This is a genomic window from Pandoraea terrae, assembly GCF_902459695.1.
In the GTDB taxonomy this organism is placed as follows: domain Bacteria; phylum Pseudomonadota; class Gammaproteobacteria; order Burkholderiales; family Burkholderiaceae; genus Pandoraea; species Pandoraea terrae.
Genome location: NZ_CABPRZ010000009.1, coordinates 114160 through 169791, shown reverse-complemented (window position 1 = coordinate 169791; position 55632 = coordinate 114160). Strand labels below are relative to the sequence as shown.

58 protein-coding genes, 1 tRNA gene and 1 pseudogene (1 of these 60 only partly in view) are annotated in these 55632 nt (G+C 62.1%); 40 read left to right on the top strand and 20 right to left on the bottom strand.

The window, feature by feature from the left end:
- The 20 genes and pseudogenes from PTE30175_RS12955 to PTE30175_RS12860 all read left to right on the top strand — a co-directional run.
- Positions 1-932, top strand: the 3' portion of a protein-coding gene (locus tag PTE30175_RS12955) for a serine hydroxymethyltransferase (protein WP_150697456.1). Its footprint begins 385 nt before the window's first position; 932 of the gene's 1317 nt are visible here — the last part of the coding sequence; its start codon lies beyond the left edge, outside the window; its stop codon occupies positions 930-932.
- A 13-nt stretch (positions 933-945) separates the two neighbouring features.
- On the top strand, positions 946-2331 hold the full coding sequence (locus tag PTE30175_RS12950; protein WP_150697455.1) for an L-serine ammonia-lyase: 1386 nt from the start codon (positions 946-948) through the stop codon (positions 2329-2331).
- Positions 2332-2397: 66 nt separating this feature from the next.
- Complete coding sequence (locus tag PTE30175_RS12945) at positions 2398-3993, top strand: MDR family MFS transporter (protein WP_150697454.1); 1596 nt, start codon at positions 2398-2400, stop codon at positions 3991-3993.
- A 3-nt stretch (positions 3994-3996) separates the two neighbouring features.
- Positions 3997-4464 (top strand): MarR family winged helix-turn-helix transcriptional regulator, encoded by a 468-nt coding sequence (locus tag PTE30175_RS12940; protein ID WP_150697453.1) that lies wholly within the window; start codon positions 3997-3999, stop codon positions 4462-4464.
- Between the two features lie 1025 nt (positions 4465-5489).
- Positions 5490-5678, top strand: coding sequence for a Flp family type IVb pilin (locus PTE30175_RS12935; protein ID WP_150697452.1), 189 nt, complete (start codon positions 5490-5492; stop codon positions 5676-5678).
- Positions 5679-5761: 83 nt separating this feature from the next.
- The gene (locus tag PTE30175_RS12930) at positions 5762-6313 is read left to right on the top strand and encodes an A24 family peptidase (RefSeq protein ID WP_150697451.1); all 552 of its coding nucleotides are present in this window, start codon (positions 5762-5764) and stop codon (positions 6311-6313) included.
- A 47-nt stretch (positions 6314-6360) separates the two neighbouring features.
- Entirely contained in the window at positions 6361-6549 is a 189-nt protein-coding gene (locus PTE30175_RS12925; RefSeq protein ID WP_150697450.1) for a Flp family type IVb pilin, read from the top strand.
- A 283-nt stretch (positions 6550-6832) separates the two neighbouring features.
- Positions 6833-8254: a P-loop NTPase and SpoVK domain-containing protein gene (locus tag PTE30175_RS12920; RefSeq protein WP_150697449.1), complete on the top strand. Its 1422-nt coding sequence runs from the start codon at positions 6833-6835 to the stop codon at positions 8252-8254.
- Positions 8255-8317: 63 nt separating this feature from the next.
- Positions 8318-9175: a Flp pilus assembly protein CpaB gene (gene cpaB / locus PTE30175_RS12915; RefSeq protein WP_150697448.1), complete on the top strand. Its 858-nt coding sequence runs from the start codon at positions 8318-8320 to the stop codon at positions 9173-9175.
- Between the two features lie 53 nt (positions 9176-9228).
- A complete protein-coding gene (locus tag PTE30175_RS12910) occupies positions 9229-11019 on the top strand; it encodes a type II and III secretion system protein family protein (protein WP_150697506.1) in 1791 nt (596 codons plus the stop codon).
- A gap of 72 nt (positions 11020-11091) precedes the next feature.
- Complete coding sequence (locus tag PTE30175_RS12905; protein ID WP_150697447.1) at positions 11092-11397, top strand: hypothetical protein; 306 nt, start codon at positions 11092-11094, stop codon at positions 11395-11397.
- Between the two features lie 28 nt (positions 11398-11425).
- Positions 11426-12730, top strand: a complete 1305-nt coding sequence (locus tag PTE30175_RS12900) for a pilus assembly protein TadG-related protein (protein ID WP_150697446.1) — start codon at positions 11426-11428, stop codon at positions 12728-12730.
- A 10-nt stretch (positions 12731-12740) separates the two neighbouring features.
- Positions 12741-13229, top strand: coding sequence for a TadE/TadG family type IV pilus assembly protein (locus PTE30175_RS12895; RefSeq protein WP_150697445.1), 489 nt, complete (start codon positions 12741-12743; stop codon positions 13227-13229).
- Positions 13226-13669: a TadE/TadG family type IV pilus assembly protein gene (locus PTE30175_RS12890; RefSeq protein WP_150697444.1), complete on the top strand. Its 444-nt coding sequence runs from the start codon at positions 13226-13228 to the stop codon at positions 13667-13669. Before PTE30175_RS12895 ends, PTE30175_RS12890 begins: the two co-directional genes overlap by 4 nt.
- Before the next feature lie 29 nt (positions 13670-13698).
- Complete coding sequence (locus PTE30175_RS12885) at positions 13699-14877, top strand: CpaE/TadZ family protein (RefSeq protein WP_150697443.1); 1179 nt, start codon at positions 13699-13701, stop codon at positions 14875-14877.
- Positions 14878-14906: 29 nt separating this feature from the next.
- The gene (locus PTE30175_RS12880; RefSeq protein WP_191629036.1) at positions 14907-16262 is read left to right on the top strand and encodes a TadA family conjugal transfer-associated ATPase; all 1356 of its coding nucleotides are present in this window, start codon (positions 14907-14909) and stop codon (positions 16260-16262) included.
- 83 nt (positions 16263-16345) lie between these two features.
- Positions 16346-17323 carry a type II secretion system F family protein gene (locus tag PTE30175_RS12875; protein WP_150697505.1) on the top strand — a complete coding sequence of 326 codons (978 nt, stop codon included), beginning with the start codon at positions 16346-16348 and terminating at the stop codon, positions 17321-17323.
- A gap of 42 nt (positions 17324-17365) precedes the next feature.
- Positions 17366-18343, top strand: coding sequence for a type II secretion system F family protein (locus PTE30175_RS12870; protein ID WP_150697441.1), 978 nt, complete (start codon positions 17366-17368; stop codon positions 18341-18343).
- 19 nt (positions 18344-18362) lie between these two features.
- Positions 18363-18866 carry a MarR family winged helix-turn-helix transcriptional regulator gene (locus PTE30175_RS12865; RefSeq protein WP_150697440.1) on the top strand — a complete coding sequence of 168 codons (504 nt, stop codon included), beginning with the start codon at positions 18363-18365 and terminating at the stop codon, positions 18864-18866.
- Positions 18867-19099: 233 nt separating this feature from the next.
- Positions 19100-19271: pseudogene (locus PTE30175_RS12860) on the top strand (DUF1153 domain-containing protein); the annotation flags it as partial.
- A 256-nt stretch (positions 19272-19527) separates the two neighbouring features.
- Here the strand turns inward: PTE30175_RS12860 and PTE30175_RS12855 are convergent.
- The gene (locus PTE30175_RS12855; protein ID WP_338044444.1) at positions 19528-20430 is read right to left on the bottom strand and encodes a methyltransferase family protein; all 903 of its coding nucleotides are present in this window, start codon (positions 20428-20430) and stop codon (positions 19528-19530) included.
- Between the two features lie 541 nt (positions 20431-20971).
- On the opposite strand from PTE30175_RS12855, the gene PTE30175_RS12850 reads away from it, so the two are divergent.
- On the top strand, positions 20972-21865 hold the full coding sequence (locus PTE30175_RS12850; protein WP_150697439.1) for a DMT family transporter: 894 nt from the start codon (positions 20972-20974) through the stop codon (positions 21863-21865).
- Here the strand turns inward: PTE30175_RS12850 and PTE30175_RS12845 are convergent.
- Positions 21855-22664, bottom strand: a complete 810-nt coding sequence (locus PTE30175_RS12845; RefSeq protein WP_150697438.1) for a DUF4088 family protein — start codon at positions 22662-22664, stop codon at positions 21855-21857. The genes PTE30175_RS12850 and PTE30175_RS12845 overlap by 11 nt on opposite strands.
- A 144-nt stretch (positions 22665-22808) precedes the next feature.
- Positions 22809-23480 carry a Crp/Fnr family transcriptional regulator gene (locus tag PTE30175_RS12840; protein WP_150697437.1) on the bottom strand — a complete coding sequence of 224 codons (672 nt, stop codon included), beginning with the start codon at positions 23478-23480 and terminating at the stop codon, positions 22809-22811.
- Positions 23481-23577: 97 nt separating this feature from the next.
- Here PTE30175_RS12840 and PTE30175_RS12835 point away from each other — a divergent pair, with 97 nt between their 5' ends.
- The 7 genes from PTE30175_RS12835 (at position 23578) to PTE30175_RS12805 (ending at position 32191) form a co-directional block, all read left to right on the top strand.
- Complete coding sequence (locus PTE30175_RS12835; protein WP_150697436.1) at positions 23578-25566, top strand: AMP-dependent synthetase/ligase; 1989 nt, start codon at positions 23578-23580, stop codon at positions 25564-25566.
- A 100-nt stretch (positions 25567-25666) separates the two neighbouring features.
- On the top strand, positions 25667-26473 hold the full coding sequence (locus tag PTE30175_RS12830; RefSeq protein WP_150697435.1) for an ABC transporter ATP-binding protein: 807 nt from the start codon (positions 25667-25669) through the stop codon (positions 26471-26473).
- Positions 26474-26524: 51 nt separating this feature from the next.
- Complete coding sequence (locus tag PTE30175_RS12825; RefSeq protein WP_150697434.1) at positions 26525-27439, top strand: branched-chain amino acid ABC transporter permease; 915 nt, start codon at positions 26525-26527, stop codon at positions 27437-27439.
- Positions 27440-27472: 33 nt separating this feature from the next.
- Positions 27473-28549: a branched-chain amino acid ABC transporter permease gene (locus tag PTE30175_RS12820; protein WP_150697433.1), complete on the top strand. Its 1077-nt coding sequence runs from the start codon at positions 27473-27475 to the stop codon at positions 28547-28549.
- A 144-nt stretch (positions 28550-28693) separates the two neighbouring features.
- Positions 28694-29971, top strand: a complete 1278-nt coding sequence (locus PTE30175_RS12815; RefSeq protein ID WP_224788750.1) for an ABC transporter substrate-binding protein — start codon at positions 28694-28696, stop codon at positions 29969-29971.
- A 129-nt stretch (positions 29972-30100) separates the two neighbouring features.
- Positions 30101-30913, top strand: coding sequence for an ABC transporter ATP-binding protein (locus tag PTE30175_RS12810; protein WP_150697431.1), 813 nt, complete (start codon positions 30101-30103; stop codon positions 30911-30913).
- A 36-nt stretch (positions 30914-30949) separates the two neighbouring features.
- Positions 30950-32191, top strand: a complete 1242-nt coding sequence (locus PTE30175_RS12805; RefSeq protein WP_150697430.1) for a phenylacetate--CoA ligase family protein — start codon at positions 30950-30952, stop codon at positions 32189-32191.
- Positions 32192-32224: 33 nt separating this feature from the next.
- Here PTE30175_RS12805 and egtD read toward each other — a convergent pair whose 3' ends face one another.
- The 3 genes from egtD to PTE30175_RS12790 form a co-directional block, all read right to left on the bottom strand.
- Positions 32225-33217 (bottom strand): L-histidine N(alpha)-methyltransferase, encoded by a 993-nt coding sequence (gene egtD / locus PTE30175_RS12800; protein ID WP_150697429.1) that lies wholly within the window; start codon positions 33215-33217, stop codon positions 32225-32227.
- A 17-nt stretch (positions 33218-33234) separates the two neighbouring features.
- Positions 33235-34455: an ergothioneine biosynthesis protein EgtB gene (gene egtB, locus PTE30175_RS12795; protein WP_150697428.1), complete on the bottom strand. Its 1221-nt coding sequence runs from the start codon at positions 34453-34455 to the stop codon at positions 33235-33237.
- 154 nt (positions 34456-34609) lie between these two features.
- Positions 34610-34813: a hypothetical protein gene (locus tag PTE30175_RS12790; RefSeq protein WP_150697427.1), complete on the bottom strand. Its 204-nt coding sequence runs from the start codon at positions 34811-34813 to the stop codon at positions 34610-34612.
- An 87-nt stretch (positions 34814-34900) separates the two neighbouring features.
- On the opposite strand from PTE30175_RS12790, the gene PTE30175_RS12785 reads away from it, so the two are divergent.
- The 4 genes from PTE30175_RS12785 to PTE30175_RS12770 all read left to right on the top strand — a co-directional run bounded on the left by PTE30175_RS12785 (position 34901) and on the right by PTE30175_RS12770 (position 37374).
- A tRNA-Leu gene (locus tag PTE30175_RS12785) sits at positions 34901-34985 on the top strand.
- A gap of 255 nt (positions 34986-35240) precedes the next feature.
- Positions 35241-35603 (top strand): DUF2946 domain-containing protein, encoded by a 363-nt coding sequence (locus tag PTE30175_RS12780; protein WP_150697426.1) that lies wholly within the window; start codon positions 35241-35243, stop codon positions 35601-35603.
- Positions 35604-35747: 144 nt separating this feature from the next.
- Positions 35748-36800 carry a transporter family protein gene (locus PTE30175_RS12775; RefSeq protein WP_420819631.1) on the top strand — a complete coding sequence of 351 codons (1053 nt, stop codon included), beginning with the start codon at positions 35748-35750 and terminating at the stop codon, positions 36798-36800.
- Between the two features lie 118 nt (positions 36801-36918).
- Positions 36919-37374 carry a TlpA disulfide reductase family protein gene (locus PTE30175_RS12770; RefSeq protein ID WP_338044442.1) on the top strand — a complete coding sequence of 152 codons (456 nt, stop codon included), beginning with the start codon at positions 36919-36921 and terminating at the stop codon, positions 37372-37374.
- 11 nt (positions 37375-37385) lie between these two features.
- Here PTE30175_RS12770 and PTE30175_RS12765 read toward each other — a convergent pair whose 3' ends face one another.
- Genes PTE30175_RS12765 through PTE30175_RS12755 form a run of 3 tightly spaced genes read right to left on the bottom strand, consistent with a single transcriptional unit; the run spans position 37386 to position 40095 of the window.
- Positions 37386-38402 (bottom strand): ABC transporter substrate-binding protein, encoded by a 1017-nt coding sequence (locus PTE30175_RS12765; protein WP_150697423.1) that lies wholly within the window; start codon positions 38400-38402, stop codon positions 37386-37388.
- A 52-nt stretch (positions 38403-38454) separates the two neighbouring features.
- On the bottom strand, positions 38455-39324 hold the full coding sequence (locus PTE30175_RS12760; RefSeq protein ID WP_150697422.1) for an ABC transporter permease: 870 nt from the start codon (positions 39322-39324) through the stop codon (positions 38455-38457).
- A gap of 9 nt (positions 39325-39333) precedes the next feature.
- The gene (locus PTE30175_RS12755) at positions 39334-40095 is read right to left on the bottom strand and encodes an ABC transporter ATP-binding protein (protein WP_224788749.1); all 762 of its coding nucleotides are present in this window, start codon (positions 40093-40095) and stop codon (positions 39334-39336) included.
- A 339-nt stretch (positions 40096-40434) separates the two neighbouring features.
- On the opposite strand from PTE30175_RS12755, the gene PTE30175_RS12750 reads away from it, so the two are divergent.
- Complete coding sequence (locus PTE30175_RS12750) at positions 40435-41976, top strand: methyl-accepting chemotaxis protein (protein WP_150697421.1); 1542 nt, start codon at positions 40435-40437, stop codon at positions 41974-41976.
- A gap of 64 nt (positions 41977-42040) precedes the next feature.
- Here the strand turns inward: PTE30175_RS12750 and PTE30175_RS12745 are convergent, their stop codons facing one another.
- Entirely contained in the window at positions 42041-43138 is a 1098-nt protein-coding gene (locus PTE30175_RS12745; RefSeq protein ID WP_150697420.1) for a saccharopine dehydrogenase family protein, read from the bottom strand.
- A gap of 172 nt (positions 43139-43310) precedes the next feature.
- Here PTE30175_RS12745 and PTE30175_RS12740 point away from each other — a divergent pair, with 172 nt between their 5' ends.
- From PTE30175_RS12740 to PTE30175_RS12710, 7 genes are all read left to right on the top strand, one after another.
- Positions 43311-43772: an Lrp/AsnC family transcriptional regulator gene (locus PTE30175_RS12740; protein WP_150697419.1), complete on the top strand. Its 462-nt coding sequence runs from the start codon at positions 43311-43313 to the stop codon at positions 43770-43772.
- Positions 43773-43858: 86 nt separating this feature from the next.
- Positions 43859-44398: an iron transporter gene (locus PTE30175_RS12735; protein WP_150697418.1), complete on the top strand. Its 540-nt coding sequence runs from the start codon at positions 43859-43861 to the stop codon at positions 44396-44398.
- A gap of 62 nt (positions 44399-44460) precedes the next feature.
- Complete coding sequence (locus PTE30175_RS12730) at positions 44461-44808, top strand: cupredoxin domain-containing protein (RefSeq protein ID WP_150697417.1); 348 nt, start codon at positions 44461-44463, stop codon at positions 44806-44808.
- Between the two features lie 76 nt (positions 44809-44884).
- On the top strand, positions 44885-45721 hold the full coding sequence (locus PTE30175_RS12725; RefSeq protein ID WP_150697416.1) for an FTR1 family iron permease: 837 nt from the start codon (positions 44885-44887) through the stop codon (positions 45719-45721).
- Positions 45667-47112 carry a 4Fe-4S binding protein gene (locus PTE30175_RS12720; protein WP_420819630.1) on the top strand — a complete coding sequence of 482 codons (1446 nt, stop codon included), beginning with the start codon at positions 45667-45669 and terminating at the stop codon, positions 47110-47112. The genes PTE30175_RS12725 and PTE30175_RS12720 overlap by 55 nt, the downstream gene beginning before the upstream one ends.
- A 190-nt stretch (positions 47113-47302) precedes the next feature.
- Positions 47303-48076, top strand: a complete 774-nt coding sequence (locus PTE30175_RS12715) for a YdcF family protein (RefSeq protein WP_150697414.1) — start codon at positions 47303-47305, stop codon at positions 48074-48076.
- 46 nt (positions 48077-48122) lie between these two features.
- Positions 48123-48527, top strand: a complete 405-nt coding sequence (locus tag PTE30175_RS12710) for a GlcG/HbpS family heme-binding protein (protein WP_150697413.1) — start codon at positions 48123-48125, stop codon at positions 48525-48527.
- 166 nt (positions 48528-48693) lie between these two features.
- Here the strand turns inward: PTE30175_RS12710 and hemP are convergent, their stop codons facing one another.
- The 10 genes from hemP to bfr form a co-directional block, all read right to left on the bottom strand.
- On the bottom strand, positions 48694-48945 hold the full coding sequence (gene hemP, locus PTE30175_RS12705; protein ID WP_150697412.1) for a hemin uptake protein HemP: 252 nt from the start codon (positions 48943-48945) through the stop codon (positions 48694-48696).
- A gap of 125 nt (positions 48946-49070) precedes the next feature.
- Positions 49071-49541: an SRPBCC family protein gene (locus tag PTE30175_RS12700; protein ID WP_150697411.1), complete on the bottom strand. Its 471-nt coding sequence runs from the start codon at positions 49539-49541 to the stop codon at positions 49071-49073.
- A gap of 54 nt (positions 49542-49595) precedes the next feature.
- On the bottom strand, positions 49596-50003 hold the full coding sequence (locus PTE30175_RS12695; RefSeq protein WP_150697410.1) for an OsmC family protein: 408 nt from the start codon (positions 50001-50003) through the stop codon (positions 49596-49598).
- 136 nt (positions 50004-50139) lie between these two features.
- Positions 50140-51024, bottom strand: coding sequence for a pirin family protein (locus tag PTE30175_RS12690; RefSeq protein ID WP_150697409.1), 885 nt, complete (start codon positions 51022-51024; stop codon positions 50140-50142).
- Positions 51025-51254: 230 nt separating this feature from the next.
- Entirely contained in the window at positions 51255-51677 is a 423-nt protein-coding gene (locus tag PTE30175_RS12685; protein ID WP_150697408.1) for an ExbD/TolR family protein, read from the bottom strand.
- A gap of 24 nt (positions 51678-51701) precedes the next feature.
- On the bottom strand, positions 51702-52445 hold the full coding sequence (locus tag PTE30175_RS12680) for a MotA/TolQ/ExbB proton channel family protein (RefSeq protein ID WP_150697407.1): 744 nt from the start codon (positions 52443-52445) through the stop codon (positions 51702-51704).
- 27 nt (positions 52446-52472) lie between these two features.
- On the bottom strand, positions 52473-53198 hold the full coding sequence (locus PTE30175_RS12675) for an energy transducer TonB (RefSeq protein ID WP_150697406.1): 726 nt from the start codon (positions 53196-53198) through the stop codon (positions 52473-52475).
- A 363-nt stretch (positions 53199-53561) separates the two neighbouring features.
- Positions 53562-53822, bottom strand: a complete 261-nt coding sequence (locus PTE30175_RS12670) for a (2Fe-2S)-binding protein (RefSeq protein WP_150697405.1) — start codon at positions 53820-53822, stop codon at positions 53562-53564.
- Between the two features lie 207 nt (positions 53823-54029).
- Positions 54030-54854: a glutamate racemase gene (gene murI, locus PTE30175_RS12665; RefSeq protein WP_150697404.1), complete on the bottom strand. Its 825-nt coding sequence runs from the start codon at positions 54852-54854 to the stop codon at positions 54030-54032.
- Between the two features lie 124 nt (positions 54855-54978).
- Positions 54979-55458, bottom strand: a complete 480-nt coding sequence (bfr, locus tag PTE30175_RS12660) for a bacterioferritin (protein ID WP_150697403.1) — start codon at positions 55456-55458, stop codon at positions 54979-54981.
- Positions 55459-55632: the final 174 nt, after the last annotated feature.

Sequence of the window (55632 nt, the reverse complement as noted above, 5' to 3'; positions counted from 1 at the left end):
TCGCAGCACGGCCGGGCGATACCGTCTTCGTGCCAAGCGCAACGGTCGGCGGCCATTTCAGCCACCACGCCATTGGCGCAGCCGGCATGTACGGGGTCAAGCCCTATCTGATGGCGTTTGATGCGGACCGCTACACCGTCGACGTCAACAAACTGCGCGAAGACGCCAGGCGGCTGAGGCCAAGGATGATCACGATCGGGAACAGCCTGAACCTGTTCCCGCACCCGATCAAGGAAGTACGGGAGATTGCCGACGAGATCGGCGCGATCGTCCTGTTCGATGCGGCGCACCTCTGCGGACTGATCGCCGGTCACGCCTGGCAGCTTCCGCTTGACGAAGGTGCGCATCTGATGACGATGAGCACGTACAAGAGCCTGGCAGGCGCTGCCGGTGGCCTGATCGTCACCAATGACGCGGACATTGCCAAGCGCCTCGATGCGGTCGCCTACCCCGGGATGACGGCCAACTTCGACGCGGCGCGCTCGGCGTCGATCGCCATGACGATGCTGGACTGGCAGGTCCACGGTCGTGAATACGCTGCTGAGATGGTGCGGACCAGCAAGGCATTCGGTCAGGCGCTGGTTGACGAGGGATTGCCGGTCTTCGCACGGGATCGCGGCATCACCACGTCGCATCAGTTTGCCGTGGAGGCACACCCGTTCGGCGGCGGCCAGGCAATGGCCAAGCTGCTGCGACGTGCCAACATCCTGGCATGCGGAATCGGCCTGCCGCTTCCCGAAATCGACGGGGACGTCAACGGGCTGCGCATGGGCACCCCGGAACTGGTCCGTTGGGGCATGCGCTGCGAGCACATGCCGCAGTTGGCAAAGTTCATTGCCGATGTGCTGCTCGGGCGTCAGGCGCCGGAGGCTATCGCGCCCGCTGTCAGCGACTATCGCAGCCAGTTCAACAAGCTGCATTATCTGCGCTAAGGCGGAGGTCCCCGTGGCAGTCAGCGTATTCGATCTGTTCAAGATTGGCATTGGTCCTTCCAGTTCCCACACCGTCGGACCGATGCGCGCGGCGCTCACCTTCGTGCGTGCGCTTGAGGATAAGGATTTGATCCCGCGCGTCCATGGCGTGCGGGCGGAGTTATACGGATCACTCGGCGCCACGGGAAAGGGCCACGGCAGCGACGTTGCGGTGCTTCTCGGCCTCTCCGGTCACGAACCGGATACCGTCGACGTGGACGCGGTGCCGGGCATCGTGGCAAGCATTCGCAGTGCGCGGAGCCTTTGCCTGGCCGGAAGGCATCGCGTGGGCTTCGACGAGCGCCGGGATATGCAGTTCCATCGTCGGGCCCTACCCCTCCATGCGAACGGGATGCGCTTCACCGCCCTGGATGTGCGGGGCGAATCCTTGCACCTGGCGACCTACTACTCTGTGGGAGGAGGCTTTGTCGTCGGCGAGGCGCTGATGACCAACGCGACGCCGGATTCTCGCTCGTCTACGGACGCCAGCGGCCTGCCGTTCCCGTTCAGGACTGCGGAAGAACTGTTGGCATTGACCCGCCTTCACGGCCTCAGTATTGCCGAAGTGATGCATCGCAATGAAAGGCTGTGGCGCGACGATGGCGACACGGACGCCGGGCTTCTCGAGATCTGGAGCGTCATGCAGGCTTGCATAAAGCGGGGGTGCGAGGCGGAGGGCACACTGCCCGGACCCCTCAAAGTACGCAGGCGGGCAGCGGCACTGGCTCGGCGACTCCAGTCACGTAGTCCTGATGCCTCGGATCCGCTTGATGCGATTGACTGGGTCAATCTCTTCGCGCTTGCCGTGAACGAAGAGAACGCATCGGGAGGCAGGGTAGTGACTGCCCCGACAAACGGTGCAGCGGGGATCATTCCTGCAGTGCTGCAGTACTACCTGAAGTTCGTCCCCGGTGCATCAGAGCACGGGATCGTCGAATTCCTGCTGACGGCGGCGGCGATTGGCATCCTGTACAAAGAGAACGCATCCATCTCCGGCGCTGAAGTCGGATGCCAGGGGGAGGTGGGTGTCGCATGCTCCATGGCGGCGGCTGGCCTGTGCGCGGTGATGGGCGGCACACCCGAGCAGGTCGAGAATGCTGCCGAGATCGGCATGGAGCATCATCTCGGCCTCACCTGCGATCCGGTTGGCGGACTGGTACAAATTCCGTGCATTGAGCGAAATGCGGTCGCCTCGGTGAAAGCCATCAACGCCGCGCGGATGGCATTGCATGGAGACGGAATCCACCACGTCAGTCTCGACAAGGTCATCAAGACAATGCGGGAGACGGGCGCTGACATGAAGACGAAGTACAAGGAGACCGCGCGCGGCGGTCTTGCCGTCAACATCATCGAATGCTGAGGGCGCAACGGAAGGTGTCGGACTGTGCTAAAATGATTGATATATCAATCGTTGATAGATCCAAAAATGTCCCCCACGCCTTCCGCTCAGCATTCCGCGGGTCAGGTGCTGCCGTTCCGGCAGTCGCTGCTCGCCATGCTGGGTGTGTGTTTCGTCACCATGATGGTGGCGCTCGATCAGACCGTCGTCGGCACTGCCTTGCCGACCGTCGTCGCCGAACTCAAGGGCTTTGAGTACTACGCCTGGGTCGCCACGGCGTATCTGCTGACCTCCGTCATCACCGTCCCGATCTTCGGCCGGCTCGGCGACTTTTACGGGCGCAAGCCGTTCGTCATCGCCGCGATTGTCATCTTCACTGCGGCGTCCGTGCTGTGCGGCGCCGCCAACAGCATGCTGTTCCTCGTCGTCGCCCGCGCGCTGCAAGGCATCGGTGGCGGCATGCTCGTCGGCACCGCCTTCGCCTGTATCCCCGAGCTGTTCCCAGACTCGCATGTGCGCCTGCGCTGGCAGATCATGCTCAGCTCCGCTTTCGGCATTGCCAATGCCGTTGGCCCGTCGCTCGGCGGCTTTCTCACCGGCGCCTACGGCTGGCGCTCAGTGTTCTACGTCAACCTGCCGGTCGGTTTGCTGAGCCTCTGGTTCGTTGTGCGCCATCTGCCGCATTTGCGCTCCGGCGAACACGGTAAGGCGGGTCTCGACTGGCCCGGCGCGCTGCTCATCGCCATCGCGCTCGGCGGTCTGCAGATGCTCGTCGAATGGCTCCCGACCGATGGCTTCACCCCCACCGTCGTCGCGCTCGGGGTCGTCAGTGTTGCCGCGCTTATCGGACTCCTCTGGTGGGAGCCGCGTTGCTCACATCCGATTCTGCCATTCGAGATGTTCCGCAACCGTAGCCTCGCCGCGTTGTTTGTCCTCTCGCTGTTTGCCGGCTTCACAATGTTCGGCATCCTGTTCTACGCGCCGTTGCTGCTGCAAGGCGGCTTCGGCCTTGCGCCGCAAGAGGCCGGGCTCCTCATTACGCCGATGGTCGTGTGCATCACCGTGGGCAGCATCGTCAACGGGCGAATCGTCACACGCATTCCAAATCCGAACGTCATGCTCTACGGCGGCTTCCTGCTGATGGCGCTCGCCTGCGCCGGGGTTGTCACGACACATCGCGGCACGCCGCACGGCCTCGTCGCCGGCTACATGCTGCTCGCCGGGCTCGGGCTCGGCTTCGTCATGCCCAACCTCACCGTGTTCGCGCAGGAAACGGCTGGCCGCGCCCACCTCGGCATTGCCACCGCATTGCTACAGTCGGTGCGCATGATCGGCGGGATGCTCGGCACCGCGCTGGTGGGCACGCTGGTCAAGCACAGCTATACGAGCCACGTCACCGCGACGCTGGAGGCCGGCGGCGGCAAGCAATGGGCCGCCGAGCTCACGGATCCGCAAATCCTTGTGAACACCGCCTCGCAACACGACTTCCTGACGCGTCTCGCGCACATGGGGCAGGACGGCGCACCGCTGATCGAATCGGCGCGCCAGGCGCTCGTCGCCGCGATTCACAACGGCCAGATGATTGCGATGGCCGTCGCGCTTGTCGGCTTGTGGTATGTTCGCCGCGTTCCGCCGATCCGCCTGTCGCGCGGCGCCAAGCCCGTCGCCCCGGTCGGGGAGTAAGTCATGCCTACGCCACAGAAACTCAACGTGATCCAGCAACTCGGCCAAACCTATCGCGCCATGATGGCCGCCTTCGATTCGCAAGTTGGCCATCCGCTGCCGCGCTGGCGCATCCTGCTCGCGCTGTCCGAGCACGGACGCTCCTCGCAGAAGTTTCTGGCCGAGCACTGCCGCCTCGATCCGGCATCGCTCACGCGCCAACTGCAAGCCATGGAAAGTCTCGGCTGGCTCTCGCGCGCCACCGACGAGAACGATAACCGGCTGACGAACGTGACGCTCACGCCCGCGGGTCTTGCGGTCGTTGACGAAGCCATGCCGCGTCGCGCCGCGTTCTTCGATCATGCGCTGGATGGACTGAACGCCCAGCAGATCGAAGCGCTCAGCGAAGCCCTCAGCCATCTCGAAACACGTTTCAAGCAGGTTCAGCAGAAAGACGCTGCGGTGGCGAAGGAAAAGGTTAGAGAAGGTTAACCCGCGCCATCGCCACGACATGTCGGATGCCGCGGTGCTGGTGCCGATGCCGTCCTCGTGGTCAGCGAAACCTGCTCAGGTCGCGCTAGGACATTACATCGGCATACTGCCGGAGCGGCGGGAACACCGGCTCGCAACTTCGATCGCGATCCAAAGAAACCCGTACGGTTCAGAAGCCCGCTCGATTCGTATGAAGGGGGCGCCCCAACGACCGGGACCATCTCCAATTTCACTTTTGTAACAAATTGATACATTGTCCCCAAGCATCGCGTGAAAGTACGCCGGCGGGGCACTTCGTCAGTGTTTCTCCCAATCAGATCATTCGGCGTTCTCGCCGGGCATGAGACGTACGGCGGACTAAACGATTCGCCCGCTGCACGCCGTCCGCCGGGCATTCTTACCCGGTTCAGGGTAACTTTTGCGCGCCGTACCTTCTGCTGGCAACCGTCGGCCCACTCCGGCCGGCGCCGCCCCGGCTACTGCGGTGTTAACCCGGTCCTTGAAAGACGGTGTCCCCTGCAAGGAAGCATTTTTCCTACGCGTCGGTAAATCATTTTTTTAGCGTTTCAGGCGATTTCGCGAAAGCCTGTATCAGAAGTGAAACGTTTCCCGCGACGCCAGCACGTTTAGGTAGTTCACTCGCCTGAACATTCAACGTCATCAACTCTTTTCAATGCCTGGCACGCGCATTGCGTTATGTCATGCGCCGACGGCACACCGTTGAGCTGTACGGAGTGCAACGGTTTCGGGGACCGCAGAACTGCTGACGGGGAAACAATTCTGCGGTGTCGAAGGCGGGGATAGAGATGGCCGGGCTCGGCGTAAATCGAAGTCCCTTTAAGTGGCAGTGTCGGACGGGAAGAACCATGAGGGCGCGGCGTCAAGACAATGCGCTTCGGTATCGAACCGGACGGCTAAGCCGATCGTGGTCGTGCAACCAATGGCGGCCTGTCATCAATGCTCGGTCCCGCAGCGGGCATGTTTTGAGTGCTTGAGTAAAAAACTTCTTTTTCAAGGAGCTCCAAATGCAAAAAACTCTCAACCTGATTCGTGACTTTCTGCGCGAAGAAGATGGTGCGACGGCGATTGAATATGGCTTGCTGGCAGCATTGATTTCGGTCGCCATCATCATCGCAACGACCGGTGTAGGAAACGCTCTGAATAACGTATTCAATTTTGTTTCGGGGCGATTGAACGGGGCCGTGCCTGCTTAATTGGACCTCCGAAAGGGAGCGGCCCGTTCCTCCTTCGGGCCCGCTCTCGGTCCAATTGTGGCGAAATCGGAGCGAGGAATGCCATGAACGCTTTTCAATTTCCCGTGGGCGTGTGCCTGCTGGCGCTGGTCGCGACGGCCGCGGGCTGGGATTTGCACTCTCGCCGTATTCCGAACTGGTTGGTGCTGTTGGGGGGGGCGGTGGCGCTGGCGGTGCAAGTGCACCTCTTCGGCTTGGCCGATGGGGCGGGCCGGTGGGCACTTGGGGCGCTAATCGGCGGTGGCTTGTTTTTTCCCCTGTTCATGTTGCGCGGCATGGGTGCGGGGGACGTGAAACTGATGGCGGCGGTCGCCGCATTTGTCGGGCCCGTCGTGGGGCTGGAAATTGTGCTGCTGACCTGCGTGATGGGTGGCGTGTGGGCGGTGACGATGATCGTATACAAGCGTGCCGTGAAAGCCACGGGAGCAAATATGCTGACCGTGCTACTGCAGGCGGGCATCCGCGGGCAGGAAGGCAACCGTGCACCGGATACGCATGCCGTGTTTGCGTCGGTTGGGTCAATGCCGTATGGCGTGGCCATCGCGTTGGGCACGTTAGCGGTGATGTACGTGGAAACGGTGTACGGGGCATTTTGATAATTTCTAGGACTTGAGTAAGTAACTTCTTTTTCAAGGAGCTCCAAATGCAAAAAACTCTCGACCTGATTCGTGACTTTCTGCGCGAAGAAGATGGTGCGACGGCGATTGAATATGGCTTGCTGGCAGCTTTGATCTCGATCGCCATCATCATCGCAACGACCGGTGTAGGAAACGCTCTGAATAACGTATTCAATTTTGTGTCGGGGCAATTGAATGGGTTCGTGCCTGGTTAATCGGACTTCCGAAAGGGAGCGGCGCGTTCCTCCATCGGGCCTGCTCCCTGAACGGTGTACCGGATACGCGTGCGATGTTTGCGTCGGTTGCGTCAATGCTGTACGACGTGGCCGTGGCGTCGGGCACGTTGGGCGTCATGTACGTGGAAACGGTGTACGGGGCATTTTGATAGCGAGTGAACTCGCCATTCTGTAGCGACAAGAGCGACAAGAGCCTCGAAACGAAGCACATTGCAACAAGGCAGCAGGCCCGCGCGTGGCGTGGGTTCACCGGGGAAAGAACATGACAGAAAAATGGAAATCGGCGCCGGGTGCACCGGCCGATGTCAGCCGCCTGCAAGATGCCAGCAGTGCGCGTCACAAGCTGGACGCTGGCGAACGGATTGTGGCGCGTGCGCCGCGCACGATCGCCGATACGGGGCTCGATCAAAATTTTCTGCTGGAGTTGATTGCCAAGAGCACTCTCCTGCTTGGCAAAGTGTCCCTGACCCAATTGGTTCAGCGCCTCAAGCTCGGCGCCGGCGTACTCGATAGCGTGGTGGCTTTCGCAGTGCGCGAACGCGTGATGGAGATTGTGCGCCGCGGCGCGAACGATATTGACGTCGAGCTTCAGCTGACAGACAACGGACGCGTGCGCGCGACCGAATACATGGCGCGTTGCCGCTATGCCGGCCCCGCGCCGGTGGCGCTTGCCACATACGAGGAAGTGATTCTCCGGCAATCGGTGCGGCAGATCCAGGCCACGCGCGCCAGCGTGCGCGCCGCCTTTGCCGGGTTGACGGTCAAGCCGGCGTTGCTCGACGATATTGGCGGCGCGGTCAACAGCGGCAAGCCCGTGATTTTCTTCGGCCCGCCAGGGAGCGGAAAAACGTCGCTTGCCGAAAGACTGGGACGGCTGCTGCCGGGCCGCGTGGCCGTGCCATACGCGATCGCGATAGAAAACGAGGTGATTCAGGTTTTCGATCCGCTCATACACGAGCCGTGCGAAACGGCGGGGCTCGATGGCGCATTGAGCCCTCAAGCGGATGCCCGGTGGCAAATATGTCGGCGCCCTACCGTGCTTTCCGGTGGCGAACTGACGCTTGACATGCTGGAGTTGCGCTACGACGCGGTCAGCGGCTTTTACCAGGCGCCGCCGCATGTCAAGGCCAATGGCGGCTTATACATTGTCGACGACCTCGGGCGCCAGCGCGTGGCGCCGGCCGATCTGCTCAACCGCTGGATCGTGCCCTTCGATCGCGGTCGCGACATGCTTACCCTGCGCACAGGGTTGCGCTTCTCGCTGCCTTTCGATGTCTGGGTCGGGTTTTCGAGCAATTTCGCCCCCGAGGAACTTGGCGATGAGGCATTTTTCCGCCGCCTCGGTTGCAAGCTGTATATCGGCCCGCTCGATGTCGCGGAATATCGCTCCGTGTACGACATGCGCTGCAAGGAGCTTGGCGTTGCGTCGGATGACGAGGCGTTCGAATTCCTCATTCATCGCCTGCACGTACCTGCCGGCCGGCAACTGCTGGCTTGTTATCCCGGCGATCTGTTGCGTATCGTGCTGGCCAATGCCAGCTACTTCGAACAACCCGCCGTGGCGGACGGACCGAGCTTGTTGCGCGCCTGGAACAGCTACTTCGCGGTAGTCGGCGAACACGAAAATCAGCCACCGCCGCAGGTTGGCGCGGAGTGGCAGCCAAAAAAAGTCGCGGCCGGTTAAGTGACCGGTTAAGCGGCCGGAAGTGATAGTCAGAAAACAGGTCACGCATCATGGAGGTTCAGCATGAAAAACGTACGCGCGGTGGTGATGTTATTGGTCGCGGCGGTCGCAGGGCTTGGCGCGGTAGGGATGGCGTCGCGCTGGCTGATCGATAAATCGTCGGGAATGACAACAAAAGTCGCAGTCGCAAGCCTGGATATCAATCTTGGCCAGCGTCTCAATCCTGAGTTCATCAAGATGGTCGACTGGCCGGCGGGGAGCATCCCTGACGGCGCCTTCAGCGACGCTCAGCGGCTCGACGGTCGCGTCATGAAGAACAGCGCGCTGCGCGGCGAGCCGATTCTCGAAGGCAAATTGACGCCGGTCGGCACGCAGGGCGGACTGTCGGCGGTCATTGCAGAAGGCAAGCGAGCGATCACGGTGCGTGTCAATGACGTGATTGGCGTAGCTGGCTTTGCCTTGCCCGGCAACTATGTCGACATTATCGTCAGTACGCAGCAGGACAAAGGCGCTGATAGCAAAACGAGCAAAGACGAAAGCATTTCCAAGATCGTGCTCGAAAAAATTCTGGTGCTCGCCGTCGCACAGGAAGTCGGCCGTGACGAAACCAAGCCCAAGGTGGTGAACGCGGTCACGCTGGAAGTCACGCCGGAAGAGGCCGAAAAGCTCGACCTGGCCCGCAGCGTCGGCACGCTATCGCTGGTGCTGCGCAATCAGGTCGAGCTGAAGCCTGTGGTCACGGCAGGTGTCACCAAGGATGTGTTGCTGGGTGAAGCCAAGCAGCCGGAACGGCCGGCGGCACCGAGCGTACATCCCGTCGTAAAAGCAAAAGCGCGGCGTGTCGTGACCGCGCAGGCGGCACCGCGTGGCGACTGCGTTGGCGTCATCACGGGCACACAAAACAGCCACGAGTGTTTCTGAAGCGTTAGCGCAGGAAGAGGGAAAGATCTCACCGGGGGATAAACATGGACCGCATGAACAATAAGCGCTCGGCGCTCGACGCGATAAATCGGTTTGGCCAGGGTGGCACGACCCGATGGGGGCTGGCAGCATGCGCAGTGATGTGGGCGGGGGCGGCGGCTGCACAGGCTGTCGTGGAGCCTGGCGCGTTGCAAAAAAACAGCCCGCCGCCGCATTCGGTCAGGGCGGTGAGTCCCGGCCAGGTTCAGGTGACGATCGGCATGGCCAATGCTGCCGAGCCGCCCGCACCCGGATCGAAGGGACCCAACTGTGTGGGCGAGATGCGCGAGGCAAGCCATGTCACGGTGCCGGTGGGCAAATCGACCATCATTAATCTGCCGGAGCCGGTGCGTAACCGCACCGTAGGCAATCCGCACATCCTGCAGGCCATGCTGGTGTCGTCACGCTCGCTCTACTTGTTGGGCTTGTCGGTAGGCTCGACCAATATGATCGTGCAAGGCCGAAGTGGCACGTGCTCGGTGATCGACGTGGCGGTGGGCGCGGACCCGGGCGGGGTGCAGGCCGCGCTCGCTGAACTGATGCCCGACGAAAAGAACGTGCGTGTCTACTCGGCGGCCGACAGCCTCGTGTTGTCCGGTACTGTGTCCGACTCTCTCAAAGCACAGCGAGTGGTTGAGATCGCCAACGCATTCGCGCAGAGAGCATCCAGCAGCGTGGATTCGGGCAACGGCGCAGGCACGCAACCTGGCGGCGGTCCTGCGCAATATGGCGGCGGCGCAAGTGGGGGCCAAGGCGAAGGCAAGAGTGCCCGAATCGTGAACATGATGGGCATCGCCGCCCCGCAACAGGTCATGCTCGAAGTGAAGGTGGCTGAGGTATCCAAAACCCTGATCGACCAGTTGGGCGCCTCAGCGGACATCAACGGCGCTTTCGGCAGTTGGTCATTCGGCCTGCTCGCCAATTTCCTGAGCGGGTCGTCGGGCGTGGTCAGCGCTGTCAAGAACAACCACCTGCCACTCAACTTCAATCTTGACGCCGAAAAGCGTGACGGCCTGGTGAAGATTCTTGCCGAACCGAACCTGATGGCCATCAGTGGTCAGACCGCGAGTTTCCTCGCAGGCGGCAAGGTGTTCATCCCCGTGCCGCAGAGCAATGGCACGGGCGGCTCCACCATCGTCTTGCAGGAAGAGCAGTTCGGTGTCGGCCTGAAATTTACGCCGACGGTCCTCGATGGCGGGCGCATCAACCTGCAGGTCGCGCCCGAGGTGTCGGAGTTGTCGACCACCGGCGTAACGCTGACGGCGCCAAACGTCAGCGGCAGCACCATTTTGCCGCTCATCAACACCCGCCGCGCCTCGACGACCGTGCAATTGCGTGACGGCCAGAGCTTTGCGATCGGCGGCCTGATCAAGAACAACATTACCAGTAATGTCAAGGCGCTGCCGGGGCTGGGCGAGGTGCCGGTGCTGGGGGCGCTGTTCCGCAGCACGAACTTCCAGCAGGACAAGACCGAACTGGTGTTTGTGATAACCCCGCGCCTGGTCAAGCCGCTTGACCCGAATTATCCGTTGCCGACCGACACGTTTGGCCAAACAAATACCGCGGGTGTATTGCTGCTGGGAGACATGGAAGGGCGGAAAAAGGCGCCGGCACCCGCGGGCACCGCGGTATCGCCTCTGTCCCAACAGCCTGCGCAGCCGGCAGTGCAACCCGCAACGCCGCCCGCGGCGCCGCCAACCGTGCCAACCGTGCCGCCCGAGGCCTCTCGCGACGTACCGGCGATCCCGCAACGTGTGGAATCGACGGCGGTGATCGTGAAGCCGCTCGAAAGCGGAACGAATTAAGTTGGGCCGGAGACACCGGTGCTCGAACCAGATATGCGTGCCTTTTCACTTTCAGGATATACGGGGGCAACCATGAAACGCCTATTCATACTTATGCGAGTCGGTATCGGCGCGTGCATCGGCAGCGCGCTGACCGGGTGCTACACGTCTACACCGCAATGGGATGCGCAATTCGGGAATGCGGTGACGCAAGTCAGGGCGATGCAGACGTTGAATCCAGGCGCATCGCAAGACCGGGATCCAGTGCTGGGTATCGACGGCAAGGCCGGCAACGAGGCCATGAACCAATATGACAAGTCGTTCCGCTCTCCCTCGGGCGACGCGAATGCATATGTGATTGGCGTGGGGACGGGTGGAAGCGGGGGCGGTTCCCGTTAATTCGTGGCGAGCATTCGGAGGGGGTGCCATGCATGCGACAGTCAAAAATGGTCGGCCGCGCCGTGCGCCGACGAGCGGCTCGCCGAAGCGGCAGCGCGGGGTGATCGCGATCATGGTCGGCCTGATGCTGTTCATGCTCATCGGGTTTGCCGGTATCGCCATCGATCTCGGCAAACTGTATATCGCCAAAAGCGAGCTGGCGAATGCCGCCGATTCGTGTGCGCTGGCGGCGGCACGGGATCTGACGAAGGCGGTTTCGCTGGCAGCTTCCGAAGCGGCAGGCATCACGGCGGGCACGCGCAATCGCGTGTTGCTCCAGAGTGAGGACGTATCGCTTTCGACGGATAGCTCCGTCACGTTCAGCAAAACGTTCAACGGGACCTATCAGACCAAAGGCCAGTATTCCGCGGCGGACCTGCCGAGCATCAGTTATGTCCGATGCACGGCGCAGCGTACCGGCATTGCCAACTGGTTCATGGGCGTTGCGCGTGCCGCGCTGGGTTCGTCGGCCGTTGCGGCCACGGCTGTGGCCTCGACCACCCAAGCGCAAACGACATGCGCTCTGCCGGTATACATTTGCCAGCCGCCCGCGCCAGCGACCATCAAGCCAGGCGACTGGATGTGCAGCAAGGTCGGCCCGGGGTCTCCACCGCCGTGCGACAAGATCAAAGGCAATTTCGGCTGGGTCGACTACACGGGTGGCGGTGCGAATGCAATCAAGGGTCTGCTCACGGGTTCCGGGCAATGCAATCTGCCAACCGGCCCGACACTGAATACTCAGACAGGGAACATCCAGGCCGCCGCTGACGCATGGAATACCCGCTTCGGCATATACAAAGGCGCGTATAAGGGGCCAAGTGACGGCGCGTCCGATTTCGCGGGCTTTGCTTACACACCGACTGATTGGACTACAAATGGAAATGCCTATTGGGGCACGTCGAGCGATGCCTACTCGGATTTCGTGAGTAAGCGCAAGCTGTTCAAAGCGTACCAGGGCGACAATAGTGCTGGCTTGCTCACCACCGACGGAAACGCCAGTCCACCGGCGAACAGCGATTATGTCAATGGCGCTGACCGCCGGCTCGCGATTGTTCCGGTCGTAGACAATTGCAGTGGCGTCGCCGGGAAATCACAAATCACTGTAACGTCGTGGGCCTGCATTCTGATGCTGCACCCGATGACGTCGAATCCAATCAAGGATCCGCTGCAGGGTGAGGTCATACTCGAATATCTTGGTGATGCCAGCGATTCAAACACCCCTTGCGCGACGCAGGGCATACCCGGCACCAACACCGTCGGGATCGGGCCGAAAGTGCCCGTATTGGTGCAGTAGGGGAGCCATCATGAATCATCGCCTTTATCGTATTCGACGCATGCGTGGGGCCGTGGCGGTCGAGTTCGCCCTGGTCGCGATTCCCATGGTGATTCTGCTGATGGGTATCGCCGAAGTGGGTCATGCGTTTTATCAGTACAACACGATCGTCAAATCAGTGCGCGATGCGGCACGCATGTTGTCGGCCTACAGTCCAGCGCAATCCGACTACCCCATGGCGAGCGCTCGATGTTTGGTCGTTTACGGTAACAGCGCTTGTTCCGGTCCGCAATTGGTCCCCGGGCTAACGACCAATATGGTGGTGATATGCGATGAGATCAATACCACCGGCTGCACCGGGCAATTCAAAAACGTGACAACCACGCCGGGTGGCAACACGATCAACCTGGTGCAGGTAACGGTTACGGGATACCCCTACTCGCAACTTACAGCGTTCTTCCCGCAGTTTAGCCAATTGACCTTTGACGATATCAGTTCCGTGATGAGGCAGGCGCTATGAACACGTTCAACAAGCATCGGCGCCCCGGCACTCGGCGTCAGCGAGGCGCCGCCGCGATCGATTTCGCCCTGGTTTCGTTGGCCTTCTTTCCGCTGCTGATCGGCGTCATGGAAATGGGGCGTGTGCTTTTTTACTGGAATACCGTGGGCGAAGCGACCCGCCTCGGCGCCCGAATGGCGGTGGTGTGCGACATTGAACCGATGCCGCTGACGGCGTCCAGTCCTCTGTACATAAAAATGCAGCAGATGTTGCCCATTCTGCAACCCGGCAACATCAACGTGGCTTACACGTCGGTCTCAGTCACAGTCAGCATCGCCGGTGTCTCGATCAATACGGCGGTGCCCTTTACTCGATTCACGGTGACGATGCCACCATTCACGACGACGTTGCCCACGGAAAGCCTGAATAGCGTGGGCGGCACGAATCCCACCTGCAGTTAGCGCACGCCTCATTTACAGGGAAGAACGAAATGATCGACATTCTCATTATTTCACCCGACCCGGCGCAAGCGAGCGAGATCGCGCGGATCGTCGGGGAGGGCGACGCCCATCACCACGCCAGGACATCGACCGCGGCGCTGGCCGATCTTGGTACCCAGCAGCAGACGCTGGACAGCGTCGATTTGCTGATAGTGGATGGCGTCCGGATGGCGCAACAGGATTTCGACACGCTCTCCGCACTTACCGCGCGGCATGCCGATCTGACCTGCATGCTGTTGGCGCCGTCACCGTCGGCCGATCTGCTGATTCAAGCCATGCGTGCCGGCGTACGCGACGTGCAGCCGTGGCCAGGCGATCCGCTGGCTTTGCGTAATGCCGTCGACGGCGCGGCACGCAAAGTCCACAGCACGCGGCGCGAGGGCCGCGTGATCTCATTCGTGTCCTGTAAAGGGGGGAGCGGCACCTCCTTTTTGGCCGCCAACCTCGGCTTTGCCGCGTCGGTGGCCGGCAAGCGCACACTGCTCATCGATTTGAACCAGCAATTCGGCGAAGCGGCCTTTTTGGTGTCGGAAGTCACGCCGCCGGCCACGTTGGCAGAGGTGAGCACGCAGATTGACCGACTCGACCCGGCGTTCCTCGAAGCGTGTCTGACACATATCAGCAACAGCTTCGACGTGCTGGCCGGTGCGGCCGATCCCGCCAAGGCAAAGGAAGTCAAGGCGGAACATTTGCAGCGCATCCTGAATCTGGTGCGGCACGAATACGACCTCATCATATTCGACATCGGCCAGAGTCTGAGCAACGTGTCGATCGTAGCGCTCGACCAGAGCGAGTGCATTTTTTCGGTACTGCAATTGAGTGTGCCCTATTTGCGTGGCGGGCGCCGGCTTCTCGACATCTTTCGCTCTCTCGGCTACCGCGCGGATAAGGTGCGGGTGGTAGTCAATCGCTACGAAAAAAAAGGTGCGGTGGGGCTGCCCGAACTCGAGAAGGCGCTGGGCCTGCGAGTGGCGAGCGTCATTCCGGAAGACGGTGCCTCCGTGTCGGCTTCGGTCAATCAGGGCGTGCCGATTCTGCGGCTGGCGAAATCGAGCGGCGTGGCGAAAGGCTTGAGCGAACTAGTGCGTAGTCTGTCGCCGCCGCCGTCCACCCGTCGGAGCGGCATTTTGCAAAGAATTTTCAGTAAGCCGACGTTGAGCAGGGCCTGAACTCAGGAGAGCGAATCATGGAACGCGTCATGACACTGCGTGAGCAATTTCTCAGCCCCGGCGATTTGCCCGGGCACGACCACGGCGGGGATCAAGGCGGAATGGCCAAAAGGGCGTATCAGGAACTCAAGAGAAACGTGCATCAGACCATTATCGACCGCATCGAGCTGGAAAAGCTCCAGCGGCTCTCGAACGAGCAGATCCAGCATGAACTGGCGAAGCTGGTCGAGCGCATTATCGACGAAGACAACGTTCCGATGAACGAAGTCGAGCGACGCCGCCTGGTGCACGACGTGCGCGACGAAATGCTCGGCTTTGGCCCGCTCGAACCACTGCTGGCAGACCCGACCATCTCCGACATTCTGGTGAACACGTACAAGCATGTGTATATCGAACGGCGCGGCAAGCTGGAGCTGACCGATGTCACCTTTTACGACGACGCGCATTTGATGAAGGTCATCGAAAAGATCGTGTCCCGCGTAGGTCGCCGAATCGATGAATCGAGCCCGATGGTTGACGCACGTTTGCCGGACGGCTCGCGCATGAATGCGATCATCCCGCCCTCGGCGATCGACGGCCCGCTGTTGTCGATTCGCCGCTTTGCCGTCAATCCGCTAACCGTGAAGGACCTGGTCGAATTTCAAAGCCTCACACCGCCGATGGTCCAAGTGCTGGAGGCGATGTCGGCCGCCAAACTGAACGTATTGATTTCGGGCGGCACGGGCAGCGGCAAAACAACGTTGCTCAATATCTTGTCCGGGTTCATTCCGGCAGACGAACGAATCGTGACGATCGAAGACGCGGCGGAGTTGCAGATGCGACAGTTGCACGTCCTGCGGCTCGAGACACGCCCGCCCAACATCGAGGGCAAGGGCGAGATCACGCAACGTTCGCTGGTGCGCAACGCGCTGCGGATGCGGCCCGACCGGATCATCCTCGGCGAAGTGCGCGGCGCCGAGGCGTTCGACATGCTGCAGGCGATGAACACGGGACACGAGGGGTCGCTGGCGACGGTGCATGCGAACACACCCCGCGATGCGCTGACACGGCTTGAAAACATGATCGGTATGGCCGGGCTGAATTTGCCGCCCAAGGGCGCGCGCCATCAGATCAGTTCTGCGCTCAGCGTGATCGTTCAGGTGGCCCGGCTGACAGATGGACGCCGAAAGATCACCAGCATCCAGGAAATCACCGGCATGGAAGGCGACATTATCAATCTGCAGGAAATTTTCACCTTCAAGCGCGAGGGTGTGGATAAAAACGGCCGCATCACGGGGCACTTTTGCGCAACCGGCGTGCGGCCGAAATTTTCGGAGCGACTGCAGGCCTTTGGCGTGGCGGTGCCAGACACGCTATACGACCCGACCAGGCTTTATCCCGTGTAACGGCAATCGGGCGGGACGACAGGCAAGGCGGGGCTGCAGACGGGGCGGCGCGAAGCCGGTGGGCCATTGAGAGAGGCATCGTCATGAATTATCTATTCTACGGCTTCATTATCCTGGTGTTCTTCGCGATCATTTTACTGATCGAGGCCACGTATATCTGGTGGCAAAGCCGCCACAGCGGTGCCGCAAAGCGGGTCGAAAGCCGTATCCGCATGATGTCCGCAGGCGGGCATGGAAACGACAAGGCGCTGTCGATTCTCAAGCAACGTGAACTGAGCGCGTCGCCAACGCTTGCCCGCTTGCTGTTGCAGGTGCCGCGCATTCACGCGCTCGATCGCTGGTTGGTTCAGTCCGGGTTGAGTTGGTCCGTAGAGAAGTTTTTCTTCTACACCGCGTTTCCGCCGTTCGTTGTTTGGGCGGCAGGGAACATGATCCACCTCTCGCCGCTGGCGCTAGCGGTGGCGATGCTGATTGCCCCCGGCTTCGCGTCGCTCAAGGTGGCTCGGGCCAAGGCTTCCCGGCTCAAGCAGATCGAGGAGCAATTGCCCGAGGCTACCGACATGCTTAGCCGGTCGTTGCGGGCGGGGCATTCCTTCTCGACCGCACTCGGCATCGTGGGAGACGAAATGCCCGCGCCCATTGGTGGCGAGTTTCGCGTCGCGTTCGACGAGATCAATTTTGGCGTCCCGCTCAACGACGCGCTGACCGGGTTGGCCACTCGCGTACCGATCAACGACCTGCGCTACTTTGTGGTCGCGGTGTTAATTCAGCGGGAGACCGGCGGCAACCTGGCCGAAATTCTCGGCAACATCAGCCAGATTATCCGCAGTCGGCTCGCGCTGCTCGGCAAGGTCCGGGTGTTGTCGTCCGAAGGCCGTCTGTCGGCCTGGATTCTTGGAGTTTTGCCATTGGTGATGGCGTTGCTGATATCGGTCATTAATCCGGACTTTCTCCGCATTTTGTGGACCGATCCAGCCGGTGTGAAAATGATCGGCGCAGCGCTCGTCATGATGACGTTCGGCGTGGTCTGGATGCGAAAAATCATTCGCATTCATATTTGACGCGAGCGCTTCACTTTCATCTTTTGGAGATGGGTCTATCCCATGCCCGACATGAAAACTGAACAACTGTTGCTACTGGCCATCGTTTTTGCGATCGTCGCCGTCGCCGCGTTCGGCTTGATGGCACTGATCATGCCGAACTCGATACAGCGCCGTCTCGGGCAGCTTGCCAGCACCGGGCAGTCGCCATCCGAAACGATGGATAGCGCGGGGGCGCAATGGGTGCAGAAGTTCGCCAGCGTTTCGGAGCCGATCGCCAAACTCTCCCTTCCCAAGGAGGGCTGGGAGCGTTCGTTGTTGCGCACGAAATTCATGAACGCGGGGTGGCGCGACGCGGCCGCTCCAGCGATTTATTTCGCTGCCAAGACCATCTTGGCCATCGGTTTGCCCGCCGTCTGCATGATTGCGGCGGGCCCATACCTGGGACCCGAGAAGAAAAATGTGCTCTTGATGTTGTTGCTGATATTTGCAGGCGTTGGCTATTACCTGCCGAATGTCATCCTTGCGCGTCGCGGACGTCTGCGCAAGCAAACGATTTTCGAGAATTTTCCCGATGCGCTGGATCTGCTCACGGTATGCGTGGAAGCGGGGCTCGGACTGGACGCTGCGCTCATGAAGGTCGCCGACGAATTGCACCTCAAATGCAGGGAGCTGAGTGAGGAGTTGCAACTGGTGCTGCTTGAATTGAGGACTGGCTCAAGCAAGGAAACAGCGCTGAAAAATCTGGCGTTGCGTACCGGCGTGGAAGACGTCGACGTTCTGGTGGCCATGCTGATTCAGGCGGAGCGCTTCGGCACCAGCGTGGGGGACTCGCTGCGTGTGCACTCGGAACACCTACGCCTTAAGCGACGTCTTCGGGCGGAAGAGGCTGCCGGGAAAATCGCCGTCAAATTACTGTTTCCACTGATTTTTTGCATCTTTCCGACGCTGATGCTGGTCTTGCTCGGCCCCGCGTTTATCCAGGTGGTTCGCGTGTTGCTGCCGACGTTGACCGGCCACGCGGGCAGCGGATTGCCTTAAACCTGATGCAGGGATGATCATGGAACATGACTCCGAAAAGCGTGTGGAAGTCGTCAGGCTCCGGTTTATGCTCGGTGTCAAATTGGCTGCCTTCAACCAGTTTGTCGCCGGTGAGTTGGGATTGAACGTCACCGACCTGAAGTGCCTGGAAATTGCTTATTACGACGAGGCGCAGCCTGTCACGCCGGGCAGGCTGTCGAAACTGATGGGGTTGTCGCCGGCGAGCATCACGACGTCTCTCAATCGCCTTGAACACGTGGGATTGATAAAGCGTGAGCCAGATCCAACCGACGGGCGGCGCATCTTGCTGCGGTTTATTTCGAATCGCCTGGCGATGATCAATGCTTATTACGAATCCGTCAACGGGAGTCTGGAAGCCTTCGAGCGCACGCTCGGCGACCGGGAGCTGGAAAGCGTCAGGAATTATTTGTATGGATTGTTGGCTGTCATCGACAGCTACATGGCGGGCCACTTTGGGGATCAGGAAAAAAGCCCGGCGCCGCCCCGTAATACCACTTCATAATTCCGCATCCCAAACGCGCGCGGCTTGCATCTGTCGTGGTGCGGGGATGCGGGCTGGCGAAAGCCGGCTCCCAACGATCGTCTCCCAGGGATTCATCTGCTTTGAGCGTGATTGAAGACGTCGCGATTCGGCGTCGGCGTCGGCATCGGAGTCAGTGGCTTCGAGCGCCTATGTGACGCAGTGTATTTACCCACTGATTTCCTGCTCAGGTCGTAACCTTAGAAGACTGCCACATGAGCACGAAGATGGAAGAAGAAATCAAACGATGGACGGCCAAGCGCAAGAGCGCGCTGGTGCTGGACATCATTCAGGGAAAGACGACGGTAGCCGAGGCGACCCGCGTTTCACATCTCCCCCTCCGAAGTCGAGTCGCGGGCGGAAGATGGCGAGCGCTGCATGGCCAACCGATGGGCTGGCACCTGTCGCGCAGCGGCAAGGCGACGACAGCCGGCAGTGCGCCCGAGCGGACTCCGATAGCACGCTTCGGCACGCTGGGCCGTCCCCATCAGGCGCTGAAGACGATGACCCCGGCTCAGGCGTTTGCTTTAGCCGCTTAACCTGTGCAGGTTTCAGTGGGGGAATACGGCAGCAGCATTCCGGGCGCAAGCCCGACACCGCTGCCCGCCGCACCGCTTGCGCATTCCTCGGTGCGGCTTTCGAATCAGAAAATTCCCGGAATTACACGATATCGAACCTTGCCCATGTATGCGCGGTAGCTTTGATCCGCGGACAAGAGTCGCTCCTCGCGAATGATGCGGCCAACTTGAAGGCCAAACTGGATGCCATACACCAACAAATTTTGCCATCCGAAGTTTGTGAACAGAAAGCCGATGTCGGTGATGAGATAGCCAAGATACATCGGATGCCGCATGAAACGATAGGCGCCGCGCGACACGATGCCGCGATTGGCGGGCAAGAGGCCGAACGAGCCACGCAGCGACGCCTTGGCAAAAAATTGCCAGAGAATTCCCGACACTTGCAGGATTGCCCCGAGGGTTTCGGGAATAAGCTTCGTTCCCGGCGCAAGCTGAACTGCGAGGAAGTAATACGTCGCGCCCATCGTACATAGGAATGAAACTGGCCCCCAGTCGCGCTTCTTCGGCACCCGTGCAAACAGCGAGAGGCCCATGATCAAGAACGCGTCGACGACCAGAAGCAACAGGGTGATCCGGCCGGGCTCCGCTCGCCAGTGAACGACGGCACTGTAGGCAAACAGGCTCAGCAAAAGGGTCGCGCTCACGCGCACGACGACTTCGAACAATTCGTCGTGCGTGCGTGGCCGGCCGGGCGATGAGTCTCGAGGAGCTTCCAGTCCGGTGCTTATCGGGAGGGACGGGTTATCGTGGCCGGGCATGGTCAGTTCTCGTTGTTGTTCAGGCGATAGCATGGGCTTCTCCTCGAGGGGCGGTGGCGATTCGGCGGACGGGATGCTGACCCCGGATGTTTCCAGGGAGCGGGGATGGGCTTTCGATGAACGCGTCGACAGAAGGTGTTTGTTGTGTGGCACGGCGCCCGGTCGAGGCAATACGTGCAGTGACGACGGGGGCCGCGCCGTCGCGGCCATGATGGTCACGGCGACTTGCGTGTGCGCTGGCGGCTGACGCCGGCGCGCGGTCAGTCCTGTCAGGCGAGCGACCACTGGTGAGGTAGATCGCCCCGACTTCCCCCGTGAAACATACGTGCGCTCTTTCCACGCAATCCCCCGTTGTCCACACTTGCGCATCGTGGCATTCGTGCGCTCTTTTTTTCCTGTGCCGCGTTTTCGGTTGCTATAGTTTTGTGTCTCAGTTGCACCACATTGAGTGCGAACCGTGCTACCGCGGGTAAGGATCACCTTATGACTACGGTGTCCAAATCGTGAGGCAATTCATGCGAGATCCATGCCAGTGAAGGTAGGCGCTTGATCGGCAAAACAATTTGCCGGCGCGGCTCAGGCAGCGTCATCCAAACATGCCAAAAATGTTTCAATTCTGAAACGTAAGTGCCGGCACGTAGGTTCAGTAGCTTCCAAATCGCGGAAATGAACGCATCGGCCGCCGGCCGGGGACTATAATGGCCCCCCACCGGCGCGTGCGATGGCTCGCGCGCGGGCCATTTCCTCGACAATGACAACCCATCTCGCTTATCTGGCGGCACTTGGCGCCGCGTTGTGCTGGGCCTGCAGCGGCATGATCGCCATCCATCCGGTCCGTCAGGCCGGCTCTTTCGCCTTCAATTACGTTCGCATGTTGCTCGTGCTCGCCATGCTGCTCGTGGCGCTGGCGTGCCTGCGCGGGTGGCCGTCGCTCGACGCGGGGCAGTGGCTGCGGCTGACGGCCTCGGGGCTCGTCGGCATCCTGGTCGGCGATACCATTTTGTATACCTCGCTCGGCCGGCTCGGTCCGCGCCGCAACTCAATTATCTTCGCGACGAATGCGCCCATGACGGCCGTTCTCGGCTATCTGCTGCTCGGCGAGCAGCTTGGGTGGCGCGCGGTCGCCGGAATCGCGCTGGTGACCGCGGGCGTCGCGCTGGCGATCGCCTTCGGCGGGCGCCGTGAAGGCGCGCATCATTGGGAAACGGTGCGAGGGGATGTCAAGACGGGCGTGGCGATCGGCCTGACGGCGGCGTTGTGCCATTCGATCGGCACGCTGATCGCCAAGCCGGTGATGGCGGCGGGCGTGGACCCGGTGGGGGCTTCGGCCGTGCGTGTGGCCGTGTCGGCGCTCGGGCTGACGGCGCTGGCGGCCCGCCGTGGCCGGGCAACCTTTGCCGCGCTTACGCCGAAAGTGATCGGGCTGACGGCCCTTTCGGGATTTATCGGCGTGGCCGTCGGCATGACCTTGCTGCTCTATGGCATGGGGCGTGGTAACACGGGCGTGATCGCAACGCTTTCGGCCACGACGCCGATCATGGTGCTGCCGCTGCTGTGGCTGCGTACCCGGCAGGCGCCGGCCGCCGGCGCATGGTACGGCGCCTTGCTGGCAGGCGCGGGGGTGGCGCTGATTTTCATTCGCTGACAGGTGTTGGCGGCGCCGCCGCCGGGTCGGTGATCCTGCCGGGCGCCGGGGCGATTGCCGCCGGGCGCACCGGCGCGGGCGTCAGCAGATGGCGCAGCCAGCCGGCGATGCGCTCGAGAATGCCCGCATCGTCGTTGAACAGCTCCGGGCGCAGCACGCGCAAATAGTCAAGCATCTGTTGGCCTTCCTGGGCACCGACCGAGCCATAGATGACGCCCAGGTCGAGCAGCGCCTTCAATTCCCCGAGTTTTTCCCGTGCGGCAAACGCGCGCGCCGTCTCGACGCCGCGTTTGGCCTCGAATACGCGCTCGCGCAGCAGCGACGCGGCGCGCCAGGCGGGCGTCTGGAGTGCCGCTTCAAGCGCACGCAGGTCTTGCGAGGAGGTCACGATCTGCCCGGCCAGCGATTCGACGGTCCTTTCCTCGCCTTTGGCCTCGCGAACGATCCCTTCGGCCCAGCGGGTGGCCTGACGCGCCAGATCTTCACGGCTCCACTCGGGCCGCGACACGAAGTAGAAGCCGTGCTGACGCGCCTGATTGAGAATAATCGAGACGACGTCCGGGAATTGCTTGTCGAAAGTGCGCTTGGCCCAGGCGTAATGGCCGCCGGCCAGCAATTGCGCGACGGCCGCTTCGGTCAGCGGCACGGTGCTGTCGAGCAGGCGCGCGCGCAGAAAGTCGTCGAAGGGCGGCGGCGTGAAATGACGGTCGACAGCCGCGGAAATGCGCACGAAGGCGTCGAAGTCCTTGCGCAGGTCGGAGAGTGCCGAATCGGAGAGGGTGAGGGAAATACGGCTCATCGTAAAGACTTCCTGGCACGTGGGCCCGATATGCCGGGAATTCTAACGTATCTCACCGTAAAAGGTCACCGCGCGTCATTAAAAAACGTCCTGGCTCGCCCCTCCCGGTCAGGAATCCGGCAAAAATCTTGAATCTTGAGCGAATTACATGCCGAACTCGCGCAATCCTTCGAGATCGAGAATCGTCAGGACACCATAGTCCACCTTCAGGAGCCCTGCCTGTTCGAGCACCTTGAGGGCCAGATTGACGCGTTGGCGCGACACGCCGGCCAGGTAGCTCAGTTCTTCCTGGGAAATCTGAACTGTCATGTCGTTGCCGGGGTACAGATACGGGTTGAACATGGCCGAGAGCGAGCGTGCGACGCGTGCGTCGGTATCGAGCAGGCGCTCGTGTTCGACGGCGGCGATGAACTGGCCGAGCCGTTCGTTCAACTGCAGGATCAGGAAGCGGTTGAACGGAATGCTCGTATCCAGCAACCATTCGAAGGTCGCGATCGGCATATGCGCGACGACCGAGTCGCGCAGGGCGAGCACGTCGTATTTGCGATTTTCGCGCTTGAGCAGCGACCCTTCGCCGAACCAGGCGCCCGCAGGCACGCCGGTAAAGGTCACCGACTTGCCGCTGGCCGACACCGTCGTGATCTTGACGAGCCCTTCGATCACGCCGAACCACGCCTGCGACGGGTCGCCCTTGCGGCACACATACCCGCCGCCGGCGATCGGCCGCGCCTGCGTTTCGGCATACACGCGCTCGCGTTGCGCGTCTGTCAGACCTTGCGCCCATACGCTGCGCTGCAATAGGTTTTCAAGCGACATATAGGGACTTTCCCTTGATTGTCATCCAGGCGACAAAGCCGCCCCGGGCCATGGAGTATCTTAAACTCGAAAAGGCGGCGAGATACAGGAGACAGGCATGCAGGAGCGGACAACCTTCCCGCGGCTATTGCAGCAACACGCCGCACTGCGCGGCACGCGCGTGGCCTACCGGGAAAAGGACCTGGGGATCTGGCAATGCTGGACCTGGCAGGAAGCGGCGCATGAAGTGCGCCTTCTCGCTTGTGCGCTGGCCGCCGCCGGATTCAAACGTGGCGACAATCTCGCCATCATCGGCAATAACCGCGTGCGCCTGTATTGGGCGATGACGGCTGCGCAGGCCCTCGGCGGCGTGCCGGTGCCGCTTTATCAGGATGCCGTAGCACAGGAGATGACCCATGTGCTGCAAGACGCCGAGATCGATTTTGCGATCGTCGAGGATCAGGAGCAGGTCGACAAGCTGCTGGAGATTCGCGATACCGTGCCGGGCTTCAGCCAGCGCTTGCGCCACATCATTTATGACGATCCCCGCGGCCTGCGCAATTATGATGCGCCCGGGCTGATGTCGTTCGAAGCGGCGCTCGAACAGGGGCGTACCTTCGATGCGCAACATCCGCGCCATTTCGACGACGCCGTCGCCCAGGGGGATCCTGAGGACACGGCGATCATCCTTTACACCTCCGGCACGACCGGCAAGCCCAAGGGCGTTTGCCATTCGCACGCCGGCCTGATCGGCGCCGCGCATCACGGTTGCGGCTTCGACGGCCTCGGCCCGGGCGACGAAGTGCTGTCCTACCTGCCGATGGCCTGGGTGGGCGACAACCTCTTCTCGTACGCGCAGGCGTTGGTGGCCGGCTTCACCGTCAATTGTCCAGAGTCGCCGAACACGGTGGCGACGGACATGCGCGAGATCGGCCCGACCTACTACTTCGCGCCGCCGCGCGTGTACGAAAACGTCCTCACGCAAGTCATGATCCGGATGGAAGACGCGGGCGCCTTCAAGCGAGCGATGTTCGGCTACTTCATGAACGTCGCGCGCCGATGCGGCGCAGCGGTGCTCGATGGCGCGCATGTCAATCTCCTGGATCGTCTGCGATATGCCCTCGGCAACCTGTGCGTGTATGGACCGTTGCGCAACACGCTCGGCATGAGCCGCATCCGCGTGGCATACACGGCGGGCGAGGCCATCGGCCCCGACCTGTTCCGCTTCTACCGCGCGATCGGCATCAACCTGAAGCAGTTCTACGGCCAGACGGAAACGTGCGCCTACGTGTGCCTGCAGCCGGATCGCCAAGTGCGCTTCGACAGCGTGGGACCGGTTGCGCCCGGCATGGAGATCAAGATCGCCCAGAGCGGCGAAGTGCTGGTGCGTGGCGTGGGCTTGCTCAAGGGATACTACAAGCGCCCCGACGCGACCCGCGAAGCGCTTGACGAGAACGGCTACTTCCGCACAGGTGACGCCGGCATTATCGACGCCGACGGACATCTGCGCATCATCGACCGCGCCAAGGATGTCGGCAAGCTCGCCGGCGGCGCGCTGTTTGCCCCGAAATACATCGAGAACAAGCTCAAGTTCTTCTCGTACATCAAGGAAGCGGTTGCGTTCGGCGACGCGCGCGATGAAGTCTGCGCGTTCATCAACATTGACTTGGACGCCGTCGGCAACTGGGCCGAGCGAAACAATCTGGCTTACGCGGGGTACGTGGATCTCGCCAGCCATCCGGAGGTCGCGCAATTGATCCTCGGTTGCGTGGAACAGGTTAATGAAGCCATGTCCAGGGAGCCGGCGTTTGCCGCGGCGCAAATCCATCGCTTCCTGATCCTGCACAAGGAACTCGACCCGGACGACGATGAGCTCACGCGCACGCGCAAGGTGCGGCGCGGCTTCATCGCCGAGAAATACGGCGTATTGATCGACGCGCTCTATACGGGCAAGACGTCGCAGTTCATCGAGACCCGCGTGAAGTTCGAGGACGGCCGCGAGGGCAGCGTCAGCGCCACGATCGCGATCCATCCCGCGCGCGTGATCGGCACGCGCGCGCCCGCGGAAGACCCCGCGCCTGCGAAGCCACTGCGGTGCGCCGCTTAACGATTCCGCGGGGATTCGGCAGGGTCAGGCGGCATTCGGTGACAGGCTTTCATTCGACGGGGTTGACCCGCCATCGCATCCGTTTTCAGTAGGGGAACGCATGAGCGAAGTTCGCAACACCGGCCGCAAGACCGGCGAGGTGCTGCTCGATCTGCAGCGCATCAGCCTGTCGTTCGGCGGCGTCAAGGCGCTGACCGACATCTCCTTCGATGTCCGGGAGCACGAAATCCGCGCCATCATCGGCCCGAACGGCGCGGGCAAGAGTTCGATGCTCAACGTCATCAACGGCGTGTATCACCCGCAACACGGTCAGATCGTATTTCGCGGCAAAGTGCGCCAGCGCATGCATCCGACCGAAGCCGCGCGCAACGGCGTCGCACGCACGTTCCAGAACATCGCCTTGTTCAAGGGCATGACGGTGCTCGACAACATCATGACCGGCCGTAACACGCGCATGCGCTCCGGCCTGATCGCCAATGCGATCTGGTGGGGCCCTGCGCGCCGCGAGGAAACGATGCATCGCGCGAAGGTCGAGGAGATCATCGACTTCCTGGAAATCCAGCACATTCGCAAGACGCCGGTCGGCCGCCTGCCATATGGCCTGCAAAAACGTGTCGAGTTGGCACGCGCGCTGGCGGCGGAGCCGGAATTGCTGCTGCTCGACGAACCGATGGCCGGCATGAATCTGGAAGAAAAGCGCGATATGTGCCGCTTCATCCTCGACGTCAATGAACAGTTCGGCACGACGATCGTGCTGATCGAGCACGATATGGGTGTGGTGATGGACATTTCCGACCGCGTCGTGGTGCTCGATTACGGCAAGAAGATCGGCGACGGTGCACCAGCCCAGGTCAAGGCCGATCCCGAAGTGATTCGCGCGTATCTCGGCGCGGCCCATCACCATTAAGCCCGCGGAATAACGGGTGCGAGACGACGCTGCGGCGTCATGGAGACATCGATGCAGTTCTTTCTGGAAATCCTGATCGGCGGGCTGCTCTCGGGCGTGATGTATTCGCTGGTGGCGCTCGGCTTCGTACTGATCTTCAAGGCTTCGGGCGTCTTCAACTTTGCCCAGGGCGCGATGGTGTACTTCGCGGCGCTGTCGGTCGTCGGGCTGATGGAGCGGGGCGCACCGCTGTGGCTGGCAGCCATCGGGGCCTTCGGCGTGATGATCCTGGTCGGCATGGCGACGGAACGGTTCGTGCTGCGCAAGCTGGTGAACCAGTCGCCGATCACGCTGTTCATGGCGACGATCGGACTGTCCTTCTTCCTCGAAGGATTGGCGCCGCTGCTGTGGGGCAACGAGGTACGACCGCTCGCGCTGGGCATTGTCGACGAACCCATCGACGCGGTCATGAACGCGACCGGCTTGCTCGTGAGCAAGTTCGACCTCGCGGCTGCCGGCATCGCGGCGGTGCTGGTAGCGCTGCTGGCCCTGTTCTTCAGGGCGACGAGCATCGGCCGCGCCCTGCGCGCGGTCGCGGACGACCATCAGGCCGCCCTCTCGCTCGGCATTCCGCTGCAACGCATCTGGGTGGTGGTGTGGGGCGTGTCGGGATTCGTGGCGCTCGTGGCCGGCATGCTCTGGGGCTCGCGCAACGGCGTGCAGTTTGCCCTGACCATGACTGCGCTCAAGGCCTTGCCGGTGCTGATTCTTGGCGGCTTCACGTCGATCCCGGGCGCGATCGTCGGCGGCTTGATCATCGGCGCGGCGGAGAAGCTTGCGGAAATCTATCTGCCGCAATTGCTGCAAGCGCAGTTCGGCGGCAATTTTGGCGGTATCGAGGGGTGGTTTCCGTACGTCTTCGCGCTGCTGTTCCTGCTTGTGCGCCCTGAAGGGCTGTTCGGCGAACGGCACATCGACCGCGTCTGACGCGCCACCTACGACACATGACAGAGGCCATCCATGTTCTATCGTGAAGCCGGGCAGTTCAAGACCTCGTATGAAACCGACGGTCAGATTTTTCCGATCCGGCAGGACCGGCTCGCGGTCGGCGCGTTGCTGGCGCTGGCCTTCGGCGTCGTGCCGTGGTTTGCCTCCGAATACTGGTTTTCGGCGATCCTCGTGCCGTTTCTGGTGTTCGCGCTGGCGGCGCTTGGCCTGAACATCCTGACCGGCTACGCGGGCCAGCTGTCGCTCGGCACGGCGGCGTTCATGGCCGTCGGCGCGTACGCCTCGTACAACTTTCAACTGCGCATCGAGGGCATGCCGATCCTGGCGTCGTTCGCGCTAGGCGGCGTGTGCGCGGCACTCGTCGGCATTGCGTTCGGATTGCCGTCGCTGCGCATCAAGGGCTTTTATCTCGCGGTCGCCACGCTCGCCGCGCAATTCTTCGTGCTGTGGGTGCTGACAAAATTCCCGTGGCTGTCGAACAACAGCGCCTCGGGCGTGATCACCGCGCAGAAGATCACCCTCTTCGGCTTCGACATCAATACGCCGGTGCGCAAGTACTTGTTCGTGCTCAGTATCGTCACCGTCATGGCGCTCGCCGCGAAGAATCTGGTGCGCTCGCACACAGGCCGAGCGTGGATGGCGGTCCGCGACATGGATGTGGCGGCGGAAGTCATCGGCATCCCGCTCATGCGCGTGAAGCTGCTGGCGTTCGCCGTCAGCTCGTTCTACTGCGGCGTGGCCGGCGCGCTGTATGCGTACTGTTATCTCGGCTCCGTCGAACCCGACGGCTTTTCGCTCGACCTGTCGTTCCGCATCCTGTTCATGATCATCATCGGCGGTGTGGGCAGCATTCTGGGCAGCTTCCTTGGCGCAGCGTTCATCCTGCTGTTACCGATCCTGCTCGACAGCACGTTGCCGGCGCTGGCCACGTTTTTGCATCTGCCGTTCACCAACGCGACCGTCTCGCATATCCAGCTGATGGTTTTCGGCGCCTTGATCATTTTCTTCCTGATCGTCGAGCCGCACGGGTTGGCGCGGCTGTGGCAGATCGCCAAGGAAAAACTGCGCATCTGGCCGTTCCCGCATTGAGGCGGCGCGCATCCGGTTTCAAGCAAGACGCCGTCGGCCGGCGGCGAGCAGGACCCGCGGTTCCTTATCGATAAGACTACGAGGAGACACACCATGAACACGAAGCAAGTGGCGGTATCGCTGGGGTTGGCGATCGCGCTCGGCATGGGCGCGGGGGCGCCCGCCATGGCGCAGTCGGGGGGCGACCAATTCATCGCGTTGGCCGACTACCGCGTAGGGCCGTATGGCGCAAACGGACAGTCGTTTTACGGCGGCTTCATTGATTATCTGCAATACGTCAATCTCAAGAACGGCGGCGTGAACGGGGTCAAGCTGTCGTGGGAAGAGTGCGAGACGGAATACAACAACGCCAAGGGCGTTGAGTGCTACGAGCGTCTCAAGGGCAAGAATCAGGTGACGAAAGGCACGGCGTATCACGTGATGGCGACGGGCATTTCGTATGCCCTGATCGACAAGACGGCCACCGATCAGGTGCCATTGGTGATGATGGGCTACGGCCGCACGGATGCGGTCGACGGCACGGTCTTCCCGTGGGCCTTCCCGCTCGTCACCACGTATCAGATGCAGGCGTCGGCCATCATCAAGTTCCTGGCGGACAAGAACGGCGGCTCGCTGTCCGGCAAGAAGATCGTCTACCTGTACCACGACTCGGCCTACGGCAAGGAGCCGATCGCGGCAATGGAAGCCGAATCGAAGATCCACAAGTTCAACCTGATCGAGATTCCGGTCGCGCATCCCGGAAACGAACAGGGTGCGCAGTGGCTGCGGATCCGTCAGGAGAACCCGGACTACGTTGTGTTCTGGGGCTGGGGCGTGATGAACCAGACGGCGCTCAAGTCGGCGCAGAAGGTCGGTTATCCGCGCGAGAAGATGATCGGCAGCTGGTGGGCCGGCTCGGAGGAAGACACCATTCCGGCGGGCCCGGCAGCCAAGGGCTACATGAGCGCGACCTGGAACGTGGCGGGCAAGCAGGTGCCGCTGATCGCCGATATCGAGAAGGTCGTGTACGGCGCGGGCAAGGGGAATATGCAGGACGCGTCGAAGGTCGGCTCGATTCTGTATAACCGTGGCGTGTCGGCGGCCGTCGCGACCGTCGAGGCGCTCAACACTGCACAGAACAAGTTCGGCAAGGGCAAGGTGTCGACCCCGGTGCAAGTGCGTTGGGCGCTGGAGAACCTGAACATCGACAACGCGCGCCTGAAAGCACTTGGCGCGACGGGCTTGCTGCCGGAAATCAAGACGAGCTGCCAGGACCACGAAGGCTCGGGCAAGGTCAGGATCCAGCAATGGGACGGGCAGAAATGGGTGCTCGTCTCGGACTGGATCGAGGGCAACCGCCGCCTGATCCACCCGTTGTTCGAAGCCTCGGCGAAGCAGTACGCCAAGGAAAAGGGCATGACGCCTGCCTGTTACAAGATGTAGGCGTCACGCTTCAAAGGGCGGTGCAGTCCGTGTCGTGCGCCATCGGACGATGGCAGCGGCGCGGACGCCCCCTGTCTCACGGAACGAACCCAAGCGATCCCGGCTGCGGGACGACAGGAGCAATGCGGCATGGAAGCCTGTTTGCGCGTCAATAACATCGAAGTGATTTACGACCACGTGATTCTGGTGCTCAAGGGCGTGTCGCTCGCGGTGCCCGAGGGCAAGATCGTGGCCTTGCTCGGCGCCAACGGCGCAGGCAAGAGCACGACGCTCAAAGCCATTTCGAACCTGTTGCACGCCGAGCGCGGCGAGGTGACCAAGGGGACGATCGACTATCGCGGCGAGCGCGTTGAAAAGCTCACGCCGAACGGTCTCGTGAAGCGCGGCGTCATTCAGGTGATGGAAGGGCGGCACTGCTTCGGGCATTTGACCATCGAAGAGAATCTGCTGACGGGGGGCTATGTGCGCCATGCCTCGCGCAGTGCGCAGGCCCAGGCGCTCGAGCGCATCTACGCGTATTTTCCGCGCCTGAAGACACGCCGAAAGTCGCAGGCGGGCTACACCTCGGGCGGCGAACAGCAAATGTGCGCGATCGGCCGCGCGATGATGGCGCAGCCGTCGATGATTCTTCTCGACGAACCGTCGATGGGCCTCGCGCCCCAGATCGTCGAAGAGATTTTCGAGATTGTGCGCGACCTGAACCAGCGTGAGCGCGTGAGTTTCCTGCTGGCCGAACAGAACACGATGGCTGCGCTTCGTTATGCCGACTACGGCTACATCCTCGAGAACGGCCGCGTGGTCATGGACGGCGATGCCGCTTCGCTGCGCGACAACGAGGACGTCAAGGAGTTCTACCTCGGTATCGCGAAGGACGGCGCGGGCAGCGACGGCAGTTTCCGCAACGTCAAGAGCTATCGGCGCCGCAAGCGCTGGCTCGCCTGATTCATTCCCCCATCGCGTTCTTCGGACACCCGCAATATGAACGACCATTTCGACACGCTCGAAACCCGCCCGGCCGAGGCACGCGAGGCGGCGCTGCTGGCCGCGCTGCCGGGCCACGTGGCGCATGCCCGTACCCACGCCGCCTATTTTGCCGAGCGTTTTGGCGGCATCGACGCCGCGGCGATCAGGTCGCGCAGCGCGCTGGCCGAGTTGCCCGTCACGCGCAAGTCCGATCTGTCCACGCAACAGATTGCGCGCCCGCCGCTGGGCGGATTGAACGCGACGCCCGTGGGCGGGCTGGCGCACATCTTCCAGTCGCCCGGGCCGATTTACGAGCCGGATGGCCACGGCAGCGACTGGTGGCGTTTTGCGCGCGCATTGTTCGCGGCAGGGTTTCGCGCCGGTGACCTGATTCACAACACCTATTCGTATCACTTCACACCGGCAGGACGCATGATCGAAACCGCGGCGGCGAAGCTCGGCTGCTGTGTTTTCCCGGCGGGCGTGGGGCAGACGGAACAGCAGATGCAGGCGATCGCCCACCTCCGGCCAACCGGCTACACGGGCACGCCGTCGTTCCTCAAGATCCTGTTGGAGAAGGCCGAGGAACTGGGCGCCGACATCACATGCCTCAAGCGGGCATCGCTGTCGGGCGAGGCACTGCCGCCGTCCTTGCAGCAGTGGTTCCATACGCGGGGGATCATCGCGCGTCAACTGTACGGTTCCGCCGACCTGGGGCTGATCGCCTACGAGAGCGAGGCGCAGGCCGGCCTGATCGTTGACGAACACATGCTCGTCGAGTTGGTGGAGCCGGGCGGCATGAAGCCAGTGGCGTTTGGGGAGATCGGCGAGGTCGTCGTGACGAACTTCAATCCCGACTATCCGCTGATCCGTTTCGCGACGGGTGACTTGTCCGCAGTCGTTGCGGGCGAGAGCCCATGCGGGCGCACCAACATGCGGCTCAAGGGGTGGCTCGGCCGCGCCGATCAGACGGTGAAGGTGCGCGGCATGTTCGTCCACCCGGGGCAGATCGGCGAGATCGGCAAGCGTTTCCCGGAACTCGGACGGATGCGTCTGCGCGTGGAGGGGCGTATTGGCGACGACCGAATGACGCTCGTCTGCGAAACCGCCGCCGCCGCACCGCCCGAAGGCCTCGCGGCACGGGTCCAGATCGCTTTGCGCGACTTGACGAAGCTGCGCGGCGAGATCGAATTCGTTGCGGTTGGCGCGTTGCCGGCGGACGGTAAAGTCATCGAGGACGCGCGCGCCTACGACTAGATCCTGTTCACGCCAATATCATCCTTCACGCCATCAGGCGGCGTTCGCGGGCTTCAACAGATAGACCGCGAACCGTCGCGCGCCATCGTGCCAGACACGTTCGACGTCCCACCCTGCACTCGAGGCCAGTGCACGGAATTCTGTCGCCCCGTACTTGTATGAATTCTCCGTATGGACGGACTCCCCCTTGGCAAACCGGAAGGGCTGTCCCAGCACGTGCACGTCAAGCGTGCACTTGGCCACGAGATGCATTTCAATGCGGCTTGCCGCGTCGTTGTAGCGCGCTTCATGACGAAACGCATCCAGGGGGATGTCGCCCTCCAGCTCGCGATTGATGCGTGCGAACAGATTGAGATTGAATTCGGCGGTGACACCGCGCGCGTCGTCGTAGGCCGGCACGAGGATCGATGCGTCCTTGCACGCATCGACGCCCACGATCATGCGGCGACTGGTGCCGAGTATCTTGCCGACGTGGGCCAGGAAGGCGGCCGCTTGCGCCGGCGCGAAGTTACCGATGGTCGAGCCTGGAAAAAAGCCCAGGCGCGGGCCGGGCGTGTCTTTCAATTGTGGCGGTAGACGGAAAGGCCGCGTGAAGTCGGCACGCACCGGCAGCATGGGGATGCCGGGACAACGGCGGGCGAGGACGGCGACGGCGTCGTCGAGAAAGTCGTCCGCGATATCGACGGGCACGTAGGCGCGGGGTTTGTCGAGCGCGTCGAGCAGCAGCGGCGTCTTGCGGCTCGACCCGCTGCCGAATTCCACGACGACAGCGTTCGGACCGACGGCGGCGGCCAGCGCGGGCGCGCATTCCGCCAGCAGCGCGGTTTCGGTGCGCGTCTGGTAATACTCGTCCAGTTGCGTGATCGCCTCGAACAGTTCACTGCCGCGCCGGTCGTACAGCCACACGCTGGGCAGCGTTTTGGGCGTGCGCGCGAGGCCTTCGAGGACATCGGTGGCAAAGGCGTCGCCGGGCAGCGACGGGCACACGTAGGCGGGATGGGACGGAGAAAGGGGGATCGTGGGCATAGGCGGCATCCGGGACATCAGCGGTCCTCCGCTAGCCTCAGGCCGCAAAACTGCCAGCGCTGATGGGGATAGAAGAAGTTGCGGTAAGTCACGCGCGCATGGCCGGCGGGTGTGGCGCGAGAACCGCCGCGCAACACGAACTGGCCGCACATGAACTTGCCGTTGTACTCGCCGACGGCCCCCGCCGCCGGTTTGAAACCCGGATAGGCAATGTACGGACTTGCCGTCCATTGCCACACCGGCCCATAGAGTTGCTCCAGGCGATCGGCCCGAGTGCGTGCGGCGACTTCCCACTCGAATTCCGTCGGCAGCCGCTTGCCAGCCCAGCGCGCGAATGCGTCGGCCTCGAAATAACTGACGTGACACACCGGCGCGTCGTCATCGAGCGGTTGCATGCCGGCGAGCGTCATCGATCGCCACACGCTGTCCTGCGATTCCCAATAGAGCGGATGCGCCCATCCCTGCGCACCGACCGTTTGCCAGCCGTCCGAGAGCCACAGCGACGCCGTGCGATAGCCGCCGTCCTCGATGAAGGCGCGCCATTGCCCATTGGTGACGACACGCGACGCGAGCGCGAACGGGTAGATCAGAATGTCGTGCGCGGGTGTCTCGCAGTCGAAAGCAAAGGCTTCGCCGTGATGGCCGACGCGATGGCGGCCACCGTCGAAGGCCAGCCATTCGAGCGGTCCTGCCGGCCGCTCGTGGGCGAGGGCCGGGCGGCTCGCCGGCCGCAGCGGATTCTGCGCGAACAGATGCAGCAAGTCCGTTTGCATCAGTTCCTGATGCTGTTCTTCGTGATTGAGCCCGAGCATGACGAGCGTGCCGATCTCATGCGTTAGATCGGCCGGCAAGCAGCGCTCCAGCATGGCGGCATCGACGTGGGCACGATAGGCGAGCACGTCGGCCAACGTTGGACGCGTCAAAAGCCCGCGCTGCGGGCGGGGGTGCCGGGGGCCGGCGGATTCGTAGTAGGAATTGAAGAGAAATGCGTAGCGCGCGTCGAAGGAGCGATACCGGTCCACGTGCGGTTGCAGCAGGAATGTCTCGAAGAACCACGTCGTATGCGCGAGATGCCATTTGACGGGGCTGGCGTCCGGCATTGACTGGACAGTGGCATCGGCGTCGGAGAGCCCTTCGGCGAGCTGCACGGACGCTTCACGCACCGCGCGGTAACGTGCGGCGAGCGATTCTGTGGGGGTAGGACTTGTGGTTTGGGGCGTACAACAGGGAACGGTCATTGTGGGACATCCGTGTTGTGAGGCTTGGGTCTATTGTAGCCCGGTTGCGGCGTCGGTGTTAATTGGGCGTCAGGGCCTGTTCACCTTGGGAAATGGCAGAAAACACTCCCCCGGTCGCGCCCGTGCGGCGCGACACTTCAAAGGGGGGCGGCCACTACGACTGGCCGTTGGAACCGTGTGCGTGGATTTCCCGTTCGAGCCGCACGACTTCCTGCGCGACGAGCGCGATGGCGTTGCGGATCTCCATCAGCGCGCTATAGAGCGCCTGAGAGTTTTCGGGCGAATGCATCGCCAGATCGTGCGCGGCGGCCTCAATGGCGTCGAGCGAAAGGGCGATGCGATCCAGATTTTCCAGCATGGGCAACCTCCGACGGATGCTTGCGGATACTCACATGATACTGAACTGGCCCGGTCTCGGCTCGGAATGTTAGAATGCGATCCCCTTGCCGGGGTGATGAAATTGGTAAACATAGCGGACTTAAAATCCGCCGCCTTCGGGCTTGCCGGTTCAAGTCCGGTCCCCGGCACCACTTGCTTGCGTAGTCCGAGCAAGCCTTTTCAGCTTTTCACAATCCTCGTTCAAGCGTTGCGAATGCCGATCCGTTGAACGTAGCGGCCCAAAAAGGCGAAATATCCCGTTCCACCCAGCCTGATGGAGGGCGTTTGCCCATGGGAGCCGTCCGACGCGTCTACCATAATCGTTATCAAGGCGCGCGCTGGTGCGCGCAAAATTCTGTACAGGCCCGCTATCCAAGGGATAGAATCGCGAAAAATTCTTACCCATCATGAAGCTCCGCGCTCGCAAACACACTGTTGCATGGCTTGGCCTGTTGGCCATGTTGCTCGTGGTTTTTGCGCCGCTTGTCAGCCAATTTATCGCCGCGCGGGCAGATCGGTCCGTCGGGATAATTTGCTCGACGGTCAAGCGCGAGGGCTCCGCCCCCGCGCATCAAGTATCACCGGACCCGCTGAGCGCATGTGGCTACTGTGACCTCCTGAGCCACCACGGGTTCGCCCCAAGCGTAACCCCTACGCGCATTGTGACCCGTGTTGTCGTGGCACGCGCACAGGTATCGGCACCGTTTGCATTAATCCCCTACGCCGCGTTTCCGTCCGGCCGTCCTCGTGGTCCTCCCGTCGTTTCCTGATCCCAGCTATTCGTGACACCGCGTCAATGCGCCCCGTGAAGGGGCGAGCGGGCATCCATTTGTCTTTCAGGACACAAGTGCGCACCTTCGCCGCGGGGGGGGGGTGTGCGTACATTTGCACCCATCGGAGAGGAAATCGTGCCGATCAAACAGAACATCCTGCTGCGCTGCGCACTGCCATTGGCCGTAAGCGTGGCACTACCTGCCACGGCGCATGCATGTGCCACTTGCGGCTGCTCCTTGAGCAGCGACGCCGCGATGGGCTATTCATCAGCGCCCGGCTGGCGATTCAGCCTGGAATACGTTTTCATCAACCAGAACCAGTTGCGCAGCGGCACAAGCGCGGTGCCGAATACGCAGCCGGCCGCTATCAACGATGCGGGCGGCAGCCAGGAGGTTGAACGCCAGACGATCAATCGATACGTCAATTTTGGCGTCAGCTACAGCCCGAGCGTGAATTGGAATTTCAGTGCGCTTATCCCTTACATCGACCGCAGCCATACCACGTACGGCAATGCCACCACTGACCAGCTCACGCCCGACAATCTGAGCGGTGCAACCAGCCAAGGCCTGGGAGACGTCAAGCTCATCGCCAGCTTCCAGGGCTTTCTGCCTACGCACAATCTTGGGGTGCAACTTGGCGTCAAGCTCCCCACGGGCCGCTACGGCGGTCAAAATGTCAACACCGGAGAGACCGTCGGGCGCAATCCGGTGTTCTTTTCGACCGGCCCCAACGCGAGCGCGGGCCAGGCGCTCGACACCAGCCTGCAGCCCGGCACTGGCAGCACTGACTTGATCGTCGGAGCGTACTACTACCAAGCGATCAGCCAGGACTTCGACGCCTTCATTAACGGGCAATTTCAGACCGCGGTCTCGGAACGTCTCAACCAGCCCGGTGCGGATTTCCGACCTGGCAATGTCGCCAACGTAAGCCTGGGTCTGCGTTATGAGGCCAACCCCAAGGTGGTACCGCAATTACAGATCAATCTCTATCGCAAGAGCCACGACCAAGGGGCCTTGGCCGACACCGGGAATACGGCGGGTACGGTCGTCTATCTCAGTCCCGGCATTACCGTTAGCGTTTGGAAAAACACACAGGTCTATGCGTTCGTGCAACGTGCGATGTATAGCAAGCTCGACGGGTATCAGTTGTTTCCCCGTTGGACGGGCAATGTCGGGGTGAGCTATGCATTCTAAGGCGCCACACTCCTTGCCGGCCCTCACGGATCCCGCGTTCTCTGCCTTCGCTGCGCGTCGCGCTTGGCTGCGCGCAGCCCTTGCGTTGTCGTTGGGGGCGGGCACTTCCGGCTGGCCCATGGCGGCACGCGCTAACGCGCTGTCGGTCGGACAACCCGCGCCGCCTTTGGAATTGCACACCCTGGATGGGCGCAGCATCAACACCCGCGAACTGCTCGGTAAAGTCGTCATCCTCACTTTCTGGGCGACCTGGTGCTCACCCTGCCTTGAGGAATTGCCGCTTTTGTCCGCCTACGCCGCCCGCCATGCCAATGAGGGTCTACAGGTCCTGGGCTTCAGTCTGGATGGGCCGGATGATCTGCCAGCGGTACGAAAATTCTCTTCCGGCTTGAGTTTTCCGGTTGGGCTACTGGGTAGCGCCTGGGCTGGCGGCTACGGGCGTATGTGGCGCATTCCGGTGAACTTCACCATCGACCGCGCTGGCCGCCTGGCCGACAATGGCTGGGACGACAAGTCCCCCGCGTGGACGGCCGAACGCCTGGAGCGCGTTGTCACTCCACTGCTGAGAGGGTAGGTGCCGCTGACTCAGCTGCCTTCTCGGCCTGCGAAATCCGCCACAAACAGATCTTGCCATTTCGCCGGAGTGATCGAGATCGTGCCCGTGCGTTTCATGAACTGTGCAATTTGCATGATGCCGTTGGGTGCGGTCGAAAACCGCGTATCGGGATCGGCCAACACCTGCTCGACCTCATCCTGTGACAACTTGATTTTTGACATGCGCAAATACGCTTCGGCGGCGCCCTTCCGATCCTTTTGAATATATGCGTTGGCCTCTTCCTGAGCCGCCATGATGGCTTTGACGAGCTTTGGGTTTTGGTCGGCGAACCGTTTCGATGCGAACACCATGTTGACCGTCAACGGACCGAGCACTTCCGTCGAATTGAGAACGCGCCGGATCTTCGGATCCTTCAACTCCTGATACGAAAACGGTGGCGACGCGAAATGTGCAGTCACCTCGGTCTTGCCTGATAACAGTGAAGCGACCGCTTCCGGATGGCTAAGCGTCACGGTCATCGGATCGAGCCTGGCATAGTTTTCAGCCCCGAAGGTCTTGGCCACGGCCATTTCCAGCAACACCGCAAGCGCCGTGGTTTTGGTGCCCGGTAGGGCGATCTTGTCCTTCGCAGTGAAATCCTTCAGGGATTTGACGTTGGGATTGTTCGTGTTGAGCCACACCGAACCCGTGCTCATCGCGCCGAGACCGATGACCGCAGAGCGGGGAACGTTGTGCGCCTTCGCCCACAGCGTTACGAAGCCGGCCGCGCCCGTGCCGGCAACGTCGATATTCCCGGCCAGCACTGCGTCATTGATCAAATTCCCGCCATCGATCACGGACCATTCCGATTTCACGTCGCCCAGCCCCATCTGCTTGGCATGCTTTTCGACCAGATGTTGGTCGCGCATTATCATTAGCGGCAGGTAAAGAATGCCGAAGCCGTGCGACAGCCTCACCGTGGAGACTTCGGCGTGGGCGACGTTGGTGAGCGCCAACGCGCCTAGCGTCAGGGCCAGAAGCAAACGGGAAAAAAGGCGGCGGGTCATGAGCTTGTCTCCGGTGATGAGGATATTCATGCGGGTAGTGCCAGCGCGACCGTCATTGCTGCATACCCCAGCGCTGCAGCGTGCGTTTCTCGATATTTGCGAACAGCAGATTTTCCACCAACAGGCCGATCATGATCACAAAGAACAGGCCGGAGAACACGTTGGCGGTCTCGAGTCGGTTGCGGTTCTCAAAGATATACCAGCCCAGGCCACCGGACCCGGACAATACGCCGAACATGAGTTCGGCTGCCAGCAACGTGCGCCAGGCGAATGCCCAGCCAACTTTGAGGCCCGTCAGAATACTGGGAAATGCGGCCGGGATCAGGATCGAGCGCACCAGCGCAAAGCGCTTCAAGCCATAGTTCTGGCCGACCATGCGCAGGGTAACGGACACTGCGCGAAAGCCGCTGTAGGTGTTCAGCGCCACCGCCCACAGCACCGAGTGCACCAGTACGAAGATGACGCTGCCGGTACCCAGGCCAAACCAGATCAGTGCCAGCGGCAGCAACGCAATCGCGGGCAGCGGATTGAACATCGAGGTGAGCGTTTCCAGAAAGTCATTGCCAAGTCGGGAACTGATCGCAATGGTGGTCAGCGTCGCGGCCAGCGCGATGCCGATGCCGTAGCCGACCAGCAAGGTCTTGAGGGACACGCCGGCGCGTTCCAGCAGGACGCCGCTACCGACGCCGGAGAGGAACGCGCTCACCGTCTCGCTGAAGCTGGGAAACAACAAGGGGTTGTCGAGCCAACGGCCATAGACTTCCCAGATCAGTGCCAGCACCAGCAGGATGACCGTTTTGCGGATCCAGCCGAGGCGATACAGGGATTCGAGTGGTGACAACGGGCGCTGTACCGACGACAGCTCGGCATGCGCCGGCGCCAGCAGGATTTCGGGCCGCACCACGGGGGTGACAGGTTTCATGAGAATCTCCTACTGGGCGAACAACAGGTGATCGATGTGCGCCTCGAGCGCGCTCTGGCGCGCAGTCCCCCGGTCTTCGGGGGCGATACTGTTGAGTTCGGCCTTGACCTGCCCCGGGGACGGCGACAAAAGCAGGATACGCGTGCCGACGCGAACCGCTTCCTCGATCGAGTGCGTAACAAACAGTACGGTAAACCGGGTGTCGTCCCACAGCCGCAGCAGTTCGTCCTGCATTTTGCGGCGCGTGAGGGCATCGAGCGCGGCAAACGGCTCATCCATCAACAGTACGTCCGGTTCCATCGCCATGCCGCGTGCAATCGAAACGCGTTGCTTCATGCCGCCCGACAAGGTATGGGGATAACTGTCGGCAAACGTTGCGAGTCCAACTTTCTCGATGTAGTGCGCCGCGCGCTCGGCCGCTTCGGCGCCGCGAAGACGCCGGCTCGCCTTCAGCGCGAACTCGACGTTTTGCCGGACGGTTTTCCACGGCAGCAACTGGTCGAATTCCTGGAACACCATCATGCGGTCCGGCCCCGGCTGCGTGACAATCTGGCCGTGCAGGCGAATCGCGCCCTCCACTGGCTGAAGATAGCCGCCGATGGCTTTGAGCAAGGTCGACTTGCCGCAGCCCGACGGCCCCAGCAAAATGAACCGATCCGCCGGATAGACGTTGAAACTGACCCGGGCAGCGGCAGTGACCAGGAAGCTGTCGGTCTTGTACTGGAGTGTCACGCGATCGATCGCAAGCAGCGGCGCGGGCACCCCGGGCATGGCGTCGGCGGTATTGGCCATCCTGTCGACCCCGATGCCCGGAGTGCTCTGGAAGCGTGTGACGGCCACGGCGGCCTCCTTGTCCTTATTCGTCCTTATTCGTTTATTAAAGGCGGGAAAACCGTTAGGTGACAAGTTTCTCCATGCGTCCCTGGCACCACGTCCTTTTGCCGACTGAGCACACCTGCCAGCGTACCGCTATAGTCCGCACTGCCTATGTTGGAATTTCCCCACCGCTCACATGGGCGCAACGTCGGCATGAGAAGATGCGCCGCGCCACGCCGGGCCCGGGCTGTACCGGACCCGCTGCGCGCGAATTTCCCGCACCTCGAACGCCCCATGAAGCTCAGCCTGAAACTTCCTCTCGCATTTGCGTCCGCGCTGGTCCTGATCGCCTCGGGTGCCTTGTACGGCATCTACACGCTGAACCAATCCATTGATGTCTACCGCACCACCGTACAGGACAACATGGCTGCCGAACGCGCCGTGGCCGTCATGCTCACCGAATTCAAGGTGCAGGTACAGGAATGGAAGGACACGTTGTTGCGCGGCAAGGATCCGGCGAAGCTCGACAAGCACTGGCAGGCGTTCCGGTCACGCGAGCAACGGGTTGGCGCGATGGCTGCCGACCTGACGGCCAAACTGCCCGAAGGTGAGAGTCGAACGCTGGTGAGGCAATTCGCCCAGGCGCACACCGTGATGGGGCAGGGATACCGCAAGGGGTTCGCCGCATTTCAGGCGGCAGGCTTCAACCCCTCCGTCGGCGATGCCCAAGTCGCGGGGATGGACCGAGAACCGGCAACACTGCTCGAACGTGCCGCGCGCAAAATCGCGGAAGACAGCGCGGGCGTGTCGGCCAAGGCCGCCGCAGACGCCGGTGATGCGACGATCGTCAGCCTCCTGCTCATGTTCGTCGTGTTCGTCACGGCGATGATTGGCGGCGTGCTGTTCAGCCGCACGGTGTCGCGCCCATTGCGAAATGCATTGCACTGCGCGCAAGCGGTGGCCAAAGGCGATCTGTCACTCGATTTCGAGGCGAAAGGGCGCGACGAGATCGGCGAGCTTTTGATCGCCCTGAGAGCCATGCAGGAGAAGCTGTCGGACGTCGTCGGCCATGTGCGGCAGAACGCGGAGGCTGTGGCGTCGGCCAGCGGGCAGATCGCCGCGGGCAATCTCAATCTGTCGACACGTACCGAAGAGCAGGCGGCGTCGCTGCAGGAGACGGCGGCGAGCATGGAGCAACTGACAGCGACGGTGCGTCAGTCGGCCGAGAACGCCCGGCAAGCGTCGGCGCTTGCCGGCGAGGCGTCCCGCACGGCGGCAAGCGGCGGCGGCATCATGGGACGCGTGGTCGACACGATGCAGGGGATATCGGCGAGTTCGGCCAAGGTCGGCGAAATCATTGCCGTGATCGACAGCATTGCATTCCAGACCAATATTCTGGCGCTCAATGCGGCGGTGGAAGCGGCGCGGGCCGGCGAGCAGGGGCGCGGTTTTGCCGTGGTCGCGGGCGAGGTAAGGGCGCTTGCGCAGCGCAGCTCTACCGCCGCGCGCGAAATCAAGACGCTCATCGAACAGTCGGCCGCGCGTGTCGAGGACGGGACCGCGCTCGTCGACAACGCGAGCGGCACGATCCGGACGGTTGTCGATGCCGTGCAACGTCTGGCGGCCATTGTCGCAGCGATATCGACGGCCTCGCATGAACAAAGCACCGGCATCGAACAGGTCAACACGGCCGTCTCGCAGATGGACGAAGTCACGCAGCAGAATGCCGCGCTTGTCGAAGAGGCATCCGCCGCCACGCAATCCCTTGCGGCACAGGCCGGATCGCTGCGTGCCGCCGTCGCGGTATTCACGTTGCGCGATCGGGCGCTCGCCTGACACCCGGCGGGTCATTTGCCCGCGCGCGCCGGTCCGGCAGCGCGCATGGCGGACGCCGCACGCGTTACGACAGCGACTCGATACGGGTGGAATGCGCGTACACCTGGCCGAAACGGTTGGCGAGGAAGTCAGGCAGGGCGATCTGCTCCTGGCGGATGAAGCCGTGCGCGGGCAGTTGGCCGCCAAAGAACATGTCGACGGCCGCGCACACGGCGGAGGCGGTCGTGATCTGAATCGCACTCGCGCTATGTCCGTTGTTGCGCTCCGCGAAGATCTTGCGCGCAAAGACTTCCTGCGTGAGCACGCCACTGCGCAGGCCGCTGACCACCACGAATACCAGCACCACGTCCTGCAATGTGCTCGGCACCGAGCGCTTGAGTATCGTCTTGAGCGTTTCCTGATCGTCCTTCAGGCGCAACTCACTGAGTAATACTTTCATCAACGCGCCATGCCCCGGGTAACGCACCGACTTGTAGTCGAGATCGCGTACGCGGCCCGCCAGTGTTTCGCACAGCGTGCCGAGACCGCCGGACGTGTTGAAGGCTTCGTACTCGACGCCGTCGAGCGAGAAATGTTCGAGGTCCTCAAGCGGCTGCACGGTGAGCCGCACACCGTCGCGAATGGCCTCGCACGGCTGGCAATACTCGTTGATGAGCCCGTCGACGCTCCATGTCAGGTTGTATTTCAACGCGTTGGTGGGGAATGCCGGGAGCGCGCCCACACGCATCTTGACCGATTCCACCTCGTCGAACGTCGCGGCGAGATGATGCGCGGCGATCGCGATGAAACCGGGGGCGAGACCGCACTGCGGCATCAACGCCGTATTCGCGCCTTCGGCAAGTTGCGCGATGGCGTGGGTGGCGGCGACGTCTTCCGTCAGGTCGAAATAGTGACAACCGGCCGCGACGGCTGCCGTGGCCGCGCTCGTCGCCATGGTGTATGGCAGGGCGTTGATCACGGCGTCATGACCGGCGAGCGCCTGGCGCAAGGCCGGTGCATCGCTGCCGGGCAGCGTCAACACCGCGTCGGCGTGCGGCGCGACGCGCGCGAGCGCTTGTGCGCTGCGGTCGAATACAGTGACACGGTAGTCTGCGCTGTCATGCAGCAGCCGGGCGATGGTTTGCCCGATGTGACCGGCGCCGAGAAGGGCGATTTTCTTCATGTTGGTCTCCCTTGAATGTTGCGTGTTGTCGATGCTTCGATTCTAGGGAATCGGGTTGTTGAAATGTAGCGTGATTGCGTCGAACTATCCGATAGAATTGTCGTATCGACGAAAATTTTCGTCGAATCGTATCGCTGGCAACGCAAAGCCAGTCGCCATCAGGAGCGCCCCCATGACCCTCGCCACTGCCCCGCTCGATGAACTTGACCGCAACCTGCTTGCATTGCTGCGCGTAAATGCCCGGGAGAGCGCGGCCAACCTGGCGCGGCGGCTCGGCGTTGCCCGTACCACGGTCCTGGCCCGCCTGACGCGTCTCGAACGCACGGGCGTGATCGCCGGATACACGGTCAAACTGGGGCAAGATGCCGCCGGCGGCGGACTTCAGGCATGTGTCGGCATCAGTCTGCAACCGCGTGCGGGGCGCGATGTGTTGCGGCGATTGAACAAAATGCCGGAAGTCCATCTGCTGTGCACGGTCAGCGGCGAATTCGACTACGTCGCATGGCTGCACGCGGCCTCGCCCGATCAGCTCGACGCATTGCTCGACGAGATCGGTGACATCGACGGCGTGACCAAAACGACGACCTCGGTCGTGCTGGCCCGCAAGATCGACCGTGGCGGCGTGCTGCCGTAATCCCGTAAACGTTTGTCTCCACAGGATGAAAGTGCTAAACTTATTGAGAATGGTTTGCATTAAGTTCTAATTCTCGTGGAGTCTCTATGCGCTTGAAATCCCTCGTGGCAGCGGTGCTGCTCACCGGCGCCGCTGTTGCGGCGCAGGCTGCTGAATATCCGATCGGCAAGCCGCAGCACGCTAACGGCATGGAAGTTGCGGCCGTGTACCTGCAGCCGATCAAGATGGAACCCGAGGGCATGATGCGCAAGGCGGAGTTGTCCGATATCCATCTGGAAGCGGACATCAAAGCCGTCAAGGACAATCCCAATGGTTATGCGGAAGGCGATTGGGTGCCGGCCCTGGTCGTGAAGTACGAACTGAAGAAAGCCGGCTCCAACAAGGTTATCTCGGGCGATCTGATGCCGATGGTCGCAAGCGATGGTCCGCACTACGGCGACAACGTGAAGCTCGACGGCCCGGGCAAGTACACGCTGAAGCTGACCGTGCAGCCGCCGTCGGCCGATCCGCATACGCATTTCGGTCGTCACGTCGACAAGGAAACCGGCGTGGGCCCGTGGTTCAAGCCGTTCCAGACCAGCTATGATTTCACGTTCGCCGGTGTCGGCAAGAAGGGCGGCTACTAAGCGACCCGCATGTACTGCAGCGTTGGCCATTGGCCAGCGCTGTTTTCGTTTGGAGTGGATGAATGAATCAGCGCATCGCGCGCCTCGTGTCGACGACCGCAGCCCTGTTCGCATTGGGCGGTTTGGCGCCGGCGCACGCCGCCGACCTGCCGACTTTCAAGCTGGAAATGAAGGACGGCGTGCTCAATCCGGCGCGCATCGAAGTGCCGGCCGGCACGCGTATCAAGATCGAAGTGTTCAACACGGGCACCTCGGCCGTGGAGTTCGAGAGTATTCAGCTGCGCAAGGAAAAGGTGCTCGCGCCGGGGGCACAGTCGTTTGTCGTGATCGCACCGCTGCAACCGGGCGAGTACAAGTTCTTTGACGATTTTCACATGCAGACCGCACAGGGCGTGATTGTCGCCAAGTAAGTCGGGTATGGCTTTTAGCGAGGGCGCGGATCGTCGAATACGACCGCGCAGGTAGCGAACTAGTAGGGGTAATTCGATGGGTCAGGTCATGTTCATCGTCTGGCGCGAAAGCGTCGAGGCATTGTTGGTCGCCGGCATTCTCCACGCCTGGCTGGCCAATCCCGAGCACGGCGCGCGCAAGGGATTGCCGTACCTGTGGGCCGGTGTTGCCATCGGCGTTCTTGCCGCTGTCGGTCTCGGCGCTGCGTTGGTGGGTTTCACCGAGGTGCTGTCGGGCGATGCGCAGGATTATTTCCAGACCGCGATGGTGCTGGTCGCCGCCGTGCTGATCGTGCAGATGGTGTTCTGGATGCGACGGCACGGCCGCACGCTCAAGCGTGACATGGAGTCGTCCCTCAAGAAGAGTCACGACGACGCCAACTGGTGGGGCGTGCTGGTGCTGGTGGCGCTGGCCATCGCGCGCGAAGGCAGCGAGACGGCCATCTTCCTATATGGCATCGGTTTCGGCCAGTCCGGCAGTGTGCCGATGTCGCTGTGGCTCGCCGTGCTGATTGGCCTTGGTCTTGCGATCCTCACCTTCTGGTTGCTGCAACTGGGGGGCAGGATTTTCTCGTGGCGCCTGTTCTTCAAGGTCACGGAAATCATGCTGCTGTTCCTGGCGGCCGGCCTGCTGATGTTCGGTCTCGACAAGCTGATATCGCTCGATCTGGTGCCACCGATCGTCGATCAGGTGTGGAATATGTCGGCACTGCTCGATGACGCCAGCCCGTTTGGCAATCTGGTCGCCATCCTGACCGGCTATCGCGCCCATCCGGCCTTGATGAACCTGGTCGTCTACGCCGTGTACTGGGTCTTCATCTGGGGCCTGCTGCGCCATGCCGCCGCACCGGCCAAACAGGCGAAGACAGCATGAGCATCGCGGTTCCCGTCCCCGCGTTTGTGCCGCGCGTCGGACTGTGGATGCAACGCCACGGGAATTGGATCCGTGGCGTGCAATGGGTCGTGGTCCTCGCCTACGCATTCCTGATCGGGGTGCCGGTGTTCCTGCCGCTGCCCGACGAGACGGCGCACATCTGGACCCACCTCACCGTCTTTGCGCAATTCGTGTTCTGGGGTATCTGGTGGCCGTTCGTGCTCATCAGCATGGTGTTGTTGGGGCGTGTCTGGTGCGGCGTGCTGTGTCCCGAAGGCACGCTTTCCGAGTTCGCGAGCCGTCATGGCCGCGGCTGGGCGATTCCGCGCTGGATGCGCTGGGGCGGCTGGCCGTTCGTGGCATTTGCCGGCACCACGCTGTACGGGCAGATGGTGTCCGTCTACCAATATCCGAAAGCCGTGCTGCTGGTGCTCGGCGGCTCGACCGTCGGCGCCATGGTGGTCGGCTATTTCTACGGCCGCGACAAGCGTGTCTGGTGCAAGTACCTGTGCCCGGTCAACGGCGTGTTCTCGCTGCTGTCCCGCCTCTCGCCGTTCCATTTCAAGGTCAACGAAGCCGCCTGGCGTGCGTCGTACCACACCAATGGACGCAAGATCATTCCGGTCAATTGCGCGCCGCTCGTGCCGCTGCGTAATATGAAGGGCGCGGCCGACTGCCACATGTGCGGCCGCTGCGCCGGACACCGCGGTGCGATCGCGCTGGCGGGCCGCTCGCCGTCGGAAGAGATCGTCACGTTCGGCGACAAGGACCACAACAGCCTCTGGGACAGCACGCTGCTGATGTTCGGCCTGCTCGGCGTCGCGATCGGCGCGTTCCACTGGACGGTGAATCCATGGTTCGTCTACGTCAAGGAGATGCTCGCGACCTGGCTGATCGATCGCAACATCATGTGGCCGTTCGAGACCAACGCGCCGTGGTGGGTGTTTACCAACTACCCGGCGCAGAACGATGTCTTCAGCTGGCTCGATGGCGCGCTCGTCGTCGCTTACATTCTGGGCAACGGGTTGGTGCTCGGTCTTGCGTTCAGTGCGATCTTCGCCGTGACGAACCGTGCGATGGGCCCCTGGCGCACGGCGCGTTTCAACCATCTCGTGCAAGCCCTGATCCCGATCGCGGGCGCTGGCGTGTTCATCGGTCTGTCCGCCACCACGATCAATCTCCTGCGCGCCGAGCATCTTCCGGTCGGGTGGGCCAACGATGTGCGCGCGGCGATTCTGGCGGCCACCACGCTCTGGAGCCTGTGGCTTGGCTGGCGCGTGACAGGACGCCACGCGACATCATGGTTGCGCCGTGTTGCCGGCATGACCGGTATCGTGGCAGCGCTGGCGCTCGTCAACTGGCTCTGGCTGCTGATGTTCTGGCTCTGGTAATCGGGTCCGGGGAATGCGAGTTATCTGCGAAAGCGGCCTTCATTCAGGCCGCTTTTTTCATGGCATGCCGCCGTGCAGGCGTATGTCGTGGCTATCGACATAAGAAATATCATAGACAACTGATGCGCCGCGTATCCCGGTCCAGTACACTCGACGGATGTTTACCGACTGGCTTGTCCGAAATCTCGTTGTGAGCTTGTTTCTCCCGCCGGCCAATGTGATCGTGCTTGGCCTGCTGGCGATCGCCGTGGTGCGGCGCCGGCCGCGCGTGGGGCGCGGGTTGGCCGTGCTCGCCATGGTCGCACTGTGGCTGCAGGCGGCGCCGCGCGTGGCGGACGAAATCGAGCGCGGCCTGCGGGTGGCGAAGCCGCTTGATCCGGCGGCGCTCGACCGCGCGTTTGCCGCGAGTGCAGCGAATGCCGGAAATGCCGACCAGACACTGCCGCAAGCCATTGTCATTCTCGGCGGCGGCATCGAGACCGAGGCCGCGGAGTACGGAGATGCGCAGAGCGCCAATCTGAACCGTTATTCCCTCGAGCGTACCCGCTACGCCGCGTTTCTGGCGCGTCATACCCATTTGCCGATACTGGTCTCCGGCGGCGCGCCGAGCGGCTTTCCGATTGCCGAAGCGAAACTGATGCAGAACGCGCTCGAACAGGAGTATGGTTTGCCGGTGCGCTGGGTGGAAGCGCAATCGGGCAACACGGCGCAAAATGCGGCCTTCAGTGCAGCGATGCTGACGAACAGCGGCATCACGCGGATCTATCTCGTGACCCATGGCTGGCACATGCGCCGGTCGATCGAGCATTTCCGGCGTGTCGGGTTGACCGTTATTCCGGCGCCCTGTGGCTTCGGCCGTCCCCTCGATGCCGAAACCGCTTCGGGCCTGTGGCCGACGTTGGCCGGGCTCCTGCAGACGCGCAACGCGATGCGCGAATGGATGGCGATGGCCGTCGGCCATTGATTACCTGTGATTTGTTTTCCTCACCTGACGTAGAGAGAGTCTTTGTATGAAAACCAAACCCGTACTGACCGCTGCCGACGTGCAGGCCATCAACGCTGCTGCCGTCGCCGAAGCTGCTGCCAACGGCTGGAATGTGTGCATCACGATCGTCGACGACGGCGGTCATGCCCTGTCGATGTTCCGTATGGATGGCGCCGCGCCGAGCACTGCCATGGTGTCGTTGGGCAAGGCGCAAACGGCCGCCGTCGGACGAAAGGAAAGCGGCGCGTTTGAAAAGATGATCAATGAAGGCCGCTATGCGTTCCTGAGCGCGCCGTTTACGGCGATGCTCGAAGGCGGTGTGCCCATCATCGTGGATTCGCAGGTGATCGGGGCGGTCGGCGTCTCGGGCGTGCAGTCGTCGCAAGACGCGCAGATCGCCAAGGCCGGGATCGCCAAGTTGGTGGTCTGACAAAAAGCGGCATGGCTGGCGCGCAACGCAGGTAGAGAGGGGCTTGCCGTAACTACATGGGATTGCGTTGCGTTCGCTGGCTACTGCCAAACACCTCTGAGAGGTGGTCCCCACAAAACTCGGTGAAGCCGGCTGCGCCGCATCTGCGCGCAGCCGGCAAAATTCGTTACTTGGTCAGGATCAGCTTGCCGTAGCGTGTGGCGCGCAGCTGGTACGTCTGACCGTTATGCAGGATATTCACGCACTGTGTGCCCTGCAGCAGGTGTTCGCTTGTCAGCGCACGGCCGTTTGCGCGGTTGCCGACATGCACCGGCTTGGCTGACACTTCGGCGGTCGCGTTGCTGCGCGACACTGAAAGGGTGCGGCGCGGCGCGGTGGCCGAAGTGGCCTGGCGTCCTGGCGTGTGGTTCAAGCTCATGTCGCTTTCCGTGTGGCTGACTGTGAGGTGAATATTAAATGAGAATCATTCCCATTTAAATTTGAATTTGGCTATGTGGATTTCATCCGCCATAGCCCTTTGCTAACTGTGTTGCCAGAGGCGCGTCAGCCCAGCCGGCCGCCTTCGCCGAGTTCCCGGATACGCCGTACGGTATCGAGGTCGGCTTCCCGGTAGGCCGACTTCACGAATTCGCTGTAGCGGGGATCGCCCGGCGTCTGTACTTCCGACAGCGTGGTCGAATACGTGAAGCGCACGAACAGGCGGTGTTCGGATGGTTCCTCGATGGTCATGGTGAGCGTGCCGCCGGCATGCTCATCGGTGGCAGCAGTTTCATAGCGCACCGATTGCAGCGGCGTGAGCACGACGCGGTCGAGGATGGTCGCCTGGCCGAATCGCAACTCGCGCTCAAGCGTTGCCCCTACGCGCTTGTGGATGATGCATTCATCCAGGCCCAGCACGAACATTTCCGGCTGTTCGGCGCGCAGCACAAGGCCTTGCCAGAGTTGCTCGCGGGTCAAGGCCAAGGTCAGCGGGTTCAGGAGGTCATTGACCTCGATCAGGTGTTCGTACTGCAAGATTTCCCCTTAAAGCGTCGGTGCAACATTGCCGCGCGACGGGCGCGGCGGATATCAGGTGGTCAGCGCGGTGTCGATGGCGATCGTGCCCGACAACACCTTGTGAATCGGGCATGCATTGGCCACTTCCAGCAGGCGATCGCGTTGTTCTTCGGAGAGGGTGCCTGTCACGACGATGTGCCGCCTGATTTGCGTGCCGCCGCCGGCCGGCTTGCCTTCCGGATTCATGCTCAGTGTAACTTCCACGTTTTCCAGCGGCCATTCCTTGCGCCGCGCATACATTTGCAAGGTGATCGACGTGCACGCGCCCAGGCTCGACAGCAGCAGCGCCGACGGCACCGGGCCGAGATCGGCGCCGCCAATGTCAGCCGGTTCATCGGCTTTCCACTGGTGTGTGCCGTCGGAGAGCAGGGTTGTAAAGCCGGTGCGGCCCAGGTGGGCGGTGACGGTCGATTCGGCCATGAAAGGCTCCTGAAAGTGCACAGCGCGTTGGCGGTGTGCATGAATGGATCATACGGCGGAAACAAAACGGCCGTCGTCGCAGCGTTTCGCCCGGACGACGACCGCCGATGGCGACATTGTCGCCCAAATCCGGGATTCAGGCGCGGATCTGGCCCATGCGTCCGGCCTGGAAATCGAGGATGGCCTGACGGATTTCGTCTTCGGTATTCATGACGAACGGGCCGTAGCGTGCGACGGGTTCGTTCAGCGGCCGGCCGCCGATGAGCAGGAACGACAGCGGTGCATCGCCGTCGTTGCGCACGGTCAAGTCAACACCGTCGTGGTCGAACACGACCATCTGGCGTGCATGAGCGCTCAACGCTTGCGCGCCGAAGCGGCCGGTGCCCTCGATGACGTATGCGAATACGTTGAAGTCCGCAGGCACCGCGTGTTCGAGCACGCCGCCCGGTTGCAGCGTGAAGTGCTGGTAGAGAATCGGCGTACGCGTCTTGATGGCTGCACGTGTCCCGAGGGCCTCGCCCGCGATCACGCGCACGGAGACTTTGCCGTCCCGGCTCTGCGCGGTCGGAATGTTGGCCGCCGGCAATTCCTGATAGCGCGGCGCCATCATCTTGTCGGTTCGCGGCAGGTTCACCCAGAGCTGAAATCCGTGCATGGCGCCGCCGGATTGCTGGAATGCCTGCGAAGGCATTTCCGAGTGGACCACGCCGGCGCCTGCGGTCATCCATTGCACGTCACCCGGCGTCAGCCGGCCGGCATGGCCGCGCGAGTCCTTGTGCTCCAATTCACCGGCAAGCAGATACGTGACGGTTTCGAAGCCGCGATGGGGGTGATCCGGGGCGCCCTTGGCATTGCCGGGAGCGATTTGCATCGGACCCATCTCGTCGAGCAGCAGGAACGGATCGAAGTCCGCCAGCATGCGCGTCGGAAAGGGGCGATTGACGTGGAAGCCGGCCCCCTCCTGCGTCTGGGCGGCGGTGAAGACGCGCGAGACCGTGCGGCCGGTTTGCGGGTTGCTCATGAGACGATTCTCCTTGTGGGGCCCGCACCCGCGATGGGCGCGGCGAAGTCCATGTCACGACTATATCGGGACGGCCCCCACGGTGATTAGCCCCCGTGCACAGGAAGGATTGTTGCGGGATTGGAACAATCGGCGGCAAAGTTTCTGGATTCGGTGCCGGCAGATCCGTAAACGAAAACGCGCGGCCCGGGAATGGGCCGCGCGTCTGGAACGTCTCGCGACGCCCGGCGTTACTTCCGATTGGGCTCCGTTACGAAGCCGAGCTTCGTCAAACCCGCTGACTGCGCGTCGGCCAGCACCTTCGCCACGCTTTCGTAGCGCACATTCTTGTCGGCAAACAGATGCAGTTCCGGTTGAGGCTCGGCATGCGCTGCCGCCGTGATGCGATCGTGCAGCGTGGCGTCGTCGATCGGCTGTTTGTCCCAGAAGATCTTGCCGTCGGCCTGGATCGACACATCGATCTTGGTCGGCTTCGTCTCTTCCGGCCGGCTGCTTGCCTGCGGCAGGTCGAGCTTGACGGCGTGGTTGAGGACCGGCAGCGTCACGATGAAGATGATCAGCAACACCAGCATGACGTCTACCAGCGGCGTCATGTTGATCTCGCTCATCATCCCGTCATCGGTGTTGTCGTCCCCGTAAGAACCCATGGCCATGGCGAACTCCTTGCGTCGGCGGACTTAGTTGGTGCTCGCCGGATTCGGCTTGCGCACCGGCGTCACGTTGCCGACGGCGGCGAATTGCGTCGAATGCAGGCTCGCGCCGGTTACGAAGTATGCGTGCAGGCTGTGTGCGAAGCGGTTCAGCTTCATCAGCAGGCTCTTGTTGCCGCGCGTCAGCGCGTTGTAGCCGAGCACCGCCGGAATCGCCACGAACAGGCCGAATGCCGTCATGATCAGGGCTTCACCGACCGGACCCGCGACCTTGTCGATCGTCGTCTGGCCCGAGGCGCCGATGGACAGCAGCGCGTGATAAATGCCCCACACCGTGCCGAACAGCCCGACGAATGGCGAGGTCGAGCCGATTGACGCCAGGACGGCGAGGCCGCTCTGCAGATGAGAGACGGTGTCGTCCACCGAATTCTTCAGGCAACGCGTGATCCAGTCGCTGATGTCCATGCGGTCATGCAGATGCGGCTGGCTTTGACGGTGATGTTCCGCGGCATCCTGGCCGGCGAGAGCCAGCGCGAGGAACGGATTGTAGCCGCGCACTTCGCCGAGCTGCTGCATGCCGGCGGCAAAATTCTCCGAGTGCCAGAACTGCTGCTCGGCGTTCTTCGTGACGCGGCCCAGACGGAACATCTGCGTGCCCTTGATGATGATGACAGTCCAGGACAGCACCGACATGACCAGCAGCACGATCGCGATGGCGCGGGTGACAAAGTCCCCCTGCTCCCAAACGTGGCTCAAACCATACTCTTGCATTTTGCGTTCCTCGGAAGTGCGCGTTCGTTAATCGCTGATACGGAAGTTATACGGCTTCACTGCGGCGGCCGACACGACGCGCCCGCCGGACACGGGCGGCTTGCAGCGAATGGCCAGCGCCGCATCCTTGGCGGCCTGGTCGAGACGCGCGAAGCCGCTCGACTTGACGACCGATGCGCTCGACACTACGCCGCGTTCGTCGATGATCATGCGAATCTGCACCGTGCCTTCCTCGCCGATGCGACGCGACTGGGTCGGATAGACCGGCACGCGCTCGTCGCAGCTCACTTTCAATCCTTCGACCGGCCCCGACGGCGCTGGTGCGACCACAGGCGGCGCCACCGGCGCCGGCGGCGCAGCATCCTTCACCGGCTCGGCCGGTGCGGTCGGCGCGGTGGGCGCCGGCGGTGTCTCGGGCGCCGCCTTCTGCGTGATCGTGTTCTTCGGCTGCACGCGCGGCTTCGGGGGCGGCGTCGCCGTCGCCACCTGCGGCTTGGGCGGCTCCGGCTGCGGCTTGGGCAGCGCGGGCGTCGGCTGCGGCGCCGGTGGCAGCGGAATGATCGTCGCGGTAAACGTTGTGGGTTCGATCGTGGCCGGGGCGGGTTTGTTCAAATGGGCGAGGCCGAACAGCGCTGCCAGGTGCGCGGCGACGATCACGCCCACGACCGTCATCGTACGCGGCGAAAACAGGGAATCCTGCATGGTATCGCGGGCCGGCGCCAACGCCAGGGTTACGGGGGGCACAGTCGACATATTAACGGCTTGGCGGCGCGCGCAAAGACTCCACGGCGGAAATCAGGTGACCGATCAACGGAAAACCGCGCCCGTGAGGCGCGGTCGGTACGACGTGCGATCCGTCAGCAAACGCAGACGTCATCTGCGAAACAGGAAAAAGGATATGCATAACGTCGAGACAAAGCCAATCAGGAGTTCCATCTCACACCTCCGCAAGATGTCGAACGAGTCGCTGGCTGGCGCATGGCAGCACGTATGCGGGCGCCCATGGCTGGCTGGTGACCGCTGCATTCACTGCCGCAGCGGCATGAAACGGGGGATTGCGATGCGACGCAGCGATAACGGTGCGCCCGACCGACGTGGAGAGCGCCTGGCCGTATCTTACGCCGCCAGAGCGAGTTCCTGCATGACCACGACCTGCGTGGCTGTGTCACCTGCATCGACCGAACTGCACGCGCCGCCACAACCACGGCCACAGCACGACGGCACGCCGTCGAGCATTTCCTGCACGTACGGACCGCACTTGCCGCAGCAAAGCGCAACGCCCAGATCGATCTGAAGATCTTCCAGCGAATTGGCGCCCGCCTCGAGACACGCCTTGATCTGGCGGTCGGAAACGGACTTGCAGACGCAAACGATCATAGCCAAGAACCAAAATGTAACACTAATGAGAATAATTATTATTTAAGTCGCGAGGTTTTGCAAGAGGGAAAATGCGTTTCCGCACCAAATCCAGGGTCTTTTTTCGCGTTTTTTTATTGAAAAAAACGATGGCAAGTCGTTGATTTATAGGGGATAGGTATGGCGCGGCCCAAGTGCGGGCGTTCGGCGCCCGGGCACGCGCGTGCGCTAAGCGCTGACGCCTTCGATCGTGACGGTGTGGACTTCCGAGGCCTGCGCAAGCAGGCGGTCGGCCATGGTCTGCAAGGCGGAGGCCCCCGCCGTCGTGCACAGCGTCAGTGTGCCAGGCGCTGCCAGAGGCGTGCTTTCTGCTGCCGTCAGGCCGTTGGCTGCCAGCTGTCGCGCCAGCTGCCGGGCGATGGCCGCCCCGGTGTCGACGAGCGTGAGCCGGTCGCCCGTCAGCTTGCGGATGGCGGGGATCAGGAACGGGTAGTGGGTGCATCCCAGCACCAGCGTGTCGACACCCTGATCGAGCATCGGTGCGAGATAGGTCTGAAGCAGACTCATCACCTCGGGCGAATCGATGTCGCCTGCCTCGATGCATTCGACGAGTCCGTGGCCCGGCTGGCACAGGAAACGCCGCCCTTCGTTGGTATGTTCAGCAAGCAAGCGCTGGAATTTTTGACTGCGCAGCGTCGCTGCCGTGGCCAATACGCCGATCACGCCGCTTCGGCTCGCCTGAGCTGCCGGCTTGATGCCGGGTTCCACGCCGATCACCGGCCATTCGGCCTGCGCGCGCAAGGCGGCGATGCCATGGGCCGTCGCCGTATTGCACGCGACCACCAACGCCTTGGCGCCTTGCGCGCGCAGCCAGTCGCCGATCGCGACGGTCCGCGCCGAGAGGAACGCATCGGTGCGCTCGCCATAGGGCGCGTAGCGCGAGTCGGCGCAATAGATCAGCGGCGCATGGGGCAGCAGGCTGCGGACTGCCTGCAGAACGGACAGGCCGCCCAGTCCGGAATCGAAGATACCGATGGGCGAATTGGCGGGCATGTTGTTGGCGTGGTCGTGAAAGTGGCGAACCGAAGGGCGTAAGTCGCCCGAGCACCGGCTCGCACCATAAAAAAGGGCCGGCGTTTTGCCGGCCCATGCATTCTATCGTAAAGCCTCGCTGTGCTCAGCCTTCGAGGGAGGTCATGCCCGACTGCTGATAGTTCTGAAGCCCGACCTTCTCGATCAGTTCGATCTGCGTTTCCAGCCAGTCGATGTGTTCTTCCGTGTCATGCAGGATTTCGTTGAAGATTTCGCGCGAGACGTAGTCATGGACCTTCTCGCAATAGGCGATACCTTCCTTGCAGGTCTTCTGGGAAATCATCTCCAGCTTCAGGTCGCAGCCAAGGATTTCCTTGGTGTCTTCGCCGATGAGGAGCTTGTGCAGATCTTGCAGATTGGGCAGGCCATCGAGCATGAAGATGCGCTCGATCAGTTTGTCCGCGTGTTTCATTTCACCGATCGACTCGTCGTACTCGTGCTTGCCGAGCTTGTCGAGGCCCCAGTGGTTGTACATGCGCGCATGCAGAAAGTACTGGTTGATCGCCGTCAATTCGTTCTTCAACTGCTCATTGAGCAGTTCGATGACTTTCTTATCGCCTTTCATTTTCTTTTTCCTGAAGGATTCATGTTCCGAGCCGTTCAACGATAGCCTGAAATGGCCGGAAAGCCAAGCCCCGCAAGGCTTTTCGCGAACCGAGGGGAGAATGGTAACGCGACTTGTTCGTATTGCGATGCGTCGGCTTCGAGGCGCAAAAGCGACAAAAAAATGGCCCGGAAC

Bases quoted from the DNA above. Each gene is read 5' to 3' on its own strand.
- PTE30175_RS12690 (WP_150697409.1), bottom strand. From the start codon at position 51,024: ATGAGCAACCCGCAAACCGGCCGCACGGTCTCGCGCGTCTTCACCGCC.
- PTE30175_RS12755 (WP_224788749.1), bottom strand. From the start codon at position 40,095: ATGCCCGGGGTGCCCGCGCCGCTGCTTGCGATCGATCGCGTGACACTC.
- PTE30175_RS12810 (WP_150697431.1), top strand. From the start codon at position 30,101: ATGGAAGCCTGTTTGCGCGTCAATAACATCGAAGTGATTTACGACCAC.
- PTE30175_RS12790 (WP_150697427.1), bottom strand. From the start codon at position 34,813: ATGCTGGAAAATCTGGATCGCATCGCCCTTTCGCTCGACGCCATTGAG.
- PTE30175_RS12945 (WP_150697454.1), top strand. From the start codon at position 2,398: ATGTCCCCCACGCCTTCCGCTCAGCATTCCGCGGGTCAGGTGCTGCCG.
- cpaB (WP_150697448.1), top strand. From the start codon at position 8,318: ATGAAAAACGTACGCGCGGTGGTGATGTTATTGGTCGCGGCGGTCGCA.
- PTE30175_RS12730 (WP_150697417.1), top strand. From the start codon at position 44,461: ATGAATCAGCGCATCGCGCGCCTCGTGTCGACGACCGCAGCCCTGTTC.
- PTE30175_RS12685 (WP_150697408.1), bottom strand. From the start codon at position 51,677: ATGGCCATGGGTTCTTACGGGGACGACAACACCGATGACGGGATGATG.
- PTE30175_RS12930 (WP_150697451.1), top strand. From the start codon at position 5,762: ATGAACGCTTTTCAATTTCCCGTGGGCGTGTGCCTGCTGGCGCTGGTC.
- PTE30175_RS12850 (WP_150697439.1), top strand. From the start codon at position 20,972: ATGACAACCCATCTCGCTTATCTGGCGGCACTTGGCGCCGCGTTGTGC.
- PTE30175_RS12890 (WP_150697444.1), top strand. From the start codon at position 13,226: ATGAACACGTTCAACAAGCATCGGCGCCCCGGCACTCGGCGTCAGCGA.
- PTE30175_RS12805 (WP_150697430.1), top strand. From the start codon at position 30,950: ATGAACGACCATTTCGACACGCTCGAAACCCGCCCGGCCGAGGCACGC.
- PTE30175_RS12725 (WP_150697416.1), top strand. From the start codon at position 44,885: ATGGGTCAGGTCATGTTCATCGTCTGGCGCGAAAGCGTCGAGGCATTG.
- PTE30175_RS12845 (WP_150697438.1), bottom strand. From the start codon at position 22,664: ATGAGCCGTATTTCCCTCACCCTCTCCGATTCGGCACTCTCCGACCTG.
- PTE30175_RS12875 (WP_150697505.1), top strand. From the start codon at position 16,346: ATGAATTATCTATTCTACGGCTTCATTATCCTGGTGTTCTTCGCGATC.
- PTE30175_RS12925 (WP_150697450.1), top strand. From the start codon at position 6,361: ATGCAAAAAACTCTCGACCTGATTCGTGACTTTCTGCGCGAAGAAGAT.
- PTE30175_RS12905 (WP_150697447.1), top strand. From the start codon at position 11,092: ATGAAACGCCTATTCATACTTATGCGAGTCGGTATCGGCGCGTGCATC.
- PTE30175_RS12870 (WP_150697441.1), top strand. From the start codon at position 17,366: ATGCCCGACATGAAAACTGAACAACTGTTGCTACTGGCCATCGTTTTT.
- PTE30175_RS12760 (WP_150697422.1), bottom strand. From the start codon at position 39,324: ATGAAACCTGTCACCCCCGTGGTGCGGCCCGAAATCCTGCTGGCGCCG.
- PTE30175_RS12825 (WP_150697434.1), top strand. From the start codon at position 26,525: ATGCAGTTCTTTCTGGAAATCCTGATCGGCGGGCTGCTCTCGGGCGTG.
- PTE30175_RS12900 (WP_150697446.1), top strand. From the start codon at position 11,426: ATGCATGCGACAGTCAAAAATGGTCGGCCGCGCCGTGCGCCGACGAGC.
- PTE30175_RS12750 (WP_150697421.1), top strand. From the start codon at position 40,435: ATGAAGCTCAGCCTGAAACTTCCTCTCGCATTTGCGTCCGCGCTGGTC.
- PTE30175_RS12770 (WP_338044442.1), top strand. From the start codon at position 36,919: ATGGCGGCACGCGCTAACGCGCTGTCGGTCGGACAACCCGCGCCGCCT.
- PTE30175_RS12940 (WP_150697453.1), top strand. From the start codon at position 3,997: ATGCCTACGCCACAGAAACTCAACGTGATCCAGCAACTCGGCCAAACC.
- PTE30175_RS12835 (WP_150697436.1), top strand. From the start codon at position 23,578: ATGCAGGAGCGGACAACCTTCCCGCGGCTATTGCAGCAACACGCCGCA.
- PTE30175_RS12765 (WP_150697423.1), bottom strand. From the start codon at position 38,402: ATGACCCGCCGCCTTTTTTCCCGTTTGCTTCTGGCCCTGACGCTAGGC.
- PTE30175_RS12895 (WP_150697445.1), top strand. From the start codon at position 12,741: ATGAATCATCGCCTTTATCGTATTCGACGCATGCGTGGGGCCGTGGCG.
- murI (WP_150697404.1), bottom strand. From the start codon at position 54,854: ATGCCCGCCAATTCGCCCATCGGTATCTTCGATTCCGGACTGGGCGGC.
- PTE30175_RS12675 (WP_150697406.1), bottom strand. From the start codon at position 53,198: ATGTCGACTGTGCCCCCCGTAACCCTGGCGTTGGCGCCGGCCCGCGAT.
- PTE30175_RS12745 (WP_150697420.1), bottom strand. From the start codon at position 43,138: ATGAAGAAAATCGCCCTTCTCGGCGCCGGTCACATCGGGCAAACCATC.
- PTE30175_RS12885 (WP_150697443.1), top strand. From the start codon at position 13,699: ATGATCGACATTCTCATTATTTCACCCGACCCGGCGCAAGCGAGCGAG.
- PTE30175_RS12780 (WP_150697426.1), top strand. From the start codon at position 35,241: ATGAAGCTCCGCGCTCGCAAACACACTGTTGCATGGCTTGGCCTGTTG.
- PTE30175_RS12920 (WP_150697449.1), top strand. From the start codon at position 6,833: ATGACAGAAAAATGGAAATCGGCGCCGGGTGCACCGGCCGATGTCAGC.
- PTE30175_RS12670 (WP_150697405.1), bottom strand. From the start codon at position 53,822: ATGATCGTTTGCGTCTGCAAGTCCGTTTCCGACCGCCAGATCAAGGCG.
- PTE30175_RS12840 (WP_150697437.1), bottom strand. From the start codon at position 23,480: ATGTCGCTTGAAAACCTATTGCAGCGCAGCGTATGGGCGCAAGGTCTG.
- egtD (WP_150697429.1), bottom strand. From the start codon at position 33,217: ATGCCCACGATCCCCCTTTCTCCGTCCCATCCCGCCTACGTGTGCCCG.
- PTE30175_RS12695 (WP_150697410.1), bottom strand. From the start codon at position 50,003: ATGGCCGAATCGACCGTCACCGCCCACCTGGGCCGCACCGGCTTTACA.
- PTE30175_RS12830 (WP_150697435.1), top strand. From the start codon at position 25,667: ATGAGCGAAGTTCGCAACACCGGCCGCAAGACCGGCGAGGTGCTGCTC.
- PTE30175_RS12735 (WP_150697418.1), top strand. From the start codon at position 43,859: ATGCGCTTGAAATCCCTCGTGGCAGCGGTGCTGCTCACCGGCGCCGCT.
- PTE30175_RS12855 (WP_338044444.1), bottom strand. From the start codon at position 20,430: ATGGCCGCGACGGCGCGGCCCCCGTCGTCACTGCACGTATTGCCTCGA.
- egtB (WP_150697428.1), bottom strand. From the start codon at position 34,455: ATGACCGTTCCCTGTTGTACGCCCCAAACCACAAGTCCTACCCCCACA.
- bfr (WP_150697403.1), bottom strand. From the start codon at position 55,458: ATGAAAGGCGATAAGAAAGTCATCGAACTGCTCAATGAGCAGTTGAAG.
- PTE30175_RS12710 (WP_150697413.1), top strand. From the start codon at position 48,123: ATGAAAACCAAACCCGTACTGACCGCTGCCGACGTGCAGGCCATCAAC.
- hemP (WP_150697412.1), bottom strand. From the start codon at position 48,945: ATGAGCTTGAACCACACGCCAGGACGCCAGGCCACTTCGGCCACCGCG.
- PTE30175_RS12865 (WP_150697440.1), top strand. From the start codon at position 18,363: ATGGAACATGACTCCGAAAAGCGTGTGGAAGTCGTCAGGCTCCGGTTT.
- PTE30175_RS12820 (WP_150697433.1), top strand. From the start codon at position 27,473: ATGTTCTATCGTGAAGCCGGGCAGTTCAAGACCTCGTATGAAACCGAC.
- PTE30175_RS12910 (WP_150697506.1), top strand. From the start codon at position 9,229: ATGAACAATAAGCGCTCGGCGCTCGACGCGATAAATCGGTTTGGCCAG.
- PTE30175_RS12880 (WP_191629036.1), top strand. From the start codon at position 14,907: ATGACACTGCGTGAGCAATTTCTCAGCCCCGGCGATTTGCCCGGGCAC.
- PTE30175_RS12680 (WP_150697407.1), bottom strand. From the start codon at position 52,445: ATGCAAGAGTATGGTTTGAGCCACGTTTGGGAGCAGGGGGACTTTGTC.
- PTE30175_RS12740 (WP_150697419.1), top strand. From the start codon at position 43,311: ATGACCCTCGCCACTGCCCCGCTCGATGAACTTGACCGCAACCTGCTT.
- PTE30175_RS12935 (WP_150697452.1), top strand. From the start codon at position 5,490: ATGCAAAAAACTCTCAACCTGATTCGTGACTTTCTGCGCGAAGAAGAT.
- PTE30175_RS12815 (WP_224788750.1), top strand. From the start codon at position 28,694: ATGGGCGCGGGGGCGCCCGCCATGGCGCAGTCGGGGGGCGACCAATTC.